The 57,346-nt window shown below is 61.3% G+C and carries 54 protein-coding genes (2 of these 54 cut by a window edge); 20 read left to right on the plus strand and 34 right to left on the minus strand.

The genetic code is table 11. The features are described from left to right. The 3 genes from clpB to rluD all read right to left on the minus strand — a co-directional run. Positions 1 to 302: the start of an ATP-dependent chaperone ClpB gene (clpB, locus tag LOY50_RS24470; RefSeq protein WP_214512602.1), read on the minus strand. It extends 2,263 nt beyond the left edge of the window; only the first 302 of its 2,565 coding nucleotides appear in the window; it begins with the start codon at positions 300 to 302; its stop codon lies off the left edge, out of view. A 130-nt stretch (positions 303 to 432) separates the two neighbouring features. Beyond that, positions 433 to 1,158 (minus strand): peptidoglycan editing factor PgeF, encoded by a 726-nt coding sequence (pgeF, locus tag LOY50_RS24475; RefSeq protein WP_253469478.1) that lies wholly within the window; start codon positions 1,156 to 1,158, stop codon positions 433 to 435. Continuing rightward, complete coding sequence (rluD, locus tag LOY50_RS24480; RefSeq protein WP_003205696.1) at positions 1,155 to 2,117, minus strand: 23S rRNA pseudouridine(1911/1915/1917) synthase RluD; 963 nt, start codon at positions 2,115 to 2,117, stop codon at positions 1,155 to 1,157. Before rluD ends, pgeF begins: the two co-directional genes overlap by 4 nt. A gap of 150 nt (positions 2,118 to 2,267) precedes the next feature. On the opposite strand from rluD, the gene LOY50_RS24485 reads away from it, so the two are divergent. The 4 genes from LOY50_RS24485 (at position 2,268) to LOY50_RS24500 (ending at position 6,564) form a co-directional block, all read left to right on the plus strand. Next, complete coding sequence (locus LOY50_RS24485) at positions 2,268 to 3,284, plus strand: outer membrane protein assembly factor BamD (RefSeq protein WP_003205698.1); 1,017 nt, start codon at positions 2,268 to 2,270, stop codon at positions 3,282 to 3,284. Positions 3,285 to 3,408: 124 nt separating this feature from the next. After that, entirely contained in the window at positions 3,409 to 3,642 is a 234-nt protein-coding gene (locus LOY50_RS24490) for a PP0621 family protein (RefSeq protein WP_014340265.1), read from the plus strand. Further along, positions 3,632 to 5,221, plus strand: a complete 1,590-nt coding sequence (locus tag LOY50_RS24495) for a nitrogen regulation protein NR(II) (RefSeq protein ID WP_258689404.1) — start codon at positions 3,632 to 3,634, stop codon at positions 5,219 to 5,221. The genes LOY50_RS24490 and LOY50_RS24495 overlap by 11 nt, the downstream gene beginning before the upstream one ends. After that, positions 5,218 to 6,564, plus strand: a complete 1,347-nt coding sequence (locus tag LOY50_RS24500; protein ID WP_253469484.1) for a sigma-54 dependent transcriptional regulator — start codon at positions 5,218 to 5,220, stop codon at positions 6,562 to 6,564. Before LOY50_RS24495 ends, LOY50_RS24500 begins: the two co-directional genes overlap by 4 nt. 91 nt (positions 6,565 to 6,655) lie before the next feature. On the opposite strand, the gene LOY50_RS24505 is transcribed toward LOY50_RS24500, so the two are convergent. Then, on the minus strand, positions 6,656 to 7,021 hold the full coding sequence (locus tag LOY50_RS24505; protein ID WP_253469487.1) for a DUF6124 family protein: 366 nt from the start codon (positions 7,019 to 7,021) through the stop codon (positions 6,656 to 6,658). A gap of 311 nt (positions 7,022 to 7,332) precedes the next feature. Here LOY50_RS24505 and LOY50_RS24510 point away from each other — a divergent pair, with 311 nt between their 5' ends. Then, positions 7,333 to 7,521, plus strand: coding sequence for a nucleoid-structuring protein H-NS (locus LOY50_RS24510; protein WP_253478679.1), 189 nt, complete (start codon positions 7,333 to 7,335; stop codon positions 7,519 to 7,521). A gap of 321 nt (positions 7,522 to 7,842) precedes the next feature. Here LOY50_RS24510 and LOY50_RS24515 read toward each other — a convergent pair whose 3' ends face one another. The 8 genes from LOY50_RS24515 to LOY50_RS24550 form a co-directional block, all read right to left on the minus strand. Then, the gene (locus LOY50_RS24515; RefSeq protein ID WP_258691289.1) at positions 7,843 to 7,983 is read right to left on the minus strand and encodes a hypothetical protein; all 141 of its coding nucleotides are present in this window, start codon (positions 7,981 to 7,983) and stop codon (positions 7,843 to 7,845) included. 257 nt (positions 7,984 to 8,240) lie between these two features. Further along, positions 8,241 to 9,341: a glycine oxidase ThiO gene (thiO, locus tag LOY50_RS24520; RefSeq protein WP_258689405.1), complete on the minus strand. Its 1,101-nt coding sequence runs from the start codon at positions 9,339 to 9,341 to the stop codon at positions 8,241 to 8,243. A 56-nt stretch (positions 9,342 to 9,397) separates the two neighbouring features. After that, positions 9,398 to 9,799: a type IV pilin protein gene (locus tag LOY50_RS24525; protein ID WP_018600956.1), complete on the minus strand. Its 402-nt coding sequence runs from the start codon at positions 9,797 to 9,799 to the stop codon at positions 9,398 to 9,400. 12 nt (positions 9,800 to 9,811) lie between these two features. Continuing rightward, positions 9,812 to 12,910, minus strand: a complete 3,099-nt coding sequence (locus tag LOY50_RS24530) for a pilus assembly protein (RefSeq protein ID WP_258689408.1) — start codon at positions 12,908 to 12,910, stop codon at positions 9,812 to 9,814. Then, on the minus strand, positions 12,897 to 13,367 hold the full coding sequence (locus LOY50_RS24535; RefSeq protein ID WP_258691273.1) for a PilX N-terminal domain-containing pilus assembly protein: 471 nt from the start codon (positions 13,365 to 13,367) through the stop codon (positions 12,897 to 12,899). The genes LOY50_RS24530 and LOY50_RS24535 overlap by 14 nt, the downstream gene beginning before the upstream one ends. Before the next feature lie 20 nt (positions 13,368 to 13,387). Beyond that, a complete protein-coding gene (locus tag LOY50_RS24540) occupies positions 13,388 to 14,104 on the minus strand; it encodes a PilW family protein (RefSeq protein WP_253469499.1) in 717 nt (238 codons plus the stop codon). After that, a complete protein-coding gene (pilV, locus tag LOY50_RS24545) occupies positions 14,101 to 14,562 on the minus strand; it encodes a type IV pilus modification protein PilV (RefSeq protein WP_214512592.1) in 462 nt (153 codons plus the stop codon). The genes LOY50_RS24540 and pilV overlap by 4 nt, the downstream gene beginning before the upstream one ends. After that, positions 14,559 to 15,032, minus strand: a complete 474-nt coding sequence (locus LOY50_RS24550) for a GspH/FimT family pseudopilin (RefSeq protein ID WP_253469501.1) — start codon at positions 15,030 to 15,032, stop codon at positions 14,559 to 14,561. The genes pilV and LOY50_RS24550 overlap by 4 nt, the downstream gene beginning before the upstream one ends. A 120-nt stretch (positions 15,033 to 15,152) precedes the next feature. Here LOY50_RS24550 and LOY50_RS24555 point away from each other — a divergent pair, with 120 nt between their 5' ends. Beyond that, positions 15,153 to 15,692: a GspH/FimT family pseudopilin gene (locus LOY50_RS24555; protein WP_258691274.1), complete on the plus strand. Its 540-nt coding sequence runs from the start codon at positions 15,153 to 15,155 to the stop codon at positions 15,690 to 15,692. On the opposite strand, the gene ispH is transcribed toward LOY50_RS24555, so the two are convergent. From ispH to murJ, 6 genes are all read right to left on the minus strand, one after another. Further along, complete coding sequence (gene ispH / locus LOY50_RS24560) at positions 15,646 to 16,593, minus strand: 4-hydroxy-3-methylbut-2-enyl diphosphate reductase (RefSeq protein ID WP_253469507.1); 948 nt, start codon at positions 16,591 to 16,593, stop codon at positions 15,646 to 15,648. The genes LOY50_RS24555 and ispH overlap by 47 nt on opposite strands. 206 nt (positions 16,594 to 16,799) lie before the next feature. Next, entirely contained in the window at positions 16,800 to 17,237 is a 438-nt protein-coding gene (gene fkpB, locus LOY50_RS24565; RefSeq protein WP_258689411.1) for an FKBP-type peptidyl-prolyl cis-trans isomerase, read from the minus strand. Continuing rightward, complete coding sequence (lspA, locus tag LOY50_RS24570) at positions 17,230 to 17,742, minus strand: signal peptidase II (RefSeq protein WP_003205724.1); 513 nt, start codon at positions 17,740 to 17,742, stop codon at positions 17,230 to 17,232. The genes fkpB and lspA overlap by 8 nt, the downstream gene beginning before the upstream one ends. Beyond that, a complete protein-coding gene (ileS, locus tag LOY50_RS24575; protein ID WP_258689412.1) occupies positions 17,735 to 20,566 on the minus strand; it encodes an isoleucine--tRNA ligase in 2,832 nt (943 codons plus the stop codon). Before ileS ends, lspA begins: the two co-directional genes overlap by 8 nt. A gap of 13 nt (positions 20,567 to 20,579) precedes the next feature. Next, complete coding sequence (gene ribF / locus LOY50_RS24580) at positions 20,580 to 21,518, minus strand: bifunctional riboflavin kinase/FAD synthetase (protein ID WP_214512588.1); 939 nt, start codon at positions 21,516 to 21,518, stop codon at positions 20,580 to 20,582. 129 nt (positions 21,519 to 21,647) lie between these two features. Continuing rightward, a complete protein-coding gene (murJ, locus tag LOY50_RS24585) occupies positions 21,648 to 23,186 on the minus strand; it encodes a murein biosynthesis integral membrane protein MurJ (protein ID WP_214512587.1) in 1,539 nt (512 codons plus the stop codon). Between the two features lie 254 nt (positions 23,187 to 23,440). On the opposite strand from murJ, the gene rpsT reads away from it, so the two are divergent. Continuing rightward, entirely contained in the window at positions 23,441 to 23,719 is a 279-nt protein-coding gene (rpsT, locus tag LOY50_RS24590) for a 30S ribosomal protein S20 (RefSeq protein ID WP_003185593.1), read from the plus strand. Between the two features lie 383 nt (positions 23,720 to 24,102). On the opposite strand, the gene LOY50_RS24595 is transcribed toward rpsT, so the two are convergent. The 6 genes from LOY50_RS24595 to rplU all read right to left on the minus strand — a co-directional run bounded on the left by LOY50_RS24595 (position 24,103) and on the right by rplU (position 30,153). Further along, complete coding sequence (locus LOY50_RS24595) at positions 24,103 to 26,139, minus strand: hypothetical protein (RefSeq protein WP_258689413.1); 2,037 nt, start codon at positions 26,137 to 26,139, stop codon at positions 24,103 to 24,105. Positions 26,140 to 26,220: 81 nt separating this feature from the next. After that, positions 26,221 to 26,676 carry a CreA family protein gene (locus tag LOY50_RS24600; protein ID WP_003205733.1) on the minus strand — a complete coding sequence of 152 codons (456 nt, stop codon included), beginning with the start codon at positions 26,674 to 26,676 and terminating at the stop codon, positions 26,221 to 26,223. A gap of 9 nt (positions 26,677 to 26,685) precedes the next feature. Next, entirely contained in the window at positions 26,686 to 27,804 is a 1,119-nt protein-coding gene (gene proB, locus LOY50_RS24605) for a glutamate 5-kinase (protein ID WP_018600988.1), read from the minus strand. A 327-nt stretch (positions 27,805 to 28,131) separates the two neighbouring features. Further along, positions 28,132 to 29,355, minus strand: a complete 1,224-nt coding sequence (gene cgtA / locus LOY50_RS24610; protein WP_018600990.1) for an Obg family GTPase CgtA — start codon at positions 29,353 to 29,355, stop codon at positions 28,132 to 28,134. A gap of 190 nt (positions 29,356 to 29,545) precedes the next feature. After that, complete coding sequence (rpmA, locus tag LOY50_RS24615; RefSeq protein WP_003176049.1) at positions 29,546 to 29,803, minus strand: 50S ribosomal protein L27; 258 nt, start codon at positions 29,801 to 29,803, stop codon at positions 29,546 to 29,548. Positions 29,804 to 29,838: 35 nt separating this feature from the next. Beyond that, on the minus strand, positions 29,839 to 30,153 hold the full coding sequence (rplU, locus tag LOY50_RS24620; RefSeq protein WP_003176051.1) for a 50S ribosomal protein L21: 315 nt from the start codon (positions 30,151 to 30,153) through the stop codon (positions 29,839 to 29,841). A 239-nt stretch (positions 30,154 to 30,392) separates the two neighbouring features. On the opposite strand from rplU, the gene LOY50_RS24625 reads away from it, so the two are divergent. The 3 genes from LOY50_RS24625 to LOY50_RS24635 all read left to right on the plus strand — a co-directional run bounded on the left by LOY50_RS24625 (position 30,393) and on the right by LOY50_RS24635 (position 32,365). Further along, on the plus strand, positions 30,393 to 31,361 hold the full coding sequence (locus tag LOY50_RS24625) for a polyprenyl synthetase family protein (RefSeq protein WP_024617321.1): 969 nt from the start codon (positions 30,393 to 30,395) through the stop codon (positions 31,359 to 31,361). Between the two features lie 198 nt (positions 31,362 to 31,559). After that, positions 31,560 to 31,901: a zinc ribbon domain-containing protein YjdM gene (locus LOY50_RS24630; protein WP_003205741.1), complete on the plus strand. Its 342-nt coding sequence runs from the start codon at positions 31,560 to 31,562 to the stop codon at positions 31,899 to 31,901. 206 nt (positions 31,902 to 32,107) lie between these two features. Next, complete coding sequence (locus LOY50_RS24635) at positions 32,108 to 32,365, plus strand: hypothetical protein (RefSeq protein WP_003205743.1); 258 nt, start codon at positions 32,108 to 32,110, stop codon at positions 32,363 to 32,365. Between the two features lie 134 nt (positions 32,366 to 32,499). Here LOY50_RS24635 and LOY50_RS24640 read toward each other — a convergent pair whose 3' ends face one another. From LOY50_RS24640 to LOY50_RS24655, 4 genes are all read right to left on the minus strand, one after another. Next, positions 32,500 to 33,117 (minus strand): FKBP-type peptidyl-prolyl cis-trans isomerase, encoded by a 618-nt coding sequence (locus tag LOY50_RS24640; protein ID WP_003205746.1) that lies wholly within the window; start codon positions 33,115 to 33,117, stop codon positions 32,500 to 32,502. 204 nt (positions 33,118 to 33,321) lie between these two features. Further along, on the minus strand, positions 33,322 to 33,810 hold the full coding sequence (locus LOY50_RS24645; RefSeq protein WP_014340287.1) for a TIGR00645 family protein: 489 nt from the start codon (positions 33,808 to 33,810) through the stop codon (positions 33,322 to 33,324). Positions 33,811 to 33,942: 132 nt separating this feature from the next. Continuing rightward, positions 33,943 to 34,284 (minus strand): hypothetical protein, encoded by a 342-nt coding sequence (locus tag LOY50_RS24650; protein WP_186730510.1) that lies wholly within the window; start codon positions 34,282 to 34,284, stop codon positions 33,943 to 33,945. A 367-nt stretch (positions 34,285 to 34,651) separates the two neighbouring features. Then, complete coding sequence (locus tag LOY50_RS24655) at positions 34,652 to 37,090, minus strand: Lon protease family protein (RefSeq protein ID WP_253469518.1); 2,439 nt, start codon at positions 37,088 to 37,090, stop codon at positions 34,652 to 34,654. Positions 37,091 to 37,364: 274 nt separating this feature from the next. On the opposite strand from LOY50_RS24655, the gene LOY50_RS24660 reads away from it, so the two are divergent. The 4 genes from LOY50_RS24660 to LOY50_RS24675 all read left to right on the plus strand — a co-directional run bounded on the left by LOY50_RS24660 (position 37,365) and on the right by LOY50_RS24675 (position 40,822). Further along, positions 37,365 to 37,853, plus strand: coding sequence for a DUF3015 domain-containing protein (locus LOY50_RS24660; RefSeq protein ID WP_003185616.1), 489 nt, complete (start codon positions 37,365 to 37,367; stop codon positions 37,851 to 37,853). Positions 37,854 to 37,941: 88 nt separating this feature from the next. After that, entirely contained in the window at positions 37,942 to 39,795 is a 1,854-nt protein-coding gene (locus LOY50_RS24665; RefSeq protein WP_258689415.1) for a DUF4105 domain-containing protein, read from the plus strand. Positions 39,796 to 39,899: 104 nt separating this feature from the next. Beyond that, positions 39,900 to 40,256, plus strand: a complete 357-nt coding sequence (locus tag LOY50_RS24670) for a hypothetical protein (RefSeq protein WP_253469524.1) — start codon at positions 39,900 to 39,902, stop codon at positions 40,254 to 40,256. A gap of 74 nt (positions 40,257 to 40,330) precedes the next feature. Continuing rightward, positions 40,331 to 40,822, plus strand: a complete 492-nt coding sequence (locus tag LOY50_RS24675; protein ID WP_258689417.1) for a GreA/GreB family elongation factor — start codon at positions 40,331 to 40,333, stop codon at positions 40,820 to 40,822. A gap of 246 nt (positions 40,823 to 41,068) precedes the next feature. Here the strand turns inward: LOY50_RS24675 and ettA are convergent, their stop codons facing one another. After that, positions 41,069 to 42,733 carry an energy-dependent translational throttle protein EttA gene (gene ettA / locus LOY50_RS24680; protein WP_018601028.1) on the minus strand — a complete coding sequence of 555 codons (1,665 nt, stop codon included), beginning with the start codon at positions 42,731 to 42,733 and terminating at the stop codon, positions 41,069 to 41,071. Between the two features lie 271 nt (positions 42,734 to 43,004). Here ettA and LOY50_RS24685 point away from each other — a divergent pair, with 271 nt between their 5' ends. The 5 genes from LOY50_RS24685 to LOY50_RS24705 all read left to right on the plus strand — a co-directional run bounded on the left by LOY50_RS24685 (position 43,005) and on the right by LOY50_RS24705 (position 51,481). Then, the gene (locus LOY50_RS24685) at positions 43,005 to 46,853 is read left to right on the plus strand and encodes an EAL domain-containing protein (protein ID WP_253469530.1); all 3,849 of its coding nucleotides are present in this window, start codon (positions 43,005 to 43,007) and stop codon (positions 46,851 to 46,853) included. A 228-nt stretch (positions 46,854 to 47,081) separates the two neighbouring features. Beyond that, complete coding sequence (gene glyA, locus LOY50_RS24690) at positions 47,082 to 48,335, plus strand: serine hydroxymethyltransferase (protein ID WP_072347783.1); 1,254 nt, start codon at positions 47,082 to 47,084, stop codon at positions 48,333 to 48,335. Between the two features lie 347 nt (positions 48,336 to 48,682). After that, the gene (locus LOY50_RS24695; protein WP_253469533.1) at positions 48,683 to 49,996 is read left to right on the plus strand and encodes a C4-dicarboxylate transporter DctA; all 1,314 of its coding nucleotides are present in this window, start codon (positions 48,683 to 48,685) and stop codon (positions 49,994 to 49,996) included. A 59-nt stretch (positions 49,997 to 50,055) separates the two neighbouring features. Further along, the gene (locus LOY50_RS24700; protein WP_258689421.1) at positions 50,056 to 50,760 is read left to right on the plus strand and encodes a FadR/GntR family transcriptional regulator; all 705 of its coding nucleotides are present in this window, start codon (positions 50,056 to 50,058) and stop codon (positions 50,758 to 50,760) included. A gap of 22 nt (positions 50,761 to 50,782) precedes the next feature. Then, positions 50,783 to 51,481: a GntR family transcriptional regulator gene (locus tag LOY50_RS24705; RefSeq protein WP_258689423.1), complete on the plus strand. Its 699-nt coding sequence runs from the start codon at positions 50,783 to 50,785 to the stop codon at positions 51,479 to 51,481. Positions 51,482 to 51,628: 147 nt separating this feature from the next. Here the strand turns inward: LOY50_RS24705 and yjiA are convergent, their stop codons facing one another. From yjiA to LOY50_RS24720, 3 genes are all read right to left on the minus strand, one after another. Continuing rightward, entirely contained in the window at positions 51,629 to 52,597 is a 969-nt protein-coding gene (gene yjiA / locus LOY50_RS24710) for a GTPase (RefSeq protein WP_258691275.1), read from the minus strand. A 148-nt stretch (positions 52,598 to 52,745) separates the two neighbouring features. Next, positions 52,746 to 52,943, minus strand: a complete 198-nt coding sequence (locus LOY50_RS24715; RefSeq protein ID WP_003201656.1) for a YbdD/YjiX family protein — start codon at positions 52,941 to 52,943, stop codon at positions 52,746 to 52,748. A 15-nt stretch (positions 52,944 to 52,958) separates the two neighbouring features. Next, positions 52,959 to 55,025, minus strand: a complete 2,067-nt coding sequence (locus LOY50_RS24720) for a carbon starvation CstA family protein (protein ID WP_258689425.1) — start codon at positions 55,023 to 55,025, stop codon at positions 52,959 to 52,961. 158 nt (positions 55,026 to 55,183) lie between these two features. Here LOY50_RS24720 and LOY50_RS24725 point away from each other — a divergent pair, with 158 nt between their 5' ends. Beyond that, positions 55,184 to 55,540 (plus strand): PilZ domain-containing protein, encoded by a 357-nt coding sequence (locus LOY50_RS24725; protein ID WP_253469541.1) that lies wholly within the window; start codon positions 55,184 to 55,186, stop codon positions 55,538 to 55,540. 169 nt (positions 55,541 to 55,709) lie between these two features. On the opposite strand, the gene radA is transcribed toward LOY50_RS24725, so the two are convergent. Continuing rightward, positions 55,710 to 57,077, minus strand: a complete 1,368-nt coding sequence (gene radA, locus LOY50_RS24730; RefSeq protein ID WP_003185644.1) for a DNA repair protein RadA — start codon at positions 57,075 to 57,077, stop codon at positions 55,710 to 55,712. Between the two features lie 41 nt (positions 57,078 to 57,118). Next, positions 57,119 to 57,346, minus strand: the 3' end of a protein-coding gene (locus LOY50_RS24735; RefSeq protein WP_214512907.1) for an ankyrin repeat domain-containing protein. It continues 321 nt past the right edge of the window; 228 of the gene's 549 nt are visible here — the last part of the coding sequence; its start codon lies off the right edge, out of view — the gene reads right to left on this strand; it ends in the stop codon at positions 57,119 to 57,121.

Raw genomic sequence — 57,346 nt, forward strand, 5'->3', positions numbered from 1 at the left:
TTCTGTTGGGCCAGGCGATCGGCCTGGTTGAGCAGCCGCGCCAGGTCCTGGGACATGTTCACGTCACCGGTGGGATTCTGGATCTTGGGTAACTGGTCGAGTTCCTTGGCCAGCTCTTTGCGCAGGCTGTTGACGTCAAAGCCGACCTGCATCAGCAGGGGCTTGATGGAACCGCCCTGCTGTTCGAGCATGGCCTGCATCAAATGCGCCGGTTCGATACCGGGATGGTCCAGGCCGACGGCCAGGGACTGGGCATCGGACAGCGCCAACTGTAATTTGCTGGTTAAACGATCAATACGCATGGGTCACCTTCCTAATGAGCAGGCCGGACCGTGGAAACATCCTGAATGAAGAAACCTGCCAGATACCGTTATAGATGTGGTCGATTCTGGAAGATTCAAGCCGGGCGCCCTTGATACAGATCAGAGAAGTCTAGCGTTCGATCCAGATCAGCGAAGCGAAGCGACCGGTGCGCGGGTTGCGGCGGTAGGAAAAGAAACGAGGGTCGGTCACGGTGCAGAGGCCGCCACCGTAGACGGCCGTGACACCACGTGCGGCCAGGCGCAGCCGGGCCAACGCGTAGATATCGGCCAGGAACTTGCCGGCGTTGGGGCTCGCGACGAAGGCTTGGGCGGCCTGGGGCAGTTGCGCGATGAAGACTTCACGCACTTCCGGCCCGACTTCAAACGCTTGCGGACCGATGGCCGGGCCGAGCCAGGCGAGGATTTCATCCGCGGGCACGGCAAGGCTGTCGAGGGTGGCTTCCAGCACGCCGTTCGCCAGCCCGCGCCAGCCGGCATGGGCCGCCGCGACGCGAGTACCCGCACGGTTGCAGAACAGCACAGGCAGGCAGTCCGCCGTCATCGCCGTGCAGGCGATACCGGGCGTGTCGGTCCAACTGGCATCGGCGGTCGCCACCTGGGCCGGATCAGCCTCGACCACGGCAATGCCGTGGACCTGCTGTAGCCAGGCCGGGGTGATGGCGAATTGATCAGTGAGGCGACGGCGGTTTTCGGCGACGGCCGCAGGATCGTCGCCCACATGGTCGCCCAGGTTGAGGCTGTCGAACGGCGCCAGGCTGACGCCGCCCGCACGGGTCGTGACGCAGGCCTTGACCCGGGCCGGCGCGGGCCAGTCGGGTGTCAGCCAGTCACTCATCCGATGAACGCCTCGCGGTCCTGCTTGAGCAACGTCAGCAACCAGACGAAGTCATCCGGCAACGGAGATTCCCAGCTCATGCGTTTGCCGGTCGTCGGATGATCCAACTCCAGGAAACGTGCATGCAACGCCTGGCGCGGGAAATTCTTCAGCGATTCGACCATGGTCTGGCTGGCAGCCGGCGGAATGCGGAAACGACCGCCGTAGGCCGGGTCGCCCACCAACGGGAAGTTGATGTGGGCCATGTGCACACGGATCTGGTGGGTCCGGCCGGTTTCCAGCTTGACCCGCACATGGGTGTGGGAACGGAAACGCTCGAGCACGCGATAATGGCTGACCGCCTGCTTGCCGCCCTCCATCACCGCCATGCGCTGGCGCTGCTGGCCGTGACGACCGATGGGGGCGTTGATCTTGCCACCGGCGGTGACGACCCCGATCACGATGCATTCATAGATGCGGCTGACGCTGCGGCTTTGCAGCTGTGTGACCAGCTGTGTCTGCGCCTGGATGGTCTTGGCCACCACCATCAGGCCGGTGGTGTCCTTGTCCAGGCGATGGACGATGCCGGCACGCGGCACATTGATAATGTCCGGTACGTGGTGCAGCAAGGCGTTGAGCAACGTGCCGTCGGCATGACCGGCAGCCGGGTGCACCACCAGGCCCGCAGGCTTGTTGATCACCAGGATGTCATCGTCTTCATAGACGATGTCCAGGGCGATGTCCTGGGCGACCCATTCTCCCTGGGCCTCCTGTTCGGCAGTCAGTTCAAGAATGGCACCGCCGTGGACGATGTCGCGCGGACGGATCACCGCCCCATCCACAGTCAGGCGGCCGTCCTTGATCCAGGCGGAAAGGCGCGAGCGAGAGTGCTCGGCAAAGAGTTGTGCGGCGACTTGATCGAGGCGTTGGCCGCCCAATTCGGACGGCACCTCTGCGCGAAGTTCTATTTTATCGGACATGCTCGGACTGGGCGTCGGCACAGCCTTTGGTTTCGGCTGCGCGCTTGTGGTTAAATACGGCGTCTTTTGCCCCGAGGCTTTCAACGGGGCGCTCATCATAACAGGACGGCCCCGCCCAAGACAGCGGCCGTCATAGGGACGCAAGCCGCCATGCAAGTGAAACACCTGCTGCTGATCGCCATCCTCGCATTGACTGCTGCTTGCTCGTCGAAGGAAGTCGTAGACGAAAACCTGAGCGAAGTCGAACTGTACCAACAGGCGCAGAACGACCTGGATAACAACAGCTATACCAGCGCCACCGCCAAGCTGAAGGCGCTGGAGTCGCGGTATCCGTTCGGGCGCTACGCCGATCAGGCCCAGTTGGAGCTGATCTACGCCAACTACAAGAACGCCGAGCCGGAAGCCGCCAAGTCCGCCGCCGAGCGTTTCATTCGCCTGCACCCGCAGCACCCGAATGTCGATTACGCCTATTACCTCAAGGGCCTGACCTCCTTCGATCAGGACGTTGGCCTGCTGGCGCGTTTCCTGCCGCTGGACATGACCAAGCGTGACCCGGGCGCCGCGCGCGACTCCTACAATGAGTTCGCCCAACTGACCAGCCGCTTCCCCAACAGCCGCTACTCGCCGGACGCCAAGCAGCGCATGATCTACCTGCGCAACCTGCTGGCCTCCTACGAAATCCACGTGGCCGACTACTACCTGACGCGTCAGGCCTACGTCGCCGCCGCCAACCGTGGCCGCTACGTAGTGGAAAACTTCCAGGAAACCCCTTCGGTGGGTGATGGCCTGGCCGTGATGACCGAAGCCTACCAGCGCCTGCACCTGGACGAACTGGCGGCCACCAGCCTGGAAACCCTCAAGCTGAACTACCCGGATCACCCATCCCTGGTCGATGGCCAGTTCACCCCACGGGTCGACGAAGCGGACAACCGTTCGTGGCTGAGCAAGGCGACCCTGGGCCTGATCGAGTCCCGTCCACCGCTGCCGCCAGGCGAGACACGCGCCAACCAGGACGTACAGCGCCAGTTCCAGGATGCCAAGGAAGCCATCCCGAACGAACTCAAGCCTAAAGATGAAAATGGCGACGTGATCGAGGAAGAAGAGCCTGAAAGCGAGTCCAGCGACCGCTCCTGGTTCAGCCACCTGACCTTTGGTCTGTTCGACTGAGACCAAGGCATTCAAAAAAGGGAGACCCGACGGTCTCCCTTTTTTGTGCCTGAGTTTTATTGCGCTGTGCGCCGTTCCTGTCCTTGGCTAAACTGCCTGATCTCTAGCCAAAAAGCCGCCCATCATGCTTCGTCTACTGTTCTGGATCGCCCTGATTGCCGCCGCGGTATGGTTCTGGCGCAAGTTCAAGAGTACCTCCTCCGCGCCGAACGCTCCCCGCGAGCAGGACGCGCCGCCCATGGTTCGCTGCGCCCATTGCGGCGTACACCTGCCCCGTGACCGGGCGCTGGCCCTCGAACAACAATGGTATTGCAGCCAGGCTCACCTTGAGCAAGGCCCGGGCACTCGTGAGCGCTGAGGCCTCAAGCCCACGCGAAAAACAGGCGCAGCGCCTGCTGCGTCTCTATCACCTCTATCGTCTGAGCATCGGCATCACCCTGGTGCTGCTGATCTCCAGCAAACTGGACAACCGCCTGCTGGAGTTCGCCAATGACGACCTGCTGCGCAGTGGCAGTTGGTTGTACCTGGTGCTGAATATCCTGCTGGTGGTGTTCCTGGAGAACACCCGCCGCCCTGCCCGGCTGTTCGGCCTGGCCCTGACTGACGTGCTGCTGCTCTCGTGGCTGTTCTTCGTCGCGGGCGGTGTGCCCAGTGCCATCGGCAACCTGCTCATTGTCTCGGTGGCCATCGGCAACACGCTGCTGCGAGGCCGCATCGGCCTGTTGATCGCGGCCGTCGCCACCCTCGGCATCGTCGGTTCGAGTTTCTTTCTTGGCTTGAGCGACTCGAACCGTCCCAGCAGTTATTTGCAGGCCGGCACCCTCGGGGCACTGTGCTTTGCCGCCGCGCTGTTGGTGCAAGGCCTGACCCGACGCTTGGAAGCCAGCGAAACCCTGGCCGAGCAACGGGCCAGCGAGGTGATCGGCCTGGAAGCGCTCAACGCCCTGATCCTGCAACGCATGCGCACCGGCATCCTGGTGCTTGACCGTGAGCGTCGGGTGCAATTGGCCAACGAAAGCGCGCTGAACCTGCTGGGCATGCACGACCTGGTGGGCCAGCAGCTCGACGATTACTCCACCGCCCTGGTCGAACGCATGCAATTGTGGCGAAACAACCCCAGCCTGCGCCCTTCCAGCCTGACCGTTACCGGCACGGGCCTGACCCTGCAACCGAGCTTCATCGCCTTGGGGCATCAAGATCAGCAGCAGATCCTGGTGTTCCTTGAAGACCTGGCCCAGGTTGCCCAGCAGGCCCAGCAGTTGAAACTCGCTTCCCTCGGGCGCCTCACTGCTGGCATCGCCCATGAAATCCGCAACCCCTTGGGCGCCATCAGCCACGCGGCGCAATTACTGCGCGAATCCGAGGAACTGAACGACGCGGATCGGCGTCTGACGCAGATTATTCAAGATCACTCCCAACGAATGAACCGCGTCATTGAAAACGTCCTGCAGCTGTCTCGCCGCCAGCAAACCACCCCCCAACGCCTCGACCTGCGGACCTGGCTCGACCAGTTCGTCCGGCAGGCCCGCGAAAGCATGGCCGAGCACCAGCACTTGCACCTGAGCATCGACCCGGGTGACTACACCACGCTGATGGACCCCGACCAGTTGACCCAGGTACTCGACAACCTGCTGCGCAACGCCTGGCGCCACAGCGCCATGGCCCACGAACAGGCCGAGGCCTGGCTGAAACTGTTCATCGACCCCCACAGCCAGCTGTCCACGCTGGACATCATCGACAACGGCCCCGGTGTAACCCCCGAGCAGCAGGCGCATTTGTTCGAACCCTTCTTTACCACCAGCAGCCAGGGCACCGGCCTTGGGCTCTATCTGTCCCGTGAGCTGTGCGAAAGCAACCAGGCCCGCCTAGACTTCAAACCACGCCAAGGCGGCGGTTGCTTTCGCATCACCTTTGCTCACGGACGGAAACAGATTTGAATAATCGCTCACGGCAACGAATCCTGATCGTCGATGACGAACCGGACATCCGCGAACTCCTGGACATCACCCTGGGCCGGATGAAACTCGACACCCGCAGCGCCAAGAACCTTGCCGAGGCCCAAGCCCTGCTGGCGGGGGACACCTTCGACCTGTGCCTGACCGACATGCGCCTGCCCGATGGCACCGGCCTGGAACTGGTGCAACACATCCAGCAACGCTACCCCCAACTGCCCGTGGCGATGATCACCGCCTATGGCAGCCTGGAAACCGCCATCGACGCCCTCAAGGCTGGCGCCTTCGACTTCCTGACCAAGCCGGTAGACCTGGGTCGGCTGCGGGAGCTGGTCACCAGCGCCCTGCGCCTGCCGCCGGTCGCCACGCCAGGCACCACCCTCGAGCGCAGCCTGCTGGGCGACTCGCCGCCGATGCTCAGCGTGCGCAAGCAGATCGAAAAACTCGCCCGCAGCCAGGCACCGGTGTACATCAGCGGGGAATCGGGCTGCGGCAAGGAGTTGGTCGCCCGTCTGATCCACGAACAAGGCCCCCGGGCCAACCTGCCCTTTGTACCGGTCAACTGTGGGGCAATTCCCACGGAGCTGATGGAAAGTGAGTTTTTCGGCCATCGAAAAGGCAGCTTCAGCGGCGCCATCGAGGACAAGCCCGGGCTGTTCCAGGCTGCCCATGGCGGGACCTTGTTCCTCGATGAAGTGGCCGATCTGCCCTTGGCGATGCAGGTCAAGCTGTTGCGAGCCATCCAGGAAAAAGCCGTGCGCGCCGTTGGCGGCCAGCAGGAAGAAGTGGTGGATGTGCGCATCCTCTGCGCCACCCACAAGGACCTGGACGGCGAAGTCGCCGCCGGGCGCTTTCGCCAGGATTTGTATTACCGGCTGAACGTCATCGAACTGCGCGTCCCGCCGTTGCGCGAACGCCGCGAAGACATCGAGCTGCTGGCCAATCACATGCTTCAGCGCCTGGCAGCCAACGCCGGTAGTCCACCGGTCAAGTTGCATCCCCAGGCGTTGGACGCTCTCAGGAATTACCGCTTCCCGGGCAACGTGCGGGAACTGGAGAACATGCTTGAACGGGCCTACACCCTTTGCGAACAGCAGCAGATTGAAGCGGATGACCTGCGCCTGGCCGAGGGCAATAGTACTACTGAGGCAGGCAATCCCGATTTGATGCAGGTCGACAACCTGGAGGATTACCTGGAAGACGTTGAGCGCAAGCTCATCCTCCAGGCGTTGGAGGAAACCCGCTGGAACCGCACGGCGGCGGCGCAGCGGCTGAAGTTGTCGTTTCGGTCGATGCGGTATCGGTTAAAGAAGCTTGGGCTGGATTGAGCCACGGTTTTGAAACTCACGCTTACCCCTGTGGCGAGGGAGCTTGCTCCCTTGCCACAGGTTCGGCGTTCACCCTCTGTAACGTCGCTCTCTAGCCCTCCGGCACAGGTACCCGCTCGTCCAGAACACGATTGGCCAATAATTCACTCAACTCAATCAATTGCTGTACCCCCAAGGCGATATGCCGCCGCGAGCCTTCAAGCTCAAAAGCCAGGTCGCTGATTGTTGCGTTGGCGGAAGCCAGGGTTTCGCTGAGGTTGGTGAGGAGGCATTCGGTGTCGATGCCGGCCACGACAGTGAATAACTGGTTTGAGGCGGGTTTCTTTTTGGTTTCGGGCTTTGGGCCGAGGTAATAGTCGAGGGCGCGCTTGGCGGCTTCATCAAGCCCTTTGGGGTTAAGGCTGGAGTCAGGAGAAGCGTTATTGGTTTCTGAAGGTGGTAGGGATTTGTCACTCATTGCGGTACTCCAAAGAGGGAATGGATTACCAAGTTTTCGGGCCGCGACGCCCGGACGCTGAATTGGCAGCGACGGGAAAAGGTTAGCCAGAGTTCTTCCCACCCGGCAACCGCCAGAACTCGTCGGAAAATTCTTTTTGAATCAGATTTTTGTCCGACCATTCCCACAAAGGGTGGTTGGCTGTGAGGGCGGTGTGTATATCCGTTTCTGCGGTTACGGCGGCTTAGGGTTCCGCCCTGACGGCGGGTCACTTTCGAAAAGCCCGGAAGCCGGCCCAGTCGAAAGTAACCAAAGCGCTTTTGCCCCACCACTTGGCACCTCGCTTTGGCTCGGTGTGCCCTCACTCCGGCATTGCTCCGTGGGCCCGCCGCGAAGGGCCATCCATGGCCCAGCGCGGCTATCCCGGCATCCATGCCGGGATGCCCACTCCACAACGCCTGCGTTCGGCCAGCGTGGTTAACGGGGCGCCCGAGATCAACGTCCACCGCGAGGCGGCCTGATAGCCGACCTGGTTCTTGATGGGGACCGCGTTCCTCCTGTGGGAGCAAAGCTTGCTCGCGAAGGCGATGGTTCAGTCACATGAATGTTGGGCTTGCTGGCCTCATCGCGAGCAAGCTCGCTCCCACAGGAGGCCCGGGCGCACATGAAATTTTGTGTCTACTGAATGAAGATCCAATGTGGGAGCGAGCTTGCTCGCGATAGCAGTGGGTCAGCTTGCATCAGCGTTGGATGTGCCGCCGCCTTCGCGAGCAAGCTTTGCTCCCACAGGTCCTGCTCAAACAGATCTGATGGGTGTACGACCAGGAGAACCAGGTCGGCTACTAGGCCGCCTCGGGGCGGACGTTGATCTCGGGCGCCCCGTTAACCACGATGGCCGAACGCAGGCATTGCGCAGTGGGCACCTCGGCATGGATGCCGAGGTAGCCGCGCTGGGCCATGGATGGCCCTTCGCGGCGGCCCACGGAGCAATGCCGGAGTGAGGGCATGCCGAGCCTAGGCGAGGCACCGAGTGGTGGGGCAAGAGCGTTTTGCTTACTTTCGACTGGGCCGGCTTCCGGGCTTTTCGAAAGTGACCCGCCGTCAGGGCGGAACCCTAAGCCGCCGTTACCGCAGCAATGGATATGTACTCGATCAACAAGGCCAACTGTAAGGCCGCCATCGCGAGCAAGCTCGCTCCCACAATTGGATCTGAGTATAGGAACAGTATCAAAGCCGGACCTTACAAGCGCCCCGCCGGCGCATACGGCGCAGGATCAATCACCGGCTCACGCCCTAACATCAAATCCGTAAACAACTGACACGACGCCGGCGCCAACACCAATCCATTGCGATAATGCCCACAGTTCAACCACAGCCCCGCAACCCCCGGCACCTCGCCGATATAAGGAATGCCTTCAGGCGACCCAGGCCGCAACCCAGCCCAATGCCCAACCACCTCGGCACCGCCCAACGCTGGAATCAACTGCTGTGCCGAAGCCTTCAGGCTCTCCAGCGCAGTATCGGTCGGGGTCTTGTCGAAGCCTTCGCGCTCCAGCGTACTGCCAACCAGAATATGCCCATCACGACGCGGAATCGCATAACGCCCCTTGGCCAGGACCATGCTCGACAGAAAATCCGACGCGCACTTGTACAGAATCATCTGGCCCTTGACCGGCTCGACCGGCAACTTCAAGCCCAAGGTCTTGAGCAACTCGCCACTCCAGGCACCGGCGGCCAGCACCACCTCATCGCCACGAATTTCACCGGCAGAACTGTGCACACCCACCACGCGCCCGCCGTCACGAATGAACCCGCTGACTTCGCAATGCTCATGAAGCGTGACGTTCGGCATCGCCAGCAACGCAGCCTTGAGGGACTTCACCAACCGCGGATTGCGCACGTTGGCCACGTCGGCCATGTAGATCGCTCGGGAAAAACCCGCGCCCAGCACCGGCACGGCATCGTGGACAGCCGAGATATCCACAGCCCGCATCGGGCGGCCTTCCCGTTCGGCCCAGGCCAGCGCTTCGTCCTGATCGTCCAGGTCCAACCAATACAGACCGGTGACATGCACTTGCGGATCGATCCCGGTAGTGGCGAACAAGCGCTCGCCCAGCTGTGGATAAAAATCCTGCGACCAATGGGCCAGCGCCGTGACCGCCGGGCTGTAGCGCCAGGGGTACAACGGCGACACGATACCGCCGCCAGCCCAGGACGATTCCTGGCCGACACTGGAACGGTCCAGCAGCACCACACGTTGCCCTTCGGACGCCAGATTGAACGCCGTCAGCAGGCCGATGACTCCGCCACCGACAATCACCACTTGCTGTTGCCTGGTCATGTTCTGATTCGACTCATAAGACAGAGGGCACAAGGCTGCACCCCAAAAAAAGAAACTCAGCGGCCCCAGCAATCCTTGGCGGTCAGCCCGGCAGCCTGGTTGACCACGTCTCGCGTGCCCGTGTTGTTGATCCTGAAATCACCGCACTTGTCCGTCGCCATGGACGAACCGCTCTTGCGCACGGCGATCAGGGTGAAGCTCTGGTCCGCCAGCGTCGGGGTAATGGTGTAGAAATCGTTACCGCCGCTCAGGCCGGTCGCATTGGTGTAGACGTTATTCTTCGAGTAATAGCGCTCGAGAATCTGCGCCTGCTCCGATAACAGCCCGGCGATTTCGGTACGCCGGCCCTTCTTCATGTATTCGGTCAGGCTCGGATAGCCGATGGTGATCACGATACCGATGATCGCGATCACGATCATGATTTCGATCAAGGTGAAACCTCGGTTGGATCTGCGCATGCCTTGCCTCTTCTATTGTATTTGCCGCCACATGATGCGGCGGCTGCCGCCGACGGACTTGCCCACCAGGTCGGTGATACCACCACTGGAGTCGTTCACGATCATGTTAGTGGCGCCGTTGGCACTGACGACGGCGCTCAGGGTCGGGATGCCGCCCGTGAACACCACACCGGCGGAAATCGTGTCGAGGCTGGTGAGCGAACCATCGTTGTTGGTATCGAGTACCGCATAGTTGAGCATCTTACCGTTGAATGCATCCAGTTCGATCAGTTTGCCGGTACCGAAGCTGGCGCAAGGGTCGGTGGTGTCCACGGCGGCCGTGGTAAAGACTACCCGCCCAAGCACCAGGTTGGCCGGGTTGATGACCCGCTCTCCGGTCAGCACATTGTTGTACACCAAAGGCAGGTACCAGCCCTTCTTCGTCGTATACGTCACGTCGGTCTGGCTGGTGGTCACGAACTGCCCCGTGCTGCCTGAAAACACCCCCGTGATCGACTGGGCCTGCAGGCTCGACACAGTGATTTGCCCTGCGCCGCCGGTGGCGTCCCAGATCGAATAGAACGCCTGTAGATCCTTGTTGAGCTTGTCTGCCGCTTCGTTGAACTTGCCGGTGCCGAAAAACACCTGGGTGCCACCCTGGGGGTTGTCTGCCAGCAGTGGCTGCACGGTGATCGGCTGGGTTGCCCCACCGGGTGCGGTGAACAACGGCTGGCCAGCAAACGCCATCCCCCACGCGGTCGGAGAGGTACCACTGAGGTCGAACTTCCACATCCGTCCCTTCAGGTCGCCGCCGTACGCGGACTGCACCACGTTCTGGGAGTTGACCCGCAGCTTGACCGACGACAGGCCGTTATCAGTCTCGCTGCTGTTAATGACGATTTTTTTGATCAGCGAACCGTCGCGGATATCCACCACATACAACGCCGCCACACCACTGTTGCTGCCATAGCCATTGCCGATGAACGCCGCCCAGCGACCGTCCGCCAGGCGCGCGACTTCAGGGCGTGCGTAGGCGTAGCCCAAGTCATTGAAGACGTTAGCCGTGTTGGCAACGGTGGGAGCGCTGATTTCCCACAACGCCCGCAACGCATTGCCCGCCGCCGCATCGAACAGTTGCACCGCATAGAACGTCTTGCCGCCAGCCCCCGTTCCGCCAAGGGCGACGGTCTTCCAGGCGCTGCCCGATTGCACATCGAACACGCCGACCTGCCCGTCCACCAAAAACTGATGGCTCACGCCATTGATGTAGTTGATGTCGGCGATATCTTCCAACGAGGACAGCACGCTCGAAGGCATATAGGCATAGCGCCGCGTGCCATTGGTGCTGTTGATGACGCTGAAGAAGCCGTCATTGGCATTCACCACCAGGTTGGCATTCATGTTCGTTGCCTTGGTCGCCAGGTAGGTGCTGTAGCTGGTGTCGTTGAGTAAATCCGCAGCGGTCTGGTCATTGGGCGATGCCAGCACCAACGGCGAATTGATGATGTCCCCCAGCAACACACTGCGTACCTTCAGGCCGGTTTTATTGACGCCCTTGCTCCACTCCACCAGGTCATTGCCGGTGATCCCCGTGGGCAGGTTCTGGCTGAGGCTGGTTTGCTGGGCCGGCGAAAAGTTGCCATAGGCCAGGGTCACCGGCACATTGGTCGCGGTGTTCCAGGATTGATAGATCGGCGCCGTGGCGCTGGGCACGATGGCCGTGTCGGTGGTCCATTGCACCGCTGCCGTGTTGACCGTTCCGGTCGAGTTGAAGCCGAACGCCTTGATGGTGCCGCGCCAATCCTTGGGATCATAGGTGGTCTGGTAGTAGCTGGAGGTGCTGGACAGTGTCGCGGCATTGGTCGTGCCGCCGCCCCCGGAGCCGGCCTTGGAAGTGATGTCGCTCAAGGCCGATGACAGCGCTGAGTTCAGGCCTTCGCTGTCGGTCGCCTGGTAATACTTCCCGGTGCCGTAGCGGGCAGCGTCGGACAACATCGGGTTGGCGGCGGTAAAACCCACGGTATAGGTATTGAGGTATTGCCGGGGAAAATCCGTGGCGTTCCAGCTCTTGCCGGTGGCGTCGGTGCCGGTGGTGCGCATGTCGATATCGAAAGCGAACTTGGCGATGTCGTCCAGGTAAAGCGTGTCGCCCTCGCCATCACCATTGAGATCGTCGCCATCGTTGTTGATGCCATCCCAATTCGGCAACCGGGCCAAGCCCTGCGGGTCGTTGGTGGGAAACGTTCGGTCAAAGGTGGGCAAGCCGTCGGTGATCACTACACCGAAGTTCTTCTGGCAACGGTACTGGATCGGGCTGGTGTAGGTGGCCGGTGTGCTGTTGTAGTACGGCGCCATTCCCCTGAAATAGCGGGTGACTTCGTAATAGCTCTCGGCCAACGGTGTATTGGCGACCGCACCCAAGGCGTTGATCGCGTTGATCAGGGCGCTGTAGTTGCTGTTGGCCTGGGTCTGGGTCACGCTGCCGCTGACCGGTGACAGGTCGCTGATGGCGCGAGCGATGTAGCCCCCGGGGCCGGAGTTGCTGAAATTAGGTGGATTGAACGTGGCGAGGCCAATACGCAGGGCACGGTTATTGGCGACCAAGTCGTTGGAGACATCCCGTGCCACGTTGATTCGATAGTCGGTGGGGATAGTGCCGGTGGTGAAGTCCCGGCTCGAGCCGTTGGCCAGGGTCACCAGATACGCCAGGTATTGGGCCGTGTATCGAGTGTCCCCATTACCCACCGGATCGGGTAGCTTCAAGCATACCCGACCGAGGTTGGGTCGATAGAAACCATACCAACCGCTCGAACAGCCCCCACGGAACAGGCTCGCCAGCAAAACATTGCCATCGGTCATATCCAGCTCAAAGACGCTGCTGCAGTTATTCGAGGCGCTGCATCCGTATGTGCGCACCTGAGTGGCAGAGGGATCAAACCCCGCCGCCCAGATAATGTTGTTCATACTCCCCGAATCATCGATCAGCAGCATCACGTTCGGCGTGACGGCAGCCGCACTCAACAGCGGTGAATCCGAAGGCGTGAAGGCATAAGCCGGGGCCATCAGGTAAAGGCTGAGCAACACCCCCCACAACATCGCTATCCAGCCACGGCGAGCCTCAGTATTTCGCATAGATGCTCTCCACCACGCTGCGCTGGTTATTGCCCACCACCGCCACCGCCGTGATCCGGTACAGCGTCGCCGAGGTATTGACCGGCACGTTGACCGCAGCAAGTGTAGTGCCGATGTTCTGCACGCCATAAAACCCGCCGGCAGCGGCAACCCAGAGCACCCCGGACGACGAATTGCGCCCCGCCGCAGTGATGGTCGCCGACTCGGCCGGCGGCGCGCATTGAGTCGCGGTGGTGCAGACCGCCAGTGAATAGGTCTCGACCTGCACCGCACTCTCACCCATCCTCAACGCAGCCTCGGCGATCTGGAAGGACTGGTTGCGTTGCATGACGCTGCTGGTCATTTTTTCCTGAAGAGTGGCGCTCTGCATCGACGACAGGCCGATCAGCGTCAGCAGCAACAGGAAAACCAGGCTGACCAGCAGTGCCATGCCACGCTGGCGATGCTTGAGATCCATCGAGATCATCGATCGCCCCCTCATAGAAGCCGGTTGCGCAAGGCGGCAACCACATTGAAGGTCTGCTCGCGCACCGTGTTCCTTGGATCAAAGAGCGTCAGGCTCAGGCGCACGCTGCGGATCAGTGCCGGGTCTGCCGGGTTGCCGGTGTAGCTCGACGCTGCGATGTCCGTGGCGCTGGCGGCCATGCCGAACGTCACATCGAATGCCCGCACGTTGTCCACCAGCACCGACAGCGTCGGCGGATTGCCGGTGCCGCTGCCCAACAGCAATTGGTTGTTGTTGAAGCTGTAGACCAGTCGACGGATCGGGAACGCCAACTGCCCCGTCGCTGGCGCCCGGGCGTTCGAGTAGGCCGTCGCCGAGGTACGGCAATCGGAGACGACGGTCCAGGTCGGCAGGCTACCGCCACCCCCAATGTCCGCGGTGACCAGCGTCAGCCTCCGGTTGGCGTTATCCCAACGGATTGGAGTGGTCTGGCTGGCAGCGAAACTGTTATCCGTCGAGGCATCGATGATGGTCGCCAGGCAGCCGAACATGCCCACCATGCGAATTTCCTGGACCATTTTGCTCAAGGCAAACCGCGCGTCCTCCTGAATCACCGCGGCGGCATTCTGGCTGACGTAGGTATTTTTGGCGGCAATGAAAATCTGCACGACACCCAGGATGACGATCAGGCTGAGCACCAGCGCGATCATCAACTCGATCAGGCCAAAACCGCGACTGTACCGGTTCATGGCGGCGTCCCCGCCGGATCGACAGCGACGCGGCTGGTCAGTACGAAGCTGCGTCGCGCCTCAGCGGCGTTGGTGGTGTTGGCGGCCCGGGCGTCGTCCCAGGAGATGGTAATCGTGTAGACCCGCTGGTTCAGGGCAATGGTGCCGGTGGCCGTGGCGCCGCCGAAGGCGATGATGTTGGTCTTGAAATCGTAGAGATCCTGGTCCCGGGCCACGTTGAGGTTCGGCGAGCTGGGCGGTGTGATGGTGTAGTCGGCGCCGGAGTTGGCGCGAATGCGGTCCAGCAGGTCATAGGCAATGAAACTGGCCTGGCTGGTCATGCGCGAACTGTCGGTGTACTTGAGCGCATTGAGCTGGATCATCGCCGCCCCCAGCAAGCCGACGCCGAGAATCAGCACCGCCACCAGCACCTCGATCAACGTCATGCCGGCCTGCGCCCTTTTACTGCAACCCTTCATCCGCAATTTCCACCCAATACGATTCGTCCATTGAGGCAAACATTCAGCGTCCTGCTCTGCGCTCCTCTTACGTAATTGAAGCTCACTGGCGTGGCCGGTGCCGATAACCCGCCGAGGTTGTTGAAATCGATGCTAGTCACGTCTGAGGGTAGCGTCAGAGTCACGCCACTGCCCATCGCTGGAACAACCCGCAATATAATGGGCGACGAGCCAGTACTGTCATACACCGTGAGTTCGCCGCTCCAGGCACCGCCTTGGGTCGTGGGACGAATTCGCGTGGTGATACCACGGTCGATCGCCTCCATCCGGGCAAAGTTCAGCGCCCGGCGCAAGTCGCCGATCTCGGTATCGGCCTTGGTGCTCTGCAGCGAGCCCGTGAATGACGGCACCGCCATGGTAATCAGGATCAGCAGCACGCCAAGGGCCACCAGCACCTCGATCAGCGTGAAACCTTTTGTACGAAGATCCATCGATGCCCTCCGTTGCCGTCGGCTATACCTGCCTCTACACGCTAGAACAAACCACCGCCTTGTGTGCGGTTGTTTCGGTTCACGGCGCTCGTCGTTTTCGTACTCCAGGGAGGAGACGTCATGTATCAACAGGGTTTCAGCCTGATCGAACTGCTCATGGGACTGGCAATCGCCGCAATTGTTCTGCCGTGGGCCGGCGCGAGCTACAAAGAGCTGATCGAATCCATCGAACGCGAAGACACCGCGCAGTTGCTGATCAGCGGATTGCGCATTGCCCGCAGCGAAGCCATCACGCGTAACCGCAGGGTATTGATACAAGGGATAGACAACGATTGGGGCCGGGGTTGGCGGATCATGCTGGACAACAAGGAAAAAACCTTGCTGATGGAACGCACCGCAAGCGCTCGTGTGGTCGGCAACCAGCCGATGAGACGCAGGGTGAGGTTTGGCAGCCAGGGCGAAGCACTGCAATCCAGCGGCGCCTTCCAGGCCGGCAGGCTGCATGTCTGCGCCAAACGCGGGCCGGTCAGCCACCATCAAGTGATACTGGCGCCTTCCGGCCGCGTCCGCCTGGAAAGCGTCGCGGCCGAACAGGCGCTGTGCGAGAAAGGACTTAAAGCAAGGAGCGCACGCGCAACTCTTTCGGCATCGAGAACGTGACGTTCTCCTCGCGACCGGCCAGTTCATCGGCACCCGTTGCGCCCCAGGCCTGCAATTGCTGGATCACACCGCGCACCAGCACTTCCGGCGCGGAGGCACCGGCAGTGATGCCGATGCGCTCGACCCCATCGAACCAGCTGCGTTGCATGTCTTCGGCACCGTCGATCAGGTAGGCCGGGGTGGCCATGCGCTCGGCCAGCTCACGCAAGCGGTTGGAGTTGGAGCTGTTGGGGCTGCCGACGACCAGCACCACATCGCACTCATCGGCCAGTTGCTTGACCGCATCCTGACGGTTCTGGGTGGCGTAGCAGATGTCATCCTTGCGCGGGCCGCCGATGGCCGGAAAGCGCGAGCGCAGGGCGTCGATCACACGGCTGGTGTCGTCCATGGACAGGGTCGTCTGGGTAACAAAAGCCAGGCTCTCAGGGTTGCGAACCTGCAGGGCCGCCACGTCTTCCTCGTCTTCGACCAGGTAGATCGCACCGCCGTTGCTGGCATCGTATTGACCCATGGTGCCTTCGACTTCCGGATGGCCTTCATGGCCGATCAGGATGCATTCGCGACCATCACGGCTGTAGCGCGCCACTTCGATGTGCACCTTGGTCACCAATGGGCACGTCGCGTCGAAAACCTTCAGGCCACGGCCGGCGGCTTCAGTGCGTACGGCCTGGGAAACCCCATGGGCGCTGAAGATCACGATGACGTCGTCCGGCACCTGGTCCAGTTCCTCGACGAAAATCGCCCCACGGCTACGCAGGTCTTCGACGACGAATTTGTTGTGGACCACTTCGTGGCGCACGTAGATCGGCGGCCCGAAGACTTCCAGGGCGCGGTTGACGATTTCGATCGCCCGGTCCACACCGGCGCAGAAGCCACGGGGGTTGGCGAGTTTGATTTGCATGCTGTGCCTCGTGTCTTGCGCGCAAGAATTGAATGCTTGCCTGTTAATCGAGCGAAAGGCCCGAAAACAATGGAGATCCCATGTGGGAGCGAGCTTGCTCGCGATGGCGATGGGGCAGTCACCCCTGGACTAAAAGGGTCTGCGCAATCGCGAGCGAGCTCGCTCCCACAGTAAATCGAGTGGCAGCAGGAACTGCCTGTAAAACCTTAAACCGCCTTCACTTCGAGGATTTCCACTTCGAAGTTCAAGGTCTTGCCCGCCAGCGGATGGTTGAAGTCCACGGTCACCTGGGCGTCGTCGAAAGCCTTCACCACACCCGGCAACTCGGTATTGGCCGCGTCGTTGAAGATCACCAGCAGGCCCTGGGACAGTTCCATGTCCTGGAACTGGGAGCGTGGCATGGTCTGCACGTTTTGCGGGTTGGGCTGACCAAAGGCGTTTTCTGGCGGTACGACCACAGTGCGCTTGTCGCCGGCCTTGAAGCCGAAGATCGCCGCTTCGAAGCCTGGTAGCAGGTTGCCATCACCGACCTGGAACACCGCCGGAGCCTTGTCGAAGGTGCTGTCGACGGTGTCACCGTTTTCCAGGTACAGGGCGAAGTGAAGCTTCACTTCAGTGTTTTGAGCGATACGCTGCTCAGTCATGGACGGCTTCTCCGGTTTTCTTGCTCTTGAACATATCCAGGGCGAGCATCACGGCGCCCACGCTGATGGCGCTGTCGGCAAAGTTGAACGCCGGGAAATACCAGCGGTTCTGCCAATGCACCAGGATGAAATCGATGACATGGCCCAGGGCGATGCGGTCATAGAGGTTGCCCAAGGCACCACCGAGCACCAAGGCCAGCGCCACGGCCAGCCAGGTCTCATTGCGCCCCAGGCGCTTGAGCCAGACCACCAGCACGGCGCTGACCACGACGGCGATCAGGGCGAACAGCCAGCGCTGCCAGCCCGAACTGTCGGCCAGGAAGCTGAATGCCGCACCAGTGTTGTAGGCCAAGGTCCAGCTGAAGTAGTCGGGAATGATCACGATCTGCTGGTACATGGTCAGCGAGTTCTCGAAGTAGTACTTGCTGGCCTGGTCGATGACCAGTACCAGCACACTCAACCAGAGCCAGCCCAGCCGCCCGAAGCGGCCCGCCGCGTTAGGCATAATGACGAACCTCACCGGTGCCGCTGATGTTGTCGACGCAACGACCGCAGATTTCCGGATGCTCCGGATTCACGCCGACGTCTTCACGGCAGTGCCAGCAACGGGCGCACTTGGTGTGGTTCGACTTGACGATCTTCAGCTTCAGGCCGCTGACTTCAGTGATCACCGCATCGGCCGGCGCCTGCACGAAAGGTGCAACGCTGGCGGTGGAGGTGATCAGCACGAAGCGCAGCTCGTTGCTCAGCCTGGCCAGATCGGCACTCAGGTCATCTTCGGCATAGAGGGTCACTTCGGCCTGCAGGTTGCCACCGACGGCCTTGGCCGCACGCTGGATCTCCATTTCCTTGTTGACCGCCGCCTTGACCGCCATCACGCGATCCCAATACGCACGATCCAGCTCGAAGCCTTGCGGCAGTTCGGTCAGGCCTTCGTACCAGGTGTTGAGCATCACCGATTCGTTACGCTCGCCCGGCAGGTACTGCCACAGCTCGTCGGCGGTGAACGCCAGGATCGGTGCGATCCAGCGCACCAGGGCCTCGCTGATGTGGAACAGCGCGGTCTGGCACGAACGACGGGCCTTGCTGTTGGCGCCAGTGGTGTACTGGCGGTCCTTGATGATGTCGAGGTAGAAACCACCGAGCTCCTGCACGCAGAAGTTGTGGATCTTGGAGTAGACGTTCCAGAAGCGGTATTCGCCGTAGTGCTCCTGCAATTCGCGTTGCAGCAGCAGGGTACGGTCCACGGCCCAACGGTCCAGCGCGAGCATTTCTTCGGCCGGCAGCAGGTCGGTGGCCGGGTTGAAACCGGTCAGGTTGGAAAGCAGGAAGCGCGCGGTGTTACGGATCCGCCGGTAGGCGTCCGCGCTGCGCTGCAGGATCTGCTCGGAAACGGCCATCTCGCCGGAATAGTCGGTGGAGGCCACCCACAGGCGCATGATGTCGGCGCCCAAGGTGTCGTTGACCTTCTGCGGCGCGATCACGTTGCCCAGGGACTTGGACATCTTGCGACCGGACTCGTCGACCGTGAAGCCGTGGGTCAGCAACTCGCGATACGGCGCGTGGTTGTCGATGGCGCAACCGGTCAGCAGCGACGAGTGGAACCAGCCGCGGTGCTGGTCCGAGCCTTCCAGGTACAGGTCGGCACGCGGGCCCGTCTCGTGGCCCATCGGGTGCGAACCGCGCAGCACGTGCCAATGGGTGGTGCCGGAGTCGAACCAGACGTCCAGGGTGTCGCTGATCTTGTCGTACAGCGGCGCTTCGTCACCCAGCAGCTCGGCGGCATCCATCTTGAACCAGGCTTCGATGCCTTCGGACTCGACGCGCTTGGCCACGATTTCCATCAGTTCGACGGTGCGCGGGTGCAACTCGCCGCTTTCCTTGTTCAGGAAGAACGGGATCGGCACGCCCCAGTTGCGCTGGCGGGAGATGCACCAGTCCGGACGGTTGGCGATCATCGAGTGCAGGCGCGCCTGGCCCCAGGCCGGCACGAACTGGGTCTCTTCGATGGCCTTGAGCGAACGCTGGCGCAGGGTGTCGCCGCTGGTTGGCTGCTTGTCCATGCCGATGAACCACTGCGCGGTGGCGCGGTAGATCAGCGGGGTCTTGTGCCGCCAGCAGTGCATGTAGCTGTGTTCGATGACGGTGGTGTGCAGCAGCGCGCCGACTTCGGTCAGTTTGTCGACGATGGCCGGGTTGGCTTTCCAGATGAACTGGCCGCCAAAGAACTCCAGCGACGGCGCGTACACGCCATTGCTCTGCACCGGGTTGAGGATGTCGTCGTTGACCATGCCGTATTTCTTGCAGGTCACAAAGTCGTCGACGCCATAGGCCGGCGCGGAGTGAACCACGCCAGTACCTGCGCCCAGTTCCACGTAGTCGGCCAGGTACACCGGCGACAGGCGGTCATAGAACGGATGACGGAAATTGATCAACTCCAGCGCCGAACCTGGCGCGGTGGCGACCACCGAACCTTCGAGGTTGTAGCGGGCCAGGCAGGATTCGACCAGTTCTTCGGCCAGCACCAGCAGTGTGTCGCCGACGTCGACCAGGGCGTAGTTGAATTCCGGGTGGACGTTCAGCGCCTGGTTGGCCGGGATGGTCCACGGGGTGGTGGTCCAGATCACGATCGAGGCCGGCTTGGCCAGCTTGCCCAGGCCGAAAGCCGCGGCGAGCTTGTCTTCATCGGCGATCGGGAACGCGACGTCGATGGTCGAGGACTTCTTGTTCTCGTACTCGACCTCCGCCTCGGCCAGGGCCGAACCGCAATCGAAGCACCAGTTCACCGGCTTGAGGCCCTTGAACACGAAGCCGCCCTCGACGATTTTCGCCAGGGCACGGATTTCGCCGGCTTCGTTCTTGAAGTCCATGGTCTTGTACGGGTTGGCGAAGTCGCCCAGCACGCCGAGGCGGATGAATTCGGACTTCTGCCCTTCGATCTGCTCGGTGGCGTAGGCACGGCACAGTTCGCGGGTCTTGTCCGCGCCCAGGTTCTTGCCGTGGGTCACTTCGACCTTGTGTTCGATCGGCAGGCCATGGCAGTCCCAGCCCGGGACGTACGGCGCATCAAAACCCGACAGGGTCTTGGAGCGGATGATCATGTCCTTGAGAATCTTGTTCAGCGCATGACCGATGTGGATAGTGCCGTTGGCGTACGGAGGGCCGTCGTGCAGGACGAACTTCGGACGATCCTTGCCAATTTCGCGCAACTTTCCGTACAGGCCAATGCTGTCCCAACGCTGCAGAATCTGTGGTTCGCGCTGAGGCAGGCCGGCCTTCATTGGGAAGGCGGTGTCCGGAAGGTTTAGCGTGGCTTTATAGTCGGTCATTTAAGGCTCTTCATTAGCGATTGGCGCTGGTTGCGACAAGGGCACGGGCGGCGGCGATATCTGCATGGATCGCCGTCTTGAGCGCCTCCAGAGAGGCAAAACGCTGCTCTTCACGCAGCTTATGGTGGAAAACCACCGTCAAACGCCGGTCATACAGATCGCCGGCAAAATCCAGAACATGTACTTCGAGGTGGGCCTTGCCATCCCCTTGGACCGTAGGTCGTACGCCGATATTGGCGACACCGGGCCAGGTCTTGCCGTCGATCTCGACACTCACCAGGAACACCCCGGTCAGCGGCACACGACGACGCTTGAGTTGCACGTTGGCCGTTGGCGTGCCCAATTGGCGCGCCAGTTTCTGCCCGTGCAGGATCCGCCCGGCAATCCGGTACGGCCGGCCAAGCAAGCGCTCGGCCAATTCAAAGTCGGCAGCCGCCAGGGCATTGCGGACCTGGGTGCTGCTGACGCGCAAGCCGTCCATCTCGACAGTCTGCGCCGCTTCGACGGTAAACCCATGGGCGATACCGGCTTGTTGCAGGTAGTCGAAATCCCCGGAGCGGTCGCAGCCGAAACGGAAATCATCGCCGACTTCCAGATGCTTCACATCCAGGCCGTCCACCAGGATGGTCTTGACGAACTCTGCAGCGCTGAGCTTGCTCAGGCCTTGGTTGAAGGCCAGGCACAGGACCCGGTCGACGCCTTCGGCGGCCAGCAATTGCAGTTTGTCGCGCAACCGGGCCAGACGGGCCGGGGCGGTATCCGGGGCGAAAAACTCCCGCGGCTGCGGCTCGAAAATCACCACGCAGCTGGGCACGCCCAACTCCAGTGCACGCTCGCGCAGTCGCGCCAGAATAGCCTGGTGGCCACGGTGAACACCGTCAAAGTTGCCAATAGTGGCGACACAGCCCCGATGCTGGGGGCGCAGGTTGTGGAGGCCTCGGACCAGCTGCATAACGCGCTTCTTGCTCATAAAGTGGCCGATTATAACCACACCCGGCGGCCGACGACAGGCAACACCGCACCCCAAAGTGATCGAACCGACAAAACCACTGCCCAGCCCGGGATTATCGGGTGCTTGCCCTCAGCTCAAGGCCTTGCGATTGAAGTCACGCAGACGGAACCCCATCAGCAGCAACATGCCGAAATACGCCACCACACCGGCAACCACCAGCACACCCAAGCGCAGGAACCGCTCGAGCATCTGCCCTTCGCCCCAGGCCGGCATGAAATGCATCGCCCCCAGCAAAACCGCCGACATCACCGCCACGGCCACCACCAGCTTGAGGCCGAATTTGCCCCAGCCCGGCTGCGGCTGATACATCTTCTGCTTGCGCAACTGGTAAAACAGCAGCCCGGCATTGAGGCACGCGCCAGCGCTGATCGCCAGGGCCAGGCCGGCGTGGGCCAACGGGCCGATGAGCATCAGGTTGAACAATTGGGTCATCACCAGGGTGAAAATGGCGATTTTCACTGGCGTGCGAATGTTCTGCTGGGCATAGAACCCCGGCGCCAGCACCTTGATCACGATGATCCCGAGCAGGCCCACCGAGTAGGCAATCAGCGCACGCTGGGTCATCAAGGCGTCGAAGGCGTTGAATTGACCGTATTGGAACAGCGAAACCGTCAGCGGCTCAGCCAGGATTCCCAGTGCCAGGGAACAGGGCAAGACCAGCACGAAACACAGGCGCAGGCCCCAGTCGAGGATGCGCGAGTACTCCTGGCGGTCCTGACTGGCGTAGGTCTTGGCCAGGGTTGGCAGCAGGATCGTACCCAGGGCCACACCCAGCACGCCGGACGGCAATTCCATCAAGCGGTCGGCGTAATACATCCACGACACCGAACCGGCCACCAGGAACGAGGCAAAGATGGTGTTGATGATCAGGGAAATCTGGCTTACCGACACCCCGAGGATCGCCGGCAACATCTGCTTCATCACCCGCCACACGCCGCTGTCGCGCAGGTTCAGCCGTGGCAGGACCAACATGCCGATCTTTTTCAGGTGCGGCAGTTGATAAAGTAATTGCGCCAGGCCACCCACCAGCACCGCCCAGCCGAGGGCCATCACCGGCGGATCGAAATACGGCGTCAGGAATACCGCGAACACGATCATGCTGACGTTGAGCAGGGTCGGCACAAAGGCCGGTACGGAAAAGCGGTTCCAGGTATTGAGGATCGCCCCGGCCAGGGACGACAGGGAAATCAGCAATATATAAGGAAAGGTCACCCGCAGCAGGTCCGAGGTGAGCTGGAATTTTTCTGGCGTATCGGTGAAACCCGGGGCCGTGGCCCAGATTACCCAGGGCGCGGCGAGCATGCCGGCCGCCGTGACCAGCGCCAGCACCAACGTCAGCAGGCCGGTGACGTAGGCAATGAACGTGCGGGTCGCTTCGTCGCCCTTCTGGCTTTTATATTCCGCCAGGATCGGCACGAAGGCCTGGGAGAACGCCCCTTCGGCGAAGATCCGCCGTAGCAGGTTGGGCAACTTGAAGGCGATGAAGAAGGCGTCGGTGGCCATCCCGGCGCCGAATATCCGTGCGATCAACGTATCGCGAACGAACCCCAGGACGCGGGAAAGCATCGTGATAGAGCTGACGGCGGCCAACGATTTGAGCAGATTCATGAAAAGAGTTTTTGCCTGTCGATAAACAGCAGGCGAACAACGCGCCCACTTGTGCGATACTCCGCGCCGCTAAACAGTGCAGAGCCAAAGTCCGCGAGTTTACAGGTCGCACGCCGGAAAGAAATCCTTCGGTGCGCAGCACCTGCCATTCAGCGGAACGCGTCACCCGCCCTTGACAAGACTTCAACTCATCGGCATGATTCGCGGCCTATTTTGTTTGCTATTTCCCAAAAAGTCTTTCGAGGAGCTCGACGGTGGCCAACACACCTTCCGCCAAAAAACGTGCAAAACAGGCTGAGAAGCGTCGCAGCCACAACGCCAGCCTGCGTTCCATGGTCCGTACCTACATCAAGAACGTAGTTAAGGCCATCGACGCAAAAGACGCTGAAAAAGCTCAAGCTGCTTACGTTCTGGCTGTGCCAGTTATCGACCGTATGGCCGATAAAGGCATCATCCACAAGAACAAGGCTGCTCGCCATAAGAGCCGTTTGAATGGCCACGTAAAGGCCCTGAACGTTGCCGCTGCTGCCTAAGCGACGCGCTCGTTAAAAAACCGACCTCAGGGTCGGTTTTTTATTGCCTGCGATTTAACACCCCTCCTTGCGGAAGCAGTGGATCAGCTTGCCTTAATACTGAATGCACCACCGCATCGCGAGCAGGCTCGCTCCCACATCAACTCCGAGACACTCACACAAATCGCATCCACCACAAATCCCTGTGGGAGCCGAGCTTGCTCGCGATGGCGGAGAGTCAGCCTGCATCCATGCTGGGCGTGCCACCGCTATCGCGAGCAAGCTCGGCTCCCACATCGGTTCTCGGTGCGCTGCATATCCACTGCCCACCAGAGACCCCTTGTGGGAGCGAGCCTGCTCGCGATGGCGTCAGTGAAAACAGATACCTCCACTAAAGCCCCGCACTATTCGCCAAAGTTGAAAACCACCGGCTTCGGCGGAGGACAGCCTCCCGGTGGTGGGAAATTCTGCACCCCCGCCTCGTCGTAGCCGGTGTAACAACCCACTATCTTGTCACCCTTGAAGTTCATACGGCGCTCAACCACACCCGTCGGGTAGTAGTAGACCGTCTCACCTTCGCGCTTGGCGTACGAGTAGTCCTTGTATTCGCGCCCCTCGACCGTTATCAGGCGAAAGCCCTGCTTGGCTTCAGAGAACTTCAACTGGCCATTGGGGTAGTAGTCGTTACGAGTCACGCGATCATCAGGCCCCAACAGCACCTCCCGGACCTTGCGCCCATCCTGGGTGTGGCGGGCACTTTGCTCATTACCGAACAGGTAATCACTCTCCGAGTCGAAATGCGCATTGTTGAAAGCCCCGCGCTGTTTGCCGCAAAGCTTGATACGGGTGTATTTCCCATCAGGCACGTGGCAATAGTTCCTGTCCGCGATCAGCACCCCAGTCGCATCAAATGACTGCAGGTTGCCAATGGGCTCATCCCCCTCGTACGTCGCCACCGTATCGGGCTGGCCATTGGGATGATAGAGACGAAAGGCGCCCTCTCGCGAACCATGGCGCCACGAGATATCCGACAGCAGCACGGCACCATCATCGGTATAGGTCAGCGCCCGCCCTTCGATCTGGCCGTTGACATAGCTGGCCGAATAGATGAGTTTGCCATTGGCCGCATAGGCTTCTTTCAATCCATCCAACACACCCGCGCGGTAATGCTCGACGAGCCGCAACACACCTGCGGCATCCACTTCACGCAATTCGCCTTGCTTCTTGTCGGCGACGAAATCGACGGTCTGGACACCACCGCCTTCCACCTTCAATGTCCAACGGCCTTCTCGAACACCTTGCACGTAACGCCCCTCACCCCACGGCATTTTCCAGTCACCGTGCTGCATCCCCGCCACGAAATCGCCGCGCTGGACCACCTCACCATGGCGCACGCGCTCGGAAGGCCCGTCAAAATCGCCGTGTTTGTATGTATCGAAGCCGGACATCGCCCCCTCATCGTCCTGCGCCTCGATCGTCCAGCGCCCCTCATAGAAATCGTCGACGATCATGCCCTTGGAAACCGTGCCGCCATCACTGACGACCCACGGCCCCTGGCGCAGTCCATCCACATAGGCGCCGGTGGACGCGTAGCCCGACTCGTCGAACTCCGCCCACTTGCCCGACCTCTTGCCCTGGACATAGGCACCCAGCGCCCAGAGCCGCCCGTTACCCAAGAACGCCCACGCCCCATCCTCGGAGCCCTGGTACACCTCTGGACGGGTTTCCCAGGCCATCCTGCTGACACGATAGGCAGAGCCCACATCCTCGTCCTGAGGCGGCACGCGCTCATAAGTCAGCGTGAGCCAGCGTCCTTCGCGCTGCTGAAAAGTCTTTTTGTAGGTGTCGCGATGAGGGTCCTCTGGCGGCTGCCCCACTGACGCCGGGACACCGTCGACGCCAAAGTACCCCACCAGCGTGCCACTCGCGGGCTCCAGCGTGTCGAACTCGGCGATACCGGTCTTGGGCAAAACGGCGCTGTAATCGTAGGGCGGCAACTTGCCCAGCTCTTTCTGGACCAGCGCGGCAGTGAGGACCTTGCGATCAGCGGCGATACGATCCAATACCGACTGCAATGTCTCGAGCCGGCGATAACCACCAGTGGACGGCACGAACCGATAACCATGAAGGGCATACTGCCCCTTTGCCCGCGACAGCACGACCAGCGTCTGGAGATCACTGTCGAGGCTGGCGTAGAACACCGACTCGACACTCGCATCGCCATATCTGTCGAGCACTTGCGGGACGCCATCCGGCGAATCACACAGACATGAGTAGCCCACGACACCCTCGGCCTCGCGGATAAATGCCAGCGTCGCCCCACTCTCCTGGGAAGTTTTTATCAGCGGATGGGCCAGGATTTTTTCGCTATAAAACGGCTCGGCCAAAGCCCCGACGGACACCGAACAGCCCAATACAAACAACAGCAAAAACGCACGCATACGAATCCCTTCGCGCCAAAAGCACAACAAATCCATGGAGATAAAAAAAGCGAGCCGATCGGCTCGCCCGTCATTCGCTACTTAACGCCAAGGCAAGATCGGAATAGCCGTCACCGCGTTCTGCGGGCTGCCCTCGATCACGCGATCGCTGTAGACCAGGTACACCAGCGTATTGCGCTTCTTGTCGAGGAATCGCACCACTTGCATGGTCTTGAACACCAGCGAAGTGCGCTCACGGAACACCTCTTCGCCATCCTTGAGCTCACCCTTGAAGCTGATGGGCCCCACCTGGCGGCAGGCGATGGACGCCTCGGCGCGATCCTCGGCCAGACCCAGGCCGCCCTTCACGCCGCCGGTCTTGGCCCGCGACAGGTAACAGGTCACGCCATCCACCTTGGGATCGTCGAACGCCTCGACCACGATCCGATCGTTCGGCCCGACAAACTTGAACACCGTCGACACTTGGCCAATTTCTTCGGCCGAAGCCAGCAGCGGCACAGCCAGCAGCAAGCCGATCAATCCTTTTGCCAAACCCATGATTTTTCCTTAGACGAGGATCAGGTTGTCACGGTGAACCAGCTCGGGCTCCGCCATGTAACCCAACAGACCGACAATCGCATCAGACGACTGACCGATGATTTTCTGCGCTTCCAACGCACTGTAGTTGGCCAGGCCACGGGCGATCTCGCGACCGTCCGGGGCCACGCACACCACCATTTCGCCCCGACGGAAACTGCCTTGTACCAACTTCACACCCACCGGCAGCAGGCTTTTGTTGCCTTGGGACAGGGCCGTCACAGCACCAGCATCCAGCACCAAGGTGCCACGGGTCTGCAGATGCCCAGCCAGCCACTGCTTGCGCGCCGCCAACATGCCACGCTCCGGAGAGAGCAAGGTGCCGATCCGTTCGCCAGCTTTCAGGCGATCCAGCACCCGCTCCAAGCGCCCACCCACGATGATGGTGTGAGCCCCGGACCGCGCCGCCAGACGCGCGGCGCGCAGCTTGGTCTGCATGCCACCACGGCCCAGCGCACCACCCGTGCCACCCGCCACCGCGTCCAGCGCCGGATCGTCGGCGCGGGCTTCGTAGATCAGCTTGGCATCGGGATTGTTGCGCGGATCGGCATCGAACATGCCGTCGCGATCCGTGAGGATCACCAGCAGATCCGCCTCCACCAGGTTCGCCACCAGCGCGGCCAGGGTGTCGTTATCGCCGAAACGGATCTCGTCGGTGACCACCGTGTCGTTCTCGTTGATCACCGGGATGACTTTCAGCTCCACCAGCGCGCGCAAGGTACTGCGGGCATTGAGGTAGCGCTTGCGGTCGGACAGGTCATCGTGGGTCAGCAGGATCTGCGCCGTATGGCGACCGTGCTCGGCGAAGCTTGATTCCCAAGCCTGCACCAGGCCCATCTGGCCGATGGCGGCGGCAGCCTGCAGCTCATGCATCGCGCTGGGTCGCGACGTCCAGCCCAGGCGGCTCATACCGGCGGCCACAGCCCCGGAAGAGACCAATACCAGCTCGACGCCAGCCTCATGCAAGGCCACCATCTGCTCGACCCACACCGCCATTGCCTGGCGGTCCAGGCCCTTGCCATCTGCCGTCAGCAGTGCGCTGCCGATCTTCACGACCCAGCGCTGCGCACCCGTCACCTTGCTCCGCATCATCTTCAACCTTTGCCAGCGAACGGCGCGACCCAGCGCCGCCCATGGGATTATTCGTATTTGCGTTTTACAGATACCAAAACGCCGCTCGAATGAGCGGCGCCTTGGAAACCGGCTGATTGCGATGATAACACCGCACTGGACCAGTTAATGCCAGCCACCCGAGAATCCTTGGGGGGATCAAGCCTGTGGGAGCAAAGCTTGCTCGCGATGGCCTCGTCACACTCAACACCTTGGCTGACTGCAAACCGCTATCGCGAGCAAGCTTTGCTCCCACAAATTCGCCCACACAGGTACTGGCTTCAGCTAAGTGGCATCAGCACAAGATCAGTCGCGGACGTAGATGATTTCCGGACCGTCTTCGTCATCCACATCTTCTTCATCCCAATCGTCGTCACCGATGTCATGGACCGACTTGACGCCGCTGCGACGCAGGGCACGCTGGTCGTCCAGCGCCTGCAACTGGGCACGAGCCTCGTCTTCGATGCGCTGGTCGAGCTCGGCCAGCTCTTCCTTGTAGGCCGGATCGTTGGCCAGGCGGTCGGCGCGATCTTCCAGGTAACGCATGATGTCATGGCACAGGCGCTCGGTGCCGTCTTTGGCGATGGCCGAGATCACGTAGACCGGACCTTCCCACTCCAGGCGATCGACGATTTCCTTGACCCGCTCCTCATGCTCTTCTTCAAGGATCTGGTCGCACTTGTTCAGCACCAGCCAACGGTCGCGCTCAGCCAGGGCCGGGCTGAACTTGGTCAGTTCGTTGACGATGACTTCGGCGGCATCGGCGGCACTGGTTTCATCCAGTGGCGCCATGTCCACGAGGTGCAGCAACAGACGGGTACGGGACAAGTGCTTGAGGAAACGAATCCCCAGGCCTGCGCCCTCGGAAGCCCCTTCGATCAACCCTGGAATGTCGGCGATCACGAAACTCTTCCAGCGGTCGACGCTGACCACGCCCAGGTTCGGCACCAGGGTGGTGAACGGGTAATCGGCCACCTTCGGCTTGGCCGCCGACACCGAGCGAATGAAGGTACTTTTACCGGCGTTCGGCAAGCCCAGCAGGCCCACGTCAGCCAACACTTTCATTTCCAGCTTCAGGTCACGCTGCTCGCCTGGCTTGCCTGGCGTGGTCTGGCGTGGCGCACGGTTGGTACTGGATTTGAAACGGGTGTTGCCCAGGCCGTGCCAGCCGCCATGGACGACCAGCAGACGCTGGCCGGCCTTGGTCAGGTCGCCAATCACTTCCTGGGTGGCCGAATCGATCACCGTGGTGCCGACTGGCACGCGCAGGATCAGGTCTTCGCCCTTCTTGCCGGTGCAGTCGGTGCTGCCGCCGTTGGAGCCACGCTCGGCATCGAAGTGCCGGGTGTAACGGTAGTCCACCAGGGTGTTGAGGTTTTCGTCGGCGAGCATGTAGATCGAGCCGCCGTCGCCCCCGTCACCGCCGTTCGGGCCACCGTTTTCAATGAATTTTTCCCGACGGAAACTCATGCAACCATTGCCGCCGTCGCCGGCCTTTACTCGAATCGATACTTCATCAACAAACTTCATGACACACGCCTCTCGCCATACGGACGAGCCAAAAAAACAAGACATAAGACTCTTGCAAAAATGAGCGCAGCGACCTGATGACACGCCCCAACCGCAGCGCCGACAGCCCATACAAACAGTTTTGCAAGAGACTCACCCCACAAACGAAAAAGCCCCGTCGCAAGACAGGGCTTTTCCAGCGATCTCGCAATTAAGCTGCGACAACGCTCACGTAACGGCGGTTGAACGCGCCCTTTACTTCAAACTTGATCACGCCTTCGATTTTCGCGAAGAGGGTGTGATCTTTACCCATGCCAACACCGTAACCGGCGTGGAATTGGGTGCCGCGCTGACGCACGATGATGTTGCCCGGAATGATTTTCTGGCCGCCATACATCTTCACGCCAAGGCGTTTGGCTTCTGAGTCGCGACCGTTACGGGTACTACCACCAGCTTTTTTGTGTGCCATGAGTTCAATTCTCCTAGTGAGGAATTAGGCTGAAATTAAGCCTGAATACCGGTGATTTTGATCTCGGTGTACCACTGGCGGTGGCCCATACGCTTCATGTGGTGCTTACGGCGACGGAACTTGATGATGCGGACTTTATCGTGACGACCTTGGGAGATCACTTCAGCCACAACGGTAGCGCCAGCAACGACTGGAGCGCCGATATTCACGTCGTCGCCATTGGCGACCAACAGAACGCGATCAAAAGTCACGGATTCGCCAGTAGCGATTTCCAGTTTTTCGATCTTCAGGTATTCACCTGGGGCGACCTTGTATTGCTTGCCACCAGTAACAATTACTGCGTACGACATGGTATTTCTCCGATAATCCTGCTCACCCAGCGCTTTATAAGAAGAGGTATTGGCTGGCATGGCTGCATGGGCTGGAAGGCCCTGATGCAATTGCGTAAGGCAGGTGCTGCCCAGGAAGTTCAGGGTGCGCGATTGTACGCAAGGCGCAACAGCCTTGCAAGTAGCCGTCCATCGCGCCTTGACAGGCCTGGGTGGGGGTCCTAGCATGCCGCGCAACCCTTCTGGAGCACCTGTCGCTGATGCAACCCCAAGCTTTCTACCGCACGGTGGCGGACGATTTTAGCGCCGTCGACGGCATCATCAAGAAGCAGCTGACTTCCCGAGTGCCGCTGGTATCGAAAATCGGCGACTACATCACATCGGCCGGCGGTAAACGCCTGCGGCCTTTATTGGTGCTGTTGTGCGGCAAGGCCCTGGGTCGCGAAGGCGACGACATGCGCCTGCTGGCCGCCACCATCGAATTCCTGCACACCGCGACCCTGCTGCACGACGACGTGGTCGACATGTCCGGCATGCGGCGTGGTCGTTCGACCGCCAACGCCATGTGGGGCAATGCCCCGAGCGTGCTGGTGGGCGACTTCCTGTATTCGCGCTCGTTCGAAATGATGGTCGAGCTGGGCTCGATGCCGGTGATGAAGATCCTGTCCCAGGCCACGCGCATCATCGCCGAAGGCGAAGTGCTGCAGTTGTCCAAGGTACGCGATGCCAGCACCACCGAAGAAACCTACATGGAAGTCATCCGCGGCAAGACCGCGATGCTCTTCGAAGCCTCGACCCACAGCGCCGCCGCCCTGGCCGGTGCCAGCGCCGAGCAGAGCGAAGCGCTGCGCACCTTCGGCGACCACCTGGGCGTGGCCTTCCAGTTGGTGGACGACCTGCTCGACTACAAGGGCGATGCCGAGACCCTGGGCAAGAACGTCGGTGACGACCTGGCCGAAGGCAAGCCGACCCTGCCGCTGATCTACACCATGCGCGAGGGCACGCCTGAACAGGCAGCACTGGTTCGCCAGGCGATCCAGAAAGGCGGGATCGAAGACCTGGAAAGCATCCGTGTCGCGGTCGAAGCGTCCGGCTCGCTGGACTACACCGCGAACCTGGCCCGGGACTACGTTGCCCGCGCGATCAAATGCCTCGACGCCCTGCCGGCCAGCGAATACCGCGATGCGCTGGTGGAACTGAGCGAGTTTGCGGTCGCCCGTACGCACTGACACACAGGGCTTTTTGTGGGAGCAAGGCTTGCCCGCGATACAGGCGACTCGGTTTCTGAAGGACCGCATCGCCCCCATCGCGGGCAAGCCTTGCTCCCACAAATTCTCCCTCGCCACAAAAGCCCCGCATCACCCCCCTCGCCACAAAACCCTATATAATGTGCGCCCTTTTGCCCTCCTGATACCCAAGGAACCTTAGTGAGCACGTTGCCTCCCTGCCCGAAATGCAATTCCGAATACACCTACGAAGACGGTACTCAACTGGTCTGCCCGGAGTGTGCCCACGAATGGTCCGCCAGCGGCGAAGCTGAAACAGTGTCCGACGATACCGTGAAGAAAGATTCGGTCGGCAACGTCCTGCAGGACGGCGATACCATCACCGTGATCAAGGACCTCAAGGTCAAGGGCACGTCGCTGGTGGTCAAGGTCGGCACCAAGGTCAAGAACATCCGCCTGTGCGATGGCGACCACGACATCGACTGCAAGATCGACGGCATCGGCCCGATGAAACTCAAATCCGAGTTCGTCAGAAAAGTCTGATTCTGCTGTATTCCATCCCACACCCCGCGTGTGGGATGGAGCTTCGCCCTCTGCGCTTCGCCCCCATTTCCCGGACATCAGCCAAGTGCCAGCCATTCTGGGCTGCCATAACCCATCGTCAGAAAAACAATCGCAACGCCAATAGAGACTTGCTATTTAGCGAATAAGAATTATTCTCATCGAACCCCATCAAGGAGATGAGAACCATGACTTATTTGATCGATGCCTGGCTGGACCGCCCACATCCCTACCTCAGGATCCTGCATCGGGAAACCGGGGAAGTCTGTGCGGTGCTTGAAGAAGAAGCCCTGAACGAGCTGCAGGACCAGGGGGATCTGGACCTCAACAGCCTCAATTCCAGCGAGCCGTTGGTGCTCAAGGAGCTGGTGCGCAATCTGTTCCTGTTCTGCTACGCCCGGGCGTTGCGCCCGACGGGTGATTTCAGCGGCAGGTTCCACGGATGAGCGTAGAAATCATGTGGGAGCGAGCTTGCTCGCGATGGCGGTGTATCAGTCACGAAAGTGTCGACTGACAGTCCGCTTTCGCGAGCAAGCTCGCTCCCACAGTTTTTTGTCCGGCTGTAAAACCGGACAGGGTCTTACAGTACGTCCAACAACTCGACGTCAAACACCAGCACGCTGTGCGGTGGAATGCTGCCAACGCCTTGAGCGCCGTAAGCCAGTTCGCTCGGCACGTACAGGCGCCATTTGCTGCCGGCGTTCATCAGTTGCAGGGCTTCGGTCCAACCTGGGATCACGCCGCCTACCGGGAATTCGGCTGGCTGGCCACGATCGTAGGAGCTGTCGAACACAGTGCCGTCGATCAGGGTGCCGTGGTAATGGGTACGCACCTGGTCTTCACGGGTCGGCTTGGCGCCTTCACCTTGGGTCAGCACTTCGAATTGCAGGCCGGAAGCCAGGGTGGTGATGCCTTCTCGCTTGGCGTTTTCGGCCAGGAATGCACGGCCTTCGCCAGCGGCGGCTTCAGCCTTGGCAGCGGCTTCAGCTTGCATGATTTCACGGATGACCTTGAAGCTGGCGGACATTTCGTCCTGGCCCACGCGGCTTGGCTTGCCGGCGAACGCGTCGGTCAGGCCGGCCAGGATGGCGTCCAGGCTAACGCCCGGTGGCGGGTTGTCGCGCAGTTGGTCGCCCAACTGACGGCCAATGCCGTAGCTGACGCGGGTTTCGTCGGTGGACAGGTTAACTTCGGACATGATGCTGCTCCGCTGTGCGGACGGCTCGAGAATTGCCGTGTGTGCCACAGCGCCTCCCGGAGCGCCCGGAACCAAAAGGGCGAGCAGACTAGCACAGATGCCACCACGGGTGACGAGCCCCCTGCGCCAAAGCAAGCCGCCAGAAACGACAACGCCCGCCTGCAATTCTACAGGCGGGCGTTGCGCCAGGGCGGTGAACGGACCTCAGTGCTTGGTCAGTTTGTCCAGGTAGCCCATGGCAAATGCCGAGACCACAAAAGTCATGTGGATGATCACGTACCACATCAGGTGCTCGGGATCGACGTTCTTGGCGTCCATGAAAATGCGCAGCAGGTGGATGGAGGAAATGGCCACGATCGAGGCAGCGACTTTCATCTTCAGCGACGAAGAGTCCATCGTGCCCAGCCAGTTGAGCTTTTCCTTGTCGTCGGCGATATCCAGTTGCGAGACGAAGTTCTCGTAGCCGGAAATCATCACCATCACCAGCAGGCCGCCCACCAGCGCCATGTCGATCAACGACAGCAGCACCAGGATCAGGTCGGACTCGGCCATGGAAAACACGTTGGGGATGACGTGAAAAACTTCCTGGAAGAACTTCAGCGCCAGGGCCAGCAAGCCCAGGGACAACCCGAAGTAGATCGGCGCCAGTAGCCAACGGGAGGCGTACATTGCGTTTTCGATAAAGCGTTCCATTGAATCTCATACCAGGGCTGAAAAATCGCGGCGAGTATATCAGCCACGACCGGCCCCACAAACGCCGGGCCCCTCCCTGGTCCCTGCCCTTGTGACAAAATTTTACTGCCGGTGCCCGTGCGGTGATGGCCTTCAATGCAGCGGACGAAACTCGAAGCCGCCGACGTTGCGACAACGGCCTCCATTGATCTCACGCAGTTGGGCTTGCATGTGCAGGGACCAGATCTGCGGGTCGTCGGCCAGCTCGTAGCCGTGCAGCGTCAGGCTTTGCACAATGGTATCGAGGATGGTTTCGGCGGCAGTCGGGCCGGGGAATGGCCCTTGGGCCTTGATGGCAGAAGGTTGTTCACCGGCCATTCCGGCGGCGAAGAGCAAGGTCCACATACCGGTATCTCCCGCCAGGGGGCGGATGGCGCATTCGATACGGGTGACAAGGCCCAGGCATTGACGAGTGAGGCAAAGGTTGCGCGACATGGCGGCGCCCCTCGGTAGATCCGGTATTCAGCCCCTGGAGGAGGCTGTTTCGATCCGATGATGACTCTCGTTATCCTTGAGCTGAGGATAGAAGAAAAGTTCCGGCCGCAAGGACTTTCGAGACCAGAATACGCCGAGCGGTCACAGTGTGAATATTGACGCCAAAGTGGTGGCGTTTTTTAGTGATAACCCACAAAACATTGATTGTGAGAGCAAGCCTGTGGGAGCAAAGCTTGCTCGCGATGGGGTTGTCACATGCAACACTTCTGTTGACTGGACAAACGCTATCGCGAGCAAGCTTTGCTCCCACAGGCTGTTCTCCCACAAGCTCGCTCCCACAGGGGGGCTTGCTGCGGTCAGGAAAACATCAAGCCGGCTTGGCCTCCGCCAATGCCTGCTGTGCCAGTTCCTTTTCCGCTTCCTTGATGTCGTCTTCGCTGATCATCTCCGCGATCACCCGCAGCCGCTCCACCACGCGGGCGTTGACGCTGCCCTCGGGGAACTCGCCGTTTTCGTCCGGCTCGCCAGCAGGCTCGCCCACCAACAGGCTCAGGGCTTCATCGGCCTGACGCACCGCATAGACATGGAACTGCCCGGCGCGCACGGCGGCCAGCACTTTCTCGTCGAGCATCAGGGTCGCGACGTTGGCCTGGGGAATGATCGCCCCTTGCTCACCGGTCAACCCGCGGGCTTCACAGAGGCGGAAGAAGCCTTCGATCTTCTCGTTGACCCCGCCCACCGCCTGCACTTCACCGAACTGGTTGATCGAGCCGGTAATGGCGAAGCACTGCTTGAGCGGCGTCTTCGACAGGGCCGAGATCAGCGTACACGCCTCGCCCAGAGACGCGCTGTCGCCGTCCACGTAACCGTAGGACTGCTCCAGCGCGATGCTGGCCGAGATCGCCAGCGGGAACTCCTGGGCATAACGACTGCCCAGGTAGCCGGTCAGAATCATCACGCCCTTGGAGTGGATCGGCTGGCCGAGGTTGACCTCCCGCTCGATGTCGACGATACCGCTGCCGCCCGGGTACACCGTGGCGGAAATCCGCGCGGGTACACCAAACGCCGAGTCGCCGACCTCAAGGACTGTCAGCCCGTTGCATTTGCCCACGGCCGCGCCGGCAGTGTCGATCAGGATGATCCCCGCCAGCATGTCGTCGAGGATTCGCGCCGAGACACGCCCGGTGCGGGTGGCCTTGGCCTTGAGAGCGCGTTCGATGTGACCGGCGTCGGTCATCTCGTCACCGGCCAGCTGGCGAATGAAATCCGCCTCGCTGACCAGTTGGAACAGATCACCGATACGCGCCGACAAGCGCCCCTGGTGTTCGGCCAGACGCGCACTGTAGGTCGCCAGGCGCGCTACCGCGTCGGCGGTCAGCGGCGCCATGCCCTCTTCCGAAGTGCGGGTCTTGAGCAACTGGGCGAACTGCTCCAGGCTCTCGTCGCCCATCGGGATGTCTTCGTCGAAATCCACCAGCACGCGAAACATTTCCTGGAAGTCCGGATCCAGGTCCTGCAAGGCGTAGTAGAGCTGGCGGGCGCCGATGATCACGACCTTGACCTGCAGCGGAATGTGCTGCGGCGTCAGGGTCACCGTGGCCAGCCGGCCCAGCTCACCCAGCGGCGATTCCATTTTCAGCTTGCGCGATTGCAGGGCCCGCTTGAGCGCATCCCACACGAACGGCTCACCGAGCATTTTTTCCGCTTCCAGAATCAGGAAACCGCCGTTGGCCCGGTGCAAGGCGCCCGGACGCAACTGCCGGTACGTGGTGTAGAGAGCGCCCTGGTCGGTGCTGTATTCGATGCGACCAAACAGGTTGTCGTAGGTCGGGTGCGGCTCGAACACCACTGGCGCGCCGCCGCTGAACGGATGCCCGACCACCAGGCTCGGGGCGTACTGTTCCTCCAGCAGCTTGCGGGCGATGGCGTCGGTCTTGCTGTCGTCCACCAATTGCTCGACCACGGTCTTGAGCAGATAGACCTGCATGGCCTGCAGGTAGCCGCAGACCGCAGCGTTCTCTGCGTATTTCTCCGACAGTGGTGCCAGCAACGGTTGCAGGGCCAGGGTGATGGTTTCTTCATTGAGCTGGCGCAGCTGGTTGCTGGACTCGCGCTTCCATTGCGGCAGGCTGGCGAGCTCCTCGTTCAAGCGCTCTTCCAGGCCCGAGATGTCCTCATGGAAACGCTCGCGCTCGGCTTCCGGCAACTGGGCGAATTCCGCTTCATCCAGGGCCTTGCCTTCGCTCATCGGCGTGAAGGCGATGTTGCTGCTGTCACGGTACAGCGCGACATCCTTCTCCAGCGCCAGGCGCTCGATCACGTCCAAGGCGCGGTCATAGCGCTGGTTGAAGGCGCGGTCGATGGCACTTTTCTTCTGCTGGTAGGACGGGTGTTCGAATACCGCCGGGAATGTCGCCAGCAAGTTGTCGATCAGGCCGTTGATGTCGGCGATGAAAGCACCGGCCGTGCCTGACGGCAGTTCCAGGGCACGGGGTTCGCGAGGCTCATCGAAGTTGTTGACGTAGACCCAGTCCGCCGGGGTCTGCAGGCGCTTGCCTTCGGCCTTGAGGTAGCGTTTGACGAACGAAAACCGGCCAGTGCCGGGCTCGCCCATGACGAATACGTTGTAACCGGGGCGCGGCATGGCCACGCCGAACTGCAAGGCTTCGACCGCACGTTCCTGGCCAAGCACACCGCGGAAGGGCTCCAGATCATTGGTGGTAGAGAAGCTGAACTGTTCAGCGGAAAACGGACGGGTCAGCGCTTCGGGCGCTAGACGCAAGCTGGCAGCAACAGGATCAGGCATCGGGCTTCCTTACATCAGGCGGGGCAGATAGCGGCATTCTGGCGCTGCCTGTACCTGACTGGCAAGGAGCGCCTCTGCCCAAAGCATAGTCAAAGGGGAAACCACGGGCGGGGCCCAGTAGACAGGCGATCTCCCAGTAATGTTTTTGCAAAATGTCACGGAACCCCTGGATCGTGCCTAAACTCCAAATTGCGCGGCTGGAACAATAACCGGCCCACTGGCTGCTATAGGGCCAGACCCTGTCCATCGGTATGCACATAAAGAGAACATAGCTATGAAACGGATTCTTCTCGGTACTCTCTTCACCGCTGTATCCATCAACGCCATGGCTCAGGCGCCGGGCGGCCCGGATTGCGGCTGGGGCAACATGCTGTTCGAAGGTCAGCGTGGCACTCCGGCACACTTCCTGGCATCCACTACCAACGGCACGTCCGGTAACGCTACCTTCGGCATGACATCTGGCACCAACGGTTGCTCGACCAACGCGGCACTGACCTACGGTGGCAAGTCCTGGCTGGCCATGAATGGCATGATGAACGAGCTGTCCGAAGACATGGCCAAGGGTCAGGGCGAAGCGCTGACCACCTATGCCGTGGTACTGGGCGTGGCGCCGGAAGACCGCGCACACTTCTCCGCTGTGACCCACGAGCACTTCCAGCAGATCTTCAGCAAGGCTGACGTGACCGCCGAAGACGTGCATACCAACACCCTGGCCGTGCTGAAAAGCGATCCTCGCCTGGCCAAGTACGCCACTCAAGCTTAAGCTCGACACCACTCGCTCCTCTCGGGGAGCGGGTTTTCTTTTTGGGGCCCCTTCGGTCTTTATTTTTCGCCTTTCCAAGTAGCCGACTATGCTCAAACGCCTTGCCTGGCTGGCGCTCTGTGTGTGCGCCCCGCTGTCCGCCGCGCCTCATGTCGACCCTCAACGTTTGCAGCAACTGGCCAATGACCGCTTCTGGATTTCCCTGGGCCACTACGAAACCGCCAAGCTTGGCGGTTGGCGCAGCTATATCAGCGACAAAAAATTCTTCCTCGCGCCCGATGGCAACGAACATCCCGAGCGTGAACTGAGCGCCACGCTAAAAGCCCTGTACGGCCCGGCCAGCGCCGGCCAGCAGCATGCCCAGTGCGTGTACCCGGCGCGAACGCGCTGGCTCAAGGCCCAGCTCAACCTGACGGATCTGCCGGCCGTTACCTGCAGCGACTTCAACCAATGGTTCAAGGACGTCTCGCCCCACAGCGCGGTGATGATCTTCCCCGCCGCGTACCTGAACAGCCCGTCCTCGATGTTCGGCCACACCCTGCTGCGCATCGACCAGGCCGATGTGCAAAGCGACAAGACCGCCCTGCTCAGCTATGCGATCAATTTCGGCGCCTACATCGAAGGCTCGGACAACAGCATCCTCTATGCCTGGAAGGGCCTGATGGGCGGCTATCCCGGCCTGTTCGCCCTGGTGCCGTACCAGGAAAAACTCTCCGAGTACCGTAGCCTGGAGAACCGCGACCTGTGGGAATATCGCCTGAACCTGAGCCAGGCGGAAACCGAGCGCATGGTCGAGCACGTCTGGGAACTCAAGCAGATTCAGTTCGACTATTTTTTCTTCGACGAAAACTGCTCCTATCGCCTGCTCGAATTGCTGCAAGTGGCTCGCCCCAGCCTGCGCCTGACCGAACAATTCCCGCTGACCGCGATTCCCACCGACACCGTCAAGGCAGTGAAAGAATCCGGCCTGGTGGAAAGCATCCAGTATCGACCGTCCCGTGAACGGGAACTGCTCAGCCGCGCCGAACCGCTCAGCGATGATGAACAGCAATGGGTACTGAAAGTCAGCGCCGACCAGCAGCAACTGCAAGCCCCCGGCTTCAAGGCGCTGCCGCGCGAACGCCAGGCGCTGATCATCGATGCGGCCTATCGCCTGGAGCGCTATCGCGCCAACGGCCAGGAACGTGATCCGCAGCGCTCCCAGCGCAGTTTCGAACTGTTGCGGGCGATCAACCAGAACCCCGCGCCGGAACTCGATATCCCGCAACCGGGCCTGCCCGAGGACGGTCATCAATCGCGCACCTGGCAGGCTGGCCTCGGCACGCGAGGCGACCGGGCGTTCGGCGAGTATGGCTTGCGCATGGCCTATCACGATCTCAACGACAACGCCGAGAGCTTCCCCTTGGGCGCGCAGATCGAAATCCTGCAATTGAAACTGCGCCAGTACGAAGGCAATGACTGGCAGGTGCAACAACTGGACCTGGCGACCATTCGCTCCCTGACCCCACGCAACGAGCTACTGCAACCGCTGTCCTGGCAGGTCACCGGCGGCCTGGAGCGGGTGCCGGGCAAACACGACGACGAAACCCTGGTCAGCCACGTCAACGGTGGCGCGGGTGGCACCTGGGCGCTGGGCGAAGAGGTGCTGGGTTTTGCCCTGGGCACGGTGCGGGTCGAGCACAACAATGACTTCGCCCAATTCATCGCCCCGGCTGCCGGTTTCAACAGCGGGGTACTGTGGAAAAACCCGCTGGGCAACCTGAGCCTGGAAGCCAAGGGTGATTATTTCGTCAACGGCGAAGTGCGTCGCAGCCTGAGCTTGAATCAACAATGGGAATTGTCCCGCAACCTCGGCCTGCGCCTGAGTGCACAGCGGGAATTCAGCCAGTTGGCCTCGCCGGAAAACGAAGTGATGCTTGAGGTGAAGTGGTACCACTACTGACCATGGCCTGCGCAACGAACGGATTAATCACCACGCTTTCACGCCTTACTGACGAATCCACTTCTAGACTTATCGTATGAGCGGGATTCGGCAGGAAAGCAGAAATGAAGCGCACGGCAGTGGTCCTGGGTATGTTGATGTTGCTCGGTGGCTGTGAAACCACCCACGAAGACCTGATCGCCCGGGGTTATCCGCCAGCGTTCGCCGACGGCTACGACGACGGTTGCAGCAGTGGCCGGCAAGCCGCCGGGGTGATCACCGGCCAATTCAGGAAAGACGTGCCGCGTTACCTCAAGGATCCGCGTTATGCCGAGGGCTGGAGCGATGGCTTCCGCCAGTGCCAGGCCATGCGCGAGAGCGAAGAGCGTAATGCCTATCGCGAGCGCCATTGGGACGAGCGTGAACGGGCCTGGCAGCAACAGAAAGACCAGGACGCCGCCCGGGCTTATCGCTCGCCATAAGTCGCGTACAGACATCCGTCGAAACCAAAACCCTGTGACCATGGCCCAAACTCCAATGCAGAGGAGCAAATGTCATGAGCCGCGCCTTCGTCAACGAAGATAATGCCGCTGCCCAGGCCGACCAGCCGGTCGAACGCCAGGTCAGCGCGCAACCCAACTACGTCACGCCCACCGGACTTGCCCAGCTACAGGCCCGGGTCGCCGAGTTGCAGGCGCTGCACACCCAGCAGGCGAGCCGAGGGGAGCTGGCGGACAAGCAGCGGATCGCCGACCTTGAACGGGATCTGCGCTATTTCACGCAGCGCCTGCAAAGCGCCCAGGTCGTTGCGCCGACTTCATCCGATCAAGTGCGGATCGGACACTGGGTGACCTTTGTCGATGAGCATGATCATGAGCAGCGGGTGCAATTGGTCGGGGAAGACCAGGCCGATGCGGCCAGTGGGCTGATCAACTGGGGCTCGCCGCTGGGACGGGCGCTACTGGGGGCGAAGGTTGGGGATGAGGTGACATGGGAGCGACCATTGGGAAATCTCGTTATCGAGGTCGTTGCGATAGATCTCCAGTGATACTACCGACCGGTTTAAACATGCCTGAAGCTTCTAACAAGGCTCGATATTACGCGGTGCTCGGGTAGCCCCATCAATTAAGCCTTACACACTGTGGGAGCGAGCTTGCTCGCGATGAGGGAGTGCCAGTCAACATTTCCACTGACTGTCACACCACTATCGCGAGCAAGCTCGCTCCCACAATGGATTTACATGCATAAAAAAACGGAGCCTTCGAAGGCTCCGTTTTTCATGCAACCGACCGAATCAGGCCAATTTCTTGTGCCGTACGCGATGCGGCTGGGCAGCAGCCTCGCCGAGGCGTTTCTTGCGATCGGCTTCGTACTCGGTGTAGTTGCCTTCGAAGAACACCGCTTGCGAGTCGTCTTCGTATGCCAGGATGTGGGTCGCCACGCGGTCGAGGAACCACCGATCGTGGGAGATCACAATGGCGGCGCCCGGGAAGTCCAGCAAGGCTTCTTCCAGGGAACGCAGGGTTTCGACGTCGAGGTCGTTGGACGGTTCGTCGAGCAGCAGGACGTTGCCGCCCTCCTTCAAGGTCAACGCCAGGTGCAAGCGACCGCGCTCACCACCGGACAAGTCCTTGACGAACTTCTGCTGGTCGCCGCCCTTGAAGTTGAAGCGGCCCACATAAGTGCGCGACGGGATTTCATAGTTGCCGATGCGGATCTGGTCGGAACCGTCGGAGATCTGCTGGAACACGGTCTTGCTGCCGTCCAGGTCTTCGCGGCTCTGGTCGACGCAGGCCAGTTGCACGGTCTCACCGATTTCGATGCTGCCCGAATCCGGCGTTTCCTTGCCCATCAGCATGCGGAACAGCGTGGATTTACCCGCGCCGTTACCGCCGATCACACCGACGATGGCGCCTTTTGGCATGGAGAACGACAGGTTGTCGATCAGCACGCGGTCGCCATAACCCTTGGTGACGTTCTTGAACTCGATGACCTTGTCACCCAGGCGCGGACCGGCCGGGATGTAGATCTCGTTGGTTTCGCTGCGCTTCTGGAATTCCTGGGATTGCATTTCCTCGAAGCGTTGCAGACGGGCCTTGGATTTGGACTGGCGGGCCTTGGCGCCTTTGCGCACCCACTCCAGTTCTTCCTTCATGGCTTTTTCATGGGCCGACTGCTGCTTGGATTCCTGGGCCAGACGATCGGACTTGGCTTCCAGCCAGCCCGAATAGTTGCCCTCGTACGGAATGCCTGCGCCGCGGTCGAGTTCCAGGATCCAGCCGGCGACGTTGTCCAGGAAGTAACGGTCGTGCGTGATCGCAACCACGGTGCCTGGGAAGTCGTGCAGGAAGTGTTCGAGCCAGGCGACGGAATCGGCGTCCAGGTGGTTGGTCGGTTCGTCGAGCAGCAGCATGTCCGGGGCCGATAGCAGCAGGCGGCACAGGGCCACGCGGCGCTTTTCACCACCAGACAGGTGTTCGACCTTCGCGTCCCAGGCCGGCAGGCGCAGCGCATCGGCGGCGACTTCCAGCTGGCGATCCAGGTTGTGGCCGTCGCTGGCCTGCAGGATCGCTTCGAGCTTGGCCTGTTCGGCGGCCAGCTTGTCGAAGTCGGCATCCGGATCGGCGTAGGCGGCATAGACCTCGTCGAGGCGCGCCTGGGCGTCCTTGATCACGCTGACCGCTTCCTCGACCACTTCACGGACGGTCTTGCTCGGGTCCAGCTGAGGTTCCTGGGGCAGGTAGCCGATGTTCAGGTCCGGCATCGGGCGGGCTTCGCCGTCGAATTCGTTATCGACGCCGGCCATGATTTTCAGCAGCGTGGATTTACCCGAACCGTTGAGGCCCAGTACGCCGATCTTGGCGCCGGGGAAGAAGGACAGTGAAATATTTTTCAGGATTTCCCGCTTCGGCGGAACAACTTTGCTCAGCCGATGCATGGTGAAGACGTATTGAGCCATGGTGAACCTAGCGTCAGTGACAGGTGAAAAGAACGAGCCAGGCCATGCGCGGCGCCGGCTCTTGACGGTCATCAATGCCTGCGCGCGGATAGAGCCTGGGAATCTGGAGCTGGAACGCTCTTGTTTGACCGGCAAAGCTACCTCAACCGTCGGTCAAGGTCCAGCCGCCAAGGGCTGGCACTTTGCCACAAGTCAAGGCATGCTAGCCGCCCTTCGGGCGTCCGGCTTATAGTGCACGTCGCGCCAGTCCAGCAAACTGCAGGATTACAGCTTGTCCAACGTCACTCCGCCCCTGTCCCCTCGCGCACCCGCTGTCGTGCCCGGCTCGCCCCTGCGCGGGACATTGAAGAGTGCGCTGGCCACACTGGTGTTGCTGTTGCTCGGCTTGCTGTTCTGGCAATTGCTCGACCAACTGCGCGAAACCCAACAGCAACAACGCCAATACACCATCGACTACACCGCCGATCTCGCCGCGCAGGTCAGCCTGAACATGGCCCTGAACGCGCAAATCGCCCTCAACCTGCTACCGATCGTCGAACAACCACAAACGACCGACGAACAGCAGGCACTGGTGCGCAAACTCCAGCAATCGCTGCCTGAACTGCGCAGCCTGGCCCTGCTGAGCCCCTCCGGCCGAGTACTCAGTGACAGCGACGCCGACAGCCCCGACGCCGATTACCTCGGCGAGCTGGTGCGGCGCAGCCGGGCCCAGGCCCATTATTTCAGCAATGCCGAAGACGGCTCCGTGGTGCATCTATTGTTGCACCAGGCCAGCGGCAGTAGCCGTGGCTACTGGGCCCTGCGCCTGAACCCGAATTTTTTCTCCACCCTGACCAAGCAGACCGATATGGGGCTGCGCCCGCTGTGGCTGGTGGAAAACCGTCTCAACCAGCAGATCATCAGCCGCGACGAAAACCTGCCCTCGAGCAGCCCTACCCATTTGTCCCCGGATGACCTGGAGAACACCGTACTGACCGTGCCCTTGAGCAGCAGCGACTGGCAACTGCGGGGGCTGTTCGACCGTCGCCAGGTGATCGAACAACTGCTGCCGGCCTTCATCGGCAAATGCCTGCTGGGCCTGGCGTTTTCGTTGTTGCCGGTGATTGCGCTCCTGAACATGCGCCGGCGTCAGCGGCAGTTGCATGAAGGTCGGCGGCGCTACCAGGATATTTTCGAAGGCACTGGCGTGGCCCTGTGCGTGCTTGACCTATCGGGGCTCAAGGCCTTTTTTGAGCGGGCCGGCCTGCACACGGGCGATCAATTGCGCGCCTGGACGAAAACCTCCCATCAACTTGAGCAATTGCGCCAGGAAGTCCACGTCACCGAAGTCAACCAGATGGCGTTGAAGCTGCTCAATGTCGATTCCTGCGACCAGGCCTGGCAACTGCTGGTCGGCAAAGGTGCGCAGGACAACAACCCCGTCGGCTCGAAGCTGCTCGAAGCGCTGCTCGATCAACACAAGCAACTGGAACTGGAAATCAAGCTCCAGGACGCCCATGGCCGCGACCAGTACCTGTGGCTGGTGCTGCGCCTGCCGGAAAAACAGCAAGACCATAACGCGGTCATCCTGAGCATCAGCGACATCACCAGCCGCAAGCTGATCGAGCTCTCGCTGCTCGAACGCGAGGGTTTCTGGTCCGACGTGGTGCGCACCGTGCCGGATCATCTCTATGTGCAGGACGTCATCAGCCAGCGGATGATCTTCAGCAACCACCACCTGGGCCAGACCCTGGGGTACGACCGCACCGAACTGCACCAGATGGGCGAGTACTTCTGGGAAATCCTGCTGCACAGCGACGATGCCGATCATTACCACAGCCTGCGCCAGGCACAACGGCGGGGCGGGTACACGCAATTGTTGCAATGCCAACTGCGCTTTCGCCATCGCAATGGCAAATGGCGCTGCTTCGACATCCGCGAACAGGCCCTGGCCCGTGACCGGGAAAACCAGGTGACACGAATCATCGGCGTAGCCAAGGACATCACCGAGCAGATCGAGGCCAGCGAATCGCTGCGTGACAGCGAGCAACGCTACCGGATGCTCGCCGAAAGCATCAGCGACGTGATTTTCTCCACCGACAACAAGCTTTCGCTCAACTACGTCAGCCCGTCGGTGCAAGCGGTGCTGGGCTACACCGCCGACTGGATCTTCCAGAACGGCTGGCAATCGATCATCGCCAACCCGCAACAACTGACCGGCATCTACAGCATGATGGACCGGGTCAGCAAAGCCCTCGACAAGCCCGACCAACTGGCCGAGCTGCGCAACCAGATGCAGACCCAGTTGTTCCTGTTCGACTGCCTGCGTGCCGACGGGCGCAAGATTCCCATCGAGCTTCGGCTGGTACTGGTGTGGGATGAACACGGCGCGTTCGAAGGCGTGCTCGGCGTCGGTCGCGACATCAGCCAGCAGCGTCGCGCCGAAAAAGACCTGCGCATGGCCGCTACGGTCTTCGAGCACTCGACCTCGGCGATCCTGATCACCGACCCGGCCGGCTACATTGTCCAGGCCAACGAAGCCTTCAGTCGCGTCAGCGGTTATGCCGTGTCGCAAGTGCTGGACCAGTTGCCCAACATGCTGACCGTGGACGAACAGCAGGAAGCCCACTTGCGCTACGTGCTCAAGCAGTTGCAACAGCACAGCACCTGGGAAGGCGAAGTCTGGCTCAAGCGCCGCAATGGCGAGCATTACCCGGCCTGGGTCGGCATTACGGCCGTGCTGGATGACGAAGGCGACCTGGCCAGCTATGTATGCTTCTTCAGCGACATCAGCGAGCGCAAGGCCAGCGAGCAGCGCATTCATCGCCTGGCCTATTACGATGCCCTGACTCACCTGCCCAACCGCACGCTGTTTCAGGATCGCCTGCACACCGCGCTGCAATCGGCCGAGCGGCAGAAGTCCTGGGTCGTGCTGATGTTCCTCGACCTGGACCGCTTCAAGCCGATCAACGACTCCCTGGGCCATGCCGCCGGCGACCGGATGCTCAAGGAAATGGCCACGCGCCTGCTCGGCTGCGTCGCCGACGACGACACCGTGGCACGCATGGGTGGCGATGAATTCACCCTGCTGCTGCAACCACGCGCCAGCCGCGAAATGGCGCTGAACCGGGCAATCAACGTAGCCGAGCAGATCCTCGCCAGCCTGGTCCGGCCATTCGTGCTCGAAGGCCGGGAGTTCTTCGTCACCGCCAGTATCGGTATCGCCCTGAGCCCCCAGGACGGCAACGAACTGAGCCAATTGATGAAAAATGCCGACACCGCCATGTATCACGCCAAGGAGCGTGGCAAGAACAACTTCCAGTTCTATCAGGCCGACATGAACGCCAGCGCCCTGGAGCGCCTGGAGCTGGAAAGCGACCTGCGCCACGCCCTGGAACAGAACGAGTTCGTGCTGTATTACCAGCCGCAGTTCAGCGGCGATGGCAAACGTTTGACTGGCGCCGAAGCCCTGCTGCGCTGGCGCCATCCGCGACGCGGGTTGGTGCCGCCGGGGGATTTCATCCCGGTACTCGAAGAACTCGGCTTGGTGGTGGACGTCGGCGACTGGGTCATCACCGAGGCCTGTCGGCAGCTCAGAACGTGGCACCAGGCCAAGGTCCGGGTGCCGAAGGTCTCGGTCAACATTTCGGCCCGGCAGTTCTCCGACGGCCAGTTGGGCACGCGCATCGCCAATATCCTGCGCAGCACCGGCCTGCCGCCAGCCTGCCTGGAGCTGGAACTGACGGAAAGTATCCTGATGCGCGAAGTCAGCGAGGCGATGCAGATCCTGGCCGGGCTGAAAAACCTGGGCCTGAGCATCGCCGTCGATGACTTCGGCACCGGTTATTCGTCGCTCAACTACCTCAAGCAATTCCCCATCGACGTGCTGAAGATCGACCGCACCTTCGTCGACGGCCTGCCGTCCGGCGAGCAGGATGCACAGATCGCCCGGGCGATCATCGCCATGGCTCACAGCCTCAACCTGGCGGTGATCGCCGAGGGTGTCGAGACCCACGAGCAACTGGACTTCTTGCGCGAACACGGTTGCGACGAAGTCCAGGGCTACCTGTTCGGCCGCCCGATGCCGGCCACCCGGTTTGAAGCGCAGTTCAGCAATGATGCGTTGTTCATGCTCGACTGAGGCCCTTCAGCGCCTGTAGCGGCCTCATCGCGAGCAAGCTCGCTCCCACAGGTTATGTGTACGCAGGTCCAATGTGGGAGCGAGCTTGCTCGCGATGAGGCCCGCCAGGGCAACGCAGAATGGCGCGTGAAACCCATTCGTCCGCGACATGACGCCCTTTCATATGCCTTCCAAAACCGGTTGAGGTAGAATGCCCCCCTTTTCTGCCCCCGATCCTTGAGGACCGCCATGTTCAGCCGTGATTTGACTATTGCCAAGTACGACGCCGATCTCTTTGCCGCCATGGAGCAAGAAGCTCAGCGCCAGGAAGAGCACATTGAGCTGATCGCTTCGGAAAACTACACCAGCCCCGCGGTGATGGAAGCTCAAGGCTCGGTACTGACCAACAAGTACGCCGAAGGCTACCCAGGCAAGCGTTACTACGGTGGTTGCGAGTACGTCGACGTGGTCGAGCAACTGGCCATCGACCGCGCCAAGCAACTGTTCGGTGCCGATTACGCCAACGTCCAGCCGCACGCAGGCTCCCAAGCCAACTCCGCCGTGTACCTGGCGCTGCTGTCGGCCGGTGACACCATCCTGGGCATGAGCCTGGCCCACGGCGGTCACCTGACCCACGGCGCCAGCGTTTCCTCCTCCGGCAAGCTGTACAACGCCGTCCAGTACGGCATCGACGGCAACGGCCTGATCGACTACGACGAAGTCGAGCGCCTGGCCCTCGAGCACAAGCCGAAAATGATCGTGGCCGGTTTCTCCGCCTACTCCCAGGTCCTCGACTTCCCGCGCTTTCGCGAGATCGCTGACAAGGTCGGTGCCTACCTGTTCGTCGACATGGCCCACGTTGCCGGCCTGGTCGCCGCTGGCGTCTACCCGAATCCGGTGCCATTCGCCGACGTGGTCACCACCACCACCCACAAGACCCTGCGCGGTCCACGTGGCGGCCTGATCCTGGCGCGCGCCAATGCCGACATCGAGAAGAAGCTGAACTCCGCTGTTTTCCCGGGCGCCCAGGGTGGCCCGCTGGAGCACGTGATCGCAGCCAAGGCGATCTGCTTCAAGGAAGCGCTGCAACCTGAGTTCAAGGCTTACCAGCAACAAGTGGTGAAGAATGCCAAGGCCATGGCCGGCGTGTTCATCGAGCGCGGCTTCGACGTGGTGTCCGGCGGTACTGAAAACCACCTGTTCCTGCTCTCGCTGATCAAGCAAGAGATCTCCGGTAAAGACGCCGACGCGGCGCTGGGCAAGGCGTTCATCACCGTCAACAAGAACTCGGTGCCAAACGACCCACGCTCTCCGTTCGTCACCTCGGGCCTGCGTTTCGGCACCCCGGCCGTGACCACTCGTGGTTTCAAGGAAGCCGAGTGCAAGGAACTGGCCGGCTGGATCTGCGACATCCTGGCGGACCTGAACAACGAAGCGGTCATCGACGCCGTGCGTGAGAAGGTCAAGGCTATCTGCAAGAAGCTGCCGGTCTACGGCGCTTAATTAGCCCGCCAGAGCGCAGTTGAACAAGGCCCGCATCGAAAGATGCGGGCCTTTTTTATTGCCTGCTCGGATGCACGCCGAAGACCAGGGTGTGCATAGCTGTTATTTCCTTACTGACTCGCTCAGGCAGCTGGCGACTTTTTTCCTGCCGAGAAAACGCTCAAGCACAGGGCTTTCACCCCAACTGGTAAGACCGGTAAAACCAAATCATCACAATCGAGCTTGCATCCCCGCGAAAACAGCGCCTAGACTGCGCCTGCACTGGACAAACCGGTAAGACCACAACAATGAAGTCCCGACGCCAGCCCTCCCTGGCGAACAAGGACACCGAACCAGGAATCCCTCCCATGCTCAAATGGTGCTCGCGGTCGATCTTCCTTCAAGTTGTCCTCGGACTGGTGCTCGGCATCGTCTGCGGGCTTACCCTTCCCGAATATTCTGCACAGCTCAAACCCCTCGGCGACGGTTTTATCAAGCTGATCAAGATGCTCATCGGCCTGATCGTGTTCTGCGTGGTGGTCAGCGGCATCTCCGGCGCCGGCGATCTCAAGAAGGTCGGGCGCATCGGCCTCAAGTCGGTCATCTACTTCGAAATACTCACCTCCATTGCCCTGGTCATCGGCCTGGTCCTTGCTTTCAGCACAGGCATTGGCAGCGGCGCGAACATCCACCTGGAGCAGCTCTCCAGCGCTGATGTGAACGATATCGCCCAGCGCGGCCAGCACATGGTCACCACCACCCAGTTCCTGATGAACCTGATCCCGACCTCGGTAATCGGCGCGTTCGCGGAAAACAACATCCTGCAGGTGCTGCTGTTTGCCGTGCTGTTCGGCAGCGCGTTGAACCTTGTTGGTGACGCTGCTTCCGGCATTTCACGCCTGATCAACGAACTCAGCCATGTGATCTTCCGCATCATGGGCATGATCGTGCGCCTGGCGCCCATCGGGGTGTTCGGCGCCATTGCCTTCACCACCAGCAAATATGGCCTGGACTCGCTGCAGCATCTGGGCAGCCTCGTCGGCCTGTTCTACCTGACCTGCATCGCCTTCGTCACGCTGATCCTCGGCCTGGTGATGCGTGCGTCGGGCCTGCCAATGCTGCCGTTTCTCAAGTACCTGCGCGAAGAGCTGCTGATCGTACTCGGCACCGCATCGTCCGATGCCGTGCTGCCACAGATCATGCGCAAGCTCGAACACCTGGGCATCGGCAGCTCTACCGTGGGCCTGGTCATTCCAACCGGCTACTCGTTCAACCTGGATGGTTTTTCGATCTACCTGACCCTGGCCATTGTCTTCATCGCCAACGCGACCGGCACGCCCCTGGCCATGAGCGATCTGTTGACCATCCTGCTGGTCTCGCTGATCACCTCCAAGGGTGCCCATGGGATTCCCGGCTCGGCGCTGGTGATCCTGGCAGCGACGCTGACGGCGATCCCGGCAATCCCGGTGGTCGGCCTGGTGCTGGTGTTGGCCGTGGACTGGTTCATGGGCATCGGTCGTGCCCTGACCAACCTGATTGGCAACTGCGTGGCCACCGTGGCGATTGCCCGCTGGGAAAAAGACATCGACATCCCTCGGGCGCGCAAGGTGCTGTCCGGCCAACAAGGCTATACCTTCCAACCCAGGAAACCGGTGGGCAGTGCCCATCACCAGCAATTCTGAAAGACGGCGATGCCGGCCCGCGAACCGGCATCGCCTGATCGATTTTCAAGGAGTCACATGTGATCAGTTCATCGACCGTCGTCAATTCCGTGGTGGAGAAACTCCGCGCCGCCCTCGCCCGGGGCCAGTGGCGCTCGGGCGACATGCTGCCCGGCCAGCGCGAGCTGGCCGAGCAACTGGGCATCAGCCGACCCAGCCTGCGTGAAGCGGTGATTGTGCTGGAGACCCTGGGCCTGGTGCGCTCGATGCCCGGCAAAGGTGTCGTGGTGCTGGAGGCCCACCTCAACGATGCTGCCGGTGAAGGCAGCGCCATGGCCGGCGCGAGCCTGGAAGACCTGCTGCAGCTGCGCTACACCCTGGAACCGTTCATCGTTGGCCTGGTGGCCCAGTCCATCAGCAGCAAGGAAATCGGCCAGTTGCGCCTGACCCTCATGGACATGCGCGAAGCCCTGGAAGCCAACGACAGCGATGCCTGCGCCAACGCCTACATCGCCTTCCATGAAGAATTGTTTGCCCTGACGTCCAACCCGATTTTCCAGAACGTGGTCCAGCAGACCAGTAACGCCCTCAAGCAGAGCGCCGATGTGTTGCGCAATTCGCCCGAGCACCTGGCCGAACGCCTGGAAGAAAACGAAGCCGTGGTCCGTGCCATCCGGGGCAAGAACAGCGCCCAGGCCAGCGCCGAAATGCGCCGGCATATTCTCCGGGAAGGCCAGCGTATGGGCATCGAATTGAACATTCCGGACGACAACCTCGGCACTTGAGCCATTGCCTGTGGAGACCGCCATGAACAACCTCATGCCCCCTCAACCCCAGCACAACCACAACGTGCTGGCCACCCTGCCCCTGCCCGGCCGGATCGGCAAACCGTCGGTGGACGATATCTATCCGCAGATCTTCGACGCCATCCTCGAACAACGCATTGCCCCGGCCAGCCGCTTCACCGAGGAAAGCCTGGGGGATGTGTTCGGCGTCAGCCGCAGCGTCATTCGCCGCGTTCTGGCACGCCTGTCCCATCAGCAAGTGGTGATCCTGCGGCCCAACCACCGGCCACAGGTTGCCGCGCCAAACCTGGAGCAGACCCGGCAGATCCTCCACGCTCGCCGCCTGGCAGAGCAGACCCTGGTGCGCCTGGCCTGCAAGGCGCCGCAGCCCAAGGACCTGCAACAGCTGCGCGATCTGGTGGAGCGCGAGCGCCAGTGCCTGGCTCGTGGCGAGCGTGGCCCGGCGATCCGCCTGTCCGGCGAGTTTCACCTGCAACTGGCCGCCATGGCTGGCAACGCGCCGTTAATGCAATTTCTCGGCAGCCTGGTGCCGTTGACCTCGTTGGCCCTGGCCCGACACGAGATCAAGTCTCGCAGGCACTGTGCCTGGCAGGAACACCTGGCAATCGTCGACGCCGTGGAAGGCCGCAACGTCAACGAAGCGGTGCGGCTGATGGACGAGCACCTGGACCATCTGGAGCAAAAACTGCTGGTCGCATAGCGGTTGTGGCGAGGGAGCTTGCTCCCGCTCGGTTGCGCAGCAACCGCCAAAAAAGCGAGGGCGGCTACGCCCCCCAGCGGGAGCAAGCTCCCTCGCCACAAGAAGCTCTTTTGTCGCACATTGTTGATAGTCGCAGGCAAAGCGTCGTCAAAGTAGCGCGGCTTCGAAGCCGGCGCGGATCTTCTCTTCCGGCAGTTCATCGGCGATGAATACGATCACGCTTTCCCGGGCCTCGCCGGGGGCCCATTCGGTGTCCCAATCGAAACCGTACAACTTGAGCACGCCCTGGAATACCAACCGACGGGGTTCGCCGGCGATGTTCAGCACGCCCTTGTAGCGCAGCAATTGCTTGCCGTGTTCTTCCAGCAACTGATTCATGAACTCGCTGAGCTTGTCGATATCCAGCGCCTTGTCGGTACGCAGCACCAGGCTGCTGATGCGATCGCCCGGGGTGGCCTTGCCGACCGGTCGCAGGCTGAACCCTGCGCCCAGGTCCGCATTGAGATTGAAGCCACGAATATCGAGCAGTTCGGCCAGGTCGATCTTGCCGTGTTCCACCACCCTGATGGGTGCCCGCCGGTTGATGCGCGTCAGGCGCTCGCCAAGGGCCTGGACCTGGGCCGTGTCCACCAGGTCGGTCTTGCTCAGGAGCAGGCGATCGGCAAACCCGACCTGGGCCTGGGCGATGGCCTGGGCCAGGTGGATCTCGGCATGAGCTGCGTCCACCAGCGTAAGAATGCCGTCGAGGATATAGCGCTCGCGCAGGTCCTCGTCGATGAAAAAAGTCTGCGCCACCGGGGCCGGGTCGGCCAGGCCGGTGCATTCGATCACCAGGCGATCGAAGGCAATCTCGCCGCTGTCCAGCCGCTCGAGCAACAGGTACAGGGCCTTGGTCAGGTCGGTGTGGATGGTGCAGCACACGCAACCGTTGGCCAGGGTCATGACTTGCACCGGCTCGTCGCCCAGCAGTTGGGTGTCGATGCCGGCATCGCTGAATTCGTTCTCGATCACGGCGATTTTCAGGCCGTGCTCGGCCTTGAGTAGATGGCGCAACAGCGTGGTCTTGCCGGCGCCGAGGAAGCCGCTGAGGATGGTGACCGGGATGGGAGAGGACAACATGATTCTCCTGTTTCGAAATTAAAGAAAAGCACAAACCAATGTGGGAGCGAGCTTGCTCGCGATGGCGTCGGGTCAGTCGCCATCATCGTGACTGATACTCCGCTATCGCGAGCAAGCTCGCTCCCACAAGGGGATCGACCTCAGTTCAACAGCACTTGGGCCCACCCTTGCCGCCGTAACGGGCCTCCTGGCGTTCGCGAAAGAACGCCTCGTAGTCCATCAACGGTTTGTCCGGGTGCTTGGTTTGCATGTGCTCGACGTAGTTGTCGTAGTCGGGCATGCCGACCATCAGGCGGGCGGCCTGACCGAGGTATTTACCGAGGCGACTCAAGTCATTGAACATCGTTGCAATCCCCTATCAAGCGTCCGGCAAGGCCTGGAATGGCGCTTCCTTGTCCGTGCGTTCCTTGGTGCCCCAGGCGGCGATGCCGACCTTGAGCGCGTAGAACAGGATGCTGAAGACCACGAACAGGAACAATGCCGTCAGCGTCGCATTGGTGTAGGCGTTGAACACCACGTGCTGCATCTGCTCAATGCTCTTGGCCGGGGCCAGGACCTGGCCGGCGGCCAGGGCATCGTTGTATTTGCGCGCCAGGGCCAGGAAGCCGATCGCCGGATTGGCGTCGAACAGCTTGATCAGGCCCGCGGTGGTGGTGCAGATCAGCAGCCAGGCCGCCGGCAGCAGCGTGACCCAGACGTAGCGCTGGCGCTTCATCTTGATCAGGACCACGGTGGCGAGCATCAGGGCGATACCGGCCAGCATCTGGTTGGAGATGCCGAACAGTGGCCACAAGGTATTGATGCCGCCCAGCGGATCGATCACGCCCTGGTACAGCAGGTAGCCCCACATCGCTACGCAACCGGCGGTGGCGATCAGGTTGGCCGGCCAGGATTCGGTGCGCTTGAGCGAAGGCACGAACGAGCCGAGCAAGTCCTGCAGCATGAACCGCCCGGCACGGGTGCCGGCGTCCACGGCGGTGAGGATGAACAGCGCTTCGAACAGGATCGCGAAGTGGTACCAGAACGCCATGGTGTTCTCACCCGGCAGCACCGAGTGCAGGATCTGCGCAATACCGACCGCCAGGGTCGGCGCACCGCCGGCACGGGCCAGCACGGTGGTCTCGCCGATGTCCTTGGCCACCGCTTGCAGCGCCTCGGGGGTGATTGCAAAACCCCAGCTGCTGACGGTCTGGGCCACGGCCACCACGTCACCGCCGACGATCGCCGCCGGGCTGTTCATGGCGAAGTACACGCCCGGCTCGATGACCGAAGCCGCGACCATGGCCATGATCGCCACGAAGGACTCCATCAGCATGCCGCCGTAACCGATGTAGCGGGCGTTGGTTTCGTTATCCAAGAGCTTGGGCGTGGTGCCCGAGGAGATCAGCGCGTGGAAACCCGAGACCGCGCCGCAGGCGATGGTGATGAACAGGAACGGGAACAGACCGCCCTTCCATACCGGCCCGGTGCCGTCGGTGAACTGGGTCAGCGCCGGCATTTTCAGCTCGGGCATGGTGACCAGGATGCCGATCGCCAGGGCGACGATGGTGCCGATCTTGAGGAATGTCGACAGGTAGTCCCGCGGCGCCAGGATCAGCCACACCGGCAGCACCGCCGCGACAAAACCGTAGCCGATCAGCATCCAGGTGATCTGGATCCCGGTGAAGGAAAAGGCCTTGGCCCAGACCGGATCGGCAGCAATTTGCCCGCCCAGCCAGATCGAGCCCAGCAGCAACAGCACGCCAATCACCGAGATTTCACCAATGCGGCCCGGGCGGATGTAGCGCATGTAGATGCCCATGAACATCGCGATCGGGATGGTCGCCATCACCGTGAAGATGCCCCATGGGCTCTCGGCCAGGGCCTTGACCACGATCAGCGCCAGCACCGCGAGGATGATGATCATGATCAGGAAGCAGCCGAACAGCGCGATGGTGCCAGGGACGCGGCCCATTTCCTCACGGACCATGTCACCCAGGGAACGCCCGTTGCGGCGGGTGGACAGGAACAGAACCATGAAGTCCTGCACCGCACCGGCCAGCACCACGCCAGCGATCAGCCACAGCGTACCGGGCAGGTAGCCCATCTGCGCCGCCAGCACCGGCCCGACCAGCGGCCCCGCGCCGGCAATGGCCGCGAAGTGGTGACCGAAGAGAATGTGTTTGTTGGTCGGGACGTAGTCCAGGCCATCGTTGTTGAGCACGGCTGGGGTGGCCCGGCGCGCATCGAGTTGCATCACGTTGTTGGCGATGAAGAGGCTGTAGTAGCGGTAGGCGACCAGGTAGATGGCCACGGCTGCGACGACGATCCAGAGGGCGTTGATCGCCTCGCCTCGACGCAATGCCACAACGCCCAGGGCGCACGCTCCTACGACGGCCAGCAGTAGCCAGGGCAGATGGCGTAGCAGGCTATTATTATTTTTCATTTTTATATTCCAGCCAGGGTGGACAAGAAAGATTGCCATTGGAGTTTAGCGCTAACCCGGGCAAAGGCCATACTCGACATTCGTCTGTCGATTGCCAAATGGTGACGAGGCTCCCTCAGTAGGGTCTATAGTCAATGAATCTTCAGAGGGAATGCGTAATGAGCGAACGTCGCCGCTTCGTACGAGTTGACTTCCATGCCAGGACCGAGCTGAGCCAGGGCCCGTTCATCTGGCCGGTAGAGTTGCTGGATCTGTCCCTCAAGGGTTTGCTGATCAAGAAACCCGAACCCTGGCTTGGCGATATCGAACAACCTTTCATGGCCGATATTCATTTGAGCCCTGATGCTGAGATCAAGATGGAAGTTCGGTTGGCCCATGATGACCATGGTCACCTGGGCTTCGCCTGCGAGCACATTGACCTGGACTCCATCGCACACCTACGCCGGCTGGTAGAGCTGAACCTGGGCGACCATGACGAGTTGGAGCGGGAATTGGCGGCGTTGATTCATATCTGACAGCACCGAGATCCCCTGTGGCGAGGGAGCTTGCTCCCGCTGGGCTGCGTAGCAGCCCCAAAAGCAGCAATTCAATCAGCCTGACACACCGAGATGCAGATTTCAGGTCTGCTGCGCAGCCCAGCGGGAGCAAGCTCCCTCGCCACAAAAGCCTGCACAAGCCTCTGTACTATTCGAACAACGCATCCAACGCCTGTTCCAGGCGCGTCACGGCAATGATCTGCAACCCCGGCGGGGCTTCCTTCGGCGCGTTGCCCTTGGGCACGATGGCGCGTTTGAAACCGTGCTTGGCCGCTTCCTTGAGTCGCTCCTGGCCACTGGGCACCGGCCGTACTTCGCCCGACAGCCCCACTTCGCCGAACACCAACAGGTCGTGGGGCAGCGGCCGGTTGCGCAGGCTGGACATGACTGCGGCCATCAACGCCAGGTCGGACGCGGTTTCCAGCACCTTGACCCCGCCCACGACGTTGAGGAACACGTCCTGGTCGTGCGTCGGAATCCCGCCGTGTCGATGCAGCACCGCCAGCAACATGGCCAACCGATTCTGATCCAGGCCCAGGGTGACCCGGCGCGGGTTCGCCAGGTGACTGTCGTCCACCAGCGCTTGCACTTCGACCAGCATCGGCCGGGTGCCTTCCCACGTTGCCATGACCACGCTACCGGGGACTTCTTCCTGGGCACGCGTCAGAAAGATCGCCGAAGGGTTTGAGACTTCTTTCAAGCCTCTGTCGGTCATGCCGAACACACCCAGTTCGTTCACGGCACCAAAGCGGTTCTTCACCGCCCGCAGCAAACGCAGGCGACCATCGGATTCGCCTTCGAAATACAACACGGTATCGACCATGTGCTCCAGCACGCGTGGCCCCGCCAGCGCGCCTTCCTTGGTGACGTGGCCCACCAGGAAAATCGCCGTGCCGCTCTGCTTGGCGTAGCGCACCAGCAACGCCGCACTTTCGCGCACCTGGGACACGCCGCCCGGGGCCGATTGCAGCTGTTCGGTGAAAATGGTCTGGATCGAGTCGATCACCATCACCTTGGGTTTTTCCAGGCGCGCCGTGGCGATGATGGTCTCGATGCAGGTCTCGGTCATGACCCGCAACTGGTCCTGGGGCAAGCCCAGGCGCCGGGCGCGCATGGCGACCTGCTGCTGGGATTCTTCGCCAGTGACGTACAGCGCCGGCATGCGGGTGGCGAGGTTGCACAAGGTTTGCAACAAGATGGTGGATTTGCCGATGCCCGGATCGCCGCCGATCAGCACCACCGAACCGTCCACCAAACCGCCGCCGAGCACGCGGTCCAGTTCTCCGGATGCAGTGGAGAAACGCGGAATTTCTTCGACACTGACTTCGGCCAGGGTCTTGATCTGCGCCTGCTGACCGGCCCAGCCCGTGCGACCGGTGGGTGCCGCCGCGCCGCCGCTTTCCACCATGGTTTCAGTCAGGGTGTTCCAGGCCCCGCATTCGCTGCACTGGCCGGCCCATTTGGGAAAGGTCGAGCCGCACTCGGTGCAGCCGTACATGCGCTTTGCCTTGGCCATCTGAACTCCGGAGAAAAACCGCGATGATAGCCTAGGGGACGTCAGCGCGGGGCCGGCATTCTGATTTCACCCCTCGCCAGATCCACCGCGGTATTGCCCAACGGGTCCTGGGCCTGCAGATCGGCGCCCTTGGCCTTCAAGGCGTCGAGCAACTCATCGCGCTTGAACAGGCCGGCATACATCGCCGCGGTCTGCCCGGCACCGTTGCGTTGGTCCGGGCTGCAATCGGTGGACAACAAACGCCGCGCAATCTGCACTTCGCCCTTGAA

The sequence above is a fragment of the Pseudomonas sp. B21-010 genome (genome assembly GCF_024749325.1).
In the GTDB taxonomy this organism is placed as follows: Bacteria; Pseudomonadota; Gammaproteobacteria; order Pseudomonadales; family Pseudomonadaceae; genus Aquipseudomonas; species Aquipseudomonas kilonensis.

Coding starts and splice junctions, on each gene's coding strand:
- LOY50_RS24675 (WP_258689417.1), top strand. CDS start 40,331: ATGAGCCGCGCCTTCGTCAACGAAGATAATGCCGCTGCCCAGGCCGAC.
- LOY50_RS24595 (WP_258689413.1), bottom strand. CDS start 26,139: ATGCGTGCGTTTTTGCTGTTGTTTGTATTGGGCTGTTCGGTGTCCGTC.
- fkpB (WP_258689411.1), bottom strand. CDS start 17,237: ATGACTGAGCAGCGTATCGCTCAAAACACTGAAGTGAAGCTTCACTTC.
- LOY50_RS24720 (WP_258689425.1), bottom strand. CDS start 55,025: ATGAAAAATAATAATAGCCTGCTACGCCATCTGCCCTGGCTACTGCTG.
- LOY50_RS24725 (WP_253469541.1), top strand. CDS start 55,184: ATGAGCGAACGTCGCCGCTTCGTACGAGTTGACTTCCATGCCAGGACC.
- murJ (WP_214512587.1), bottom strand. CDS start 23,186: ATGAATCTGCTCAAATCGTTGGCCGCCGTCAGCTCTATCACGATGCTT.
- LOY50_RS24715 (WP_003201656.1), bottom strand. CDS start 52,943: ATGTTCAATGACTTGAGTCGCCTCGGTAAATACCTCGGTCAGGCCGCC.
- rluD (WP_003205696.1), bottom strand. CDS start 2,117: ATGTCCGATAAAATAGAACTTCGCGCAGAGGTGCCGTCCGAATTGGGC.
- LOY50_RS24535 (WP_258691273.1), bottom strand. CDS start 13,367: ATGGATCTCAAGCATCGCCAGCGTGGCATGGCACTGCTGGTCAGCCTG.
- LOY50_RS24695 (WP_253469533.1), top strand. CDS start 48,683: ATGCTCAAATGGTGCTCGCGGTCGATCTTCCTTCAAGTTGTCCTCGGA.
- LOY50_RS24555 (WP_258691274.1), top strand. CDS start 15,153: ATGTATCAACAGGGTTTCAGCCTGATCGAACTGCTCATGGGACTGGCA.
- lspA (WP_003205724.1), bottom strand. CDS start 17,742: ATGCCTAACGCGGCGGGCCGCTTCGGGCGGCTGGGCTGGCTCTGGTTG.
- LOY50_RS24550 (WP_253469501.1), bottom strand. CDS start 15,032: ATGGATCTTCGTACAAAAGGTTTCACGCTGATCGAGGTGCTGGTGGCC.
- LOY50_RS24600 (WP_003205733.1), bottom strand. CDS start 26,676: ATGGGTTTGGCAAAAGGATTGATCGGCTTGCTGCTGGCTGTGCCGCTG.
- radA (WP_003185644.1), bottom strand. CDS start 57,077: ATGGCCAAGGCAAAGCGCATGTACGGCTGCACCGAGTGCGGCTCGACC.
- rpmA (WP_003176049.1), bottom strand. CDS start 29,803: ATGGCACACAAAAAAGCTGGTGGTAGTACCCGTAACGGTCGCGACTCA.
- LOY50_RS24640 (WP_003205746.1), bottom strand. CDS start 33,117: ATGTCCGAAGTTAACCTGTCCACCGACGAAACCCGCGTCAGCTACGGC.
- ispH (WP_253469507.1), bottom strand. CDS start 16,593: ATGCAAATCAAACTCGCCAACCCCCGTGGCTTCTGCGCCGGTGTGGAC.
- LOY50_RS24625 (WP_024617321.1), top strand. CDS start 30,393: ATGCAACCCCAAGCTTTCTACCGCACGGTGGCGGACGATTTTAGCGCC.
- glyA (WP_072347783.1), top strand. CDS start 47,082: ATGTTCAGCCGTGATTTGACTATTGCCAAGTACGACGCCGATCTCTTT.
- LOY50_RS24530 (WP_258689408.1), bottom strand. CDS start 12,910: ATGCGAAATACTGAGGCTCGCCGTGGCTGGATAGCGATGTTGTGGGGG.
- LOY50_RS24670 (WP_253469524.1), top strand. CDS start 39,900: ATGAAGCGCACGGCAGTGGTCCTGGGTATGTTGATGTTGCTCGGTGGC.
- ileS (WP_258689412.1), bottom strand. CDS start 20,566: ATGACCGACTATAAAGCCACGCTAAACCTTCCGGACACCGCCTTCCCA.
- LOY50_RS24505 (WP_253469487.1), bottom strand. CDS start 7,021: ATGAGTGACAAATCCCTACCACCTTCAGAAACCAATAACGCTTCTCCT.
- LOY50_RS24490 (WP_014340265.1), top strand. CDS start 3,409: ATGCTTCGTCTACTGTTCTGGATCGCCCTGATTGCCGCCGCGGTATGG.
- LOY50_RS24665 (WP_258689415.1), top strand. CDS start 37,942: ATGCTCAAACGCCTTGCCTGGCTGGCGCTCTGTGTGTGCGCCCCGCTG.
- proB (WP_018600988.1), bottom strand. CDS start 27,804: ATGCGGAGCAAGGTGACGGGTGCGCAGCGCTGGGTCGTGAAGATCGGC.
- ettA (WP_018601028.1), bottom strand. CDS start 42,733: ATGGCTCAATACGTCTTCACCATGCATCGGCTGAGCAAAGTTGTTCCG.
- LOY50_RS24705 (WP_258689423.1), top strand. CDS start 50,783: ATGAACAACCTCATGCCCCCTCAACCCCAGCACAACCACAACGTGCTG.
- LOY50_RS24525 (WP_018600956.1), bottom strand. CDS start 9,799: ATGCGCAGATCCAACCGAGGTTTCACCTTGATCGAAATCATGATCGTG.
- LOY50_RS24485 (WP_003205698.1), top strand. CDS start 2,268: ATGCAAGTGAAACACCTGCTGCTGATCGCCATCCTCGCATTGACTGCT.
- rplU (WP_003176051.1), bottom strand. CDS start 30,153: ATGTCGTACGCAGTAATTGTTACTGGTGGCAAGCAATACAAGGTCGCC.
- pgeF (WP_253469478.1), bottom strand. CDS start 1,158: ATGAGTGACTGGCTGACACCCGACTGGCCCGCGCCGGCCCGGGTCAAG.
- LOY50_RS24540 (WP_253469499.1), bottom strand. CDS start 14,104: ATGAACCGGTACAGTCGCGGTTTTGGCCTGATCGAGTTGATGATCGCG.
- LOY50_RS24660 (WP_003185616.1), top strand. CDS start 37,365: ATGAAACGGATTCTTCTCGGTACTCTCTTCACCGCTGTATCCATCAAC.
- LOY50_RS24650 (WP_186730510.1), bottom strand. CDS start 34,284: ATGTCGCGCAACCTTTGCCTCACTCGTCAATGCCTGGGCCTTGTCACC.
- cgtA (WP_018600990.1), bottom strand. CDS start 29,355: ATGAAGTTTGTTGATGAAGTATCGATTCGAGTAAAGGCCGGCGACGGC.
- LOY50_RS24655 (WP_253469518.1), bottom strand. CDS start 37,090: ATGCCTGATCCTGTTGCTGCCAGCTTGCGTCTAGCGCCCGAAGCGCTG.
- LOY50_RS24635 (WP_003205743.1), top strand. CDS start 32,108: ATGACTTATTTGATCGATGCCTGGCTGGACCGCCCACATCCCTACCTC.
- thiO (WP_258689405.1), bottom strand. CDS start 9,341: ATGACCAGGCAACAGCAAGTGGTGATTGTCGGTGGCGGAGTCATCGGC.
- LOY50_RS24645 (WP_014340287.1), bottom strand. CDS start 33,810: ATGGAACGCTTTATCGAAAACGCAATGTACGCCTCCCGTTGGCTACTG.
- ribF (WP_214512588.1), bottom strand. CDS start 21,518: ATGCAGCTGGTCCGAGGCCTCCACAACCTGCGCCCCCAGCATCGGGGC.
- pilV (WP_214512592.1), bottom strand. CDS start 14,562: ATGAAGGGTTGCAGTAAAAGGGCGCAGGCCGGCATGACGTTGATCGAG.